This is a genomic window from Chitinophaga hostae (assembly GCF_018224885.1).
GTDB classification, from domain to species: domain Bacteria; phylum Bacteroidota; class Bacteroidia; order Chitinophagales; family Chitinophagaceae; genus Chitinophaga; species Chitinophaga hostae.
On the sequence record NZ_JAGTXB010000005.1, the window covers coordinates 1 to 57,671 of the forward strand.

The 57,671-nt window shown below is 45.8% G+C and carries 34 protein-coding genes (1 of these 34 running past the window's edge); 27 read left to right on the top strand and 7 right to left on the bottom strand.

What is annotated here, in order from left to right:
• Positions 1-89 precede the first annotated feature (89 nt).
• The gene (locus KE626_RS11900) at positions 90-536 is read right to left on the bottom strand and encodes an ester cyclase (RefSeq protein WP_211973128.1); all 447 of its coding nucleotides are present in this window, start codon (positions 534-536) and stop codon (positions 90-92) included.
• Between the two features lie 142 nt (positions 537-678).
• Between KE626_RS11900 and KE626_RS11905 the strand changes: the two genes are divergently transcribed.
• From KE626_RS11905 to KE626_RS11935, 7 genes are all read left to right on the top strand, one after another.
• Positions 679-1,503 (top strand): helix-turn-helix domain-containing protein, encoded by an 825-nt coding sequence (locus KE626_RS11905; protein WP_211973129.1) that lies wholly within the window; start codon positions 679-681, stop codon positions 1,501-1,503.
• Between the two features lie 60 nt (positions 1,504-1,563).
• Positions 1,564-3,015 carry a nitrilase-related carbon-nitrogen hydrolase gene (locus tag KE626_RS11910; RefSeq protein WP_211973130.1) on the top strand — a complete coding sequence of 484 codons (1,452 nt, stop codon included), beginning with the start codon at positions 1,564-1,566 and terminating at the stop codon, positions 3,013-3,015.
• A gap of 404 nt (positions 3,016-3,419) precedes the next feature.
• Complete coding sequence (locus tag KE626_RS11915) at positions 3,420-3,674, top strand: hypothetical protein (protein WP_211973490.1); 255 nt, start codon at positions 3,420-3,422, stop codon at positions 3,672-3,674.
• Positions 3,614-3,844, top strand: coding sequence for a helix-turn-helix domain-containing protein (locus KE626_RS35180; RefSeq protein ID WP_211973131.1), 231 nt, complete (start codon positions 3,614-3,616; stop codon positions 3,842-3,844). Before KE626_RS11915 ends, KE626_RS35180 begins: the two co-directional genes overlap by 61 nt.
• A 495-nt stretch (positions 3,845-4,339) precedes the next feature.
• Complete coding sequence (locus tag KE626_RS11925) at positions 4,340-5,140, top strand: alpha/beta hydrolase (protein ID WP_211973132.1); 801 nt, start codon at positions 4,340-4,342, stop codon at positions 5,138-5,140.
• A gap of 8 nt (positions 5,141-5,148) precedes the next feature.
• A complete protein-coding gene (locus tag KE626_RS11930) occupies positions 5,149-5,727 on the top strand; it encodes a hypothetical protein (protein ID WP_211973133.1) in 579 nt (192 codons plus the stop codon).
• A gap of 104 nt (positions 5,728-5,831) precedes the next feature.
• Positions 5,832-6,992, top strand: a complete 1,161-nt coding sequence (locus tag KE626_RS11935; protein WP_211973134.1) for a helix-turn-helix domain-containing protein — start codon at positions 5,832-5,834, stop codon at positions 6,990-6,992.
• Positions 6,993-7,010: 18 nt separating this feature from the next.
• On the opposite strand, the gene KE626_RS11940 is transcribed toward KE626_RS11935, so the two are convergent.
• Positions 7,011-7,934 carry a pentapeptide repeat-containing protein gene (locus KE626_RS11940; protein ID WP_211973135.1) on the bottom strand — a complete coding sequence of 308 codons (924 nt, stop codon included), beginning with the start codon at positions 7,932-7,934 and terminating at the stop codon, positions 7,011-7,013.
• A gap of 249 nt (positions 7,935-8,183) precedes the next feature.
• On the opposite strand from KE626_RS11940, the gene KE626_RS11945 reads away from it, so the two are divergent.
• The 5 genes from KE626_RS11945 (at position 8,184) to KE626_RS11965 (ending at position 14,990) form a co-directional block, all read left to right on the top strand.
• Positions 8,184-8,777 carry a Crp/Fnr family transcriptional regulator gene (locus KE626_RS11945; RefSeq protein WP_211973136.1) on the top strand — a complete coding sequence of 198 codons (594 nt, stop codon included), beginning with the start codon at positions 8,184-8,186 and terminating at the stop codon, positions 8,775-8,777.
• A gap of 72 nt (positions 8,778-8,849) precedes the next feature.
• The gene (locus KE626_RS11950; protein ID WP_211973137.1) at positions 8,850-9,596 is read left to right on the top strand and encodes a hypothetical protein; all 747 of its coding nucleotides are present in this window, start codon (positions 8,850-8,852) and stop codon (positions 9,594-9,596) included.
• 396 nt (positions 9,597-9,992) lie between these two features.
• A complete protein-coding gene (locus KE626_RS11955; RefSeq protein ID WP_211973138.1) occupies positions 9,993-12,179 on the top strand; it encodes an alpha-galactosidase in 2,187 nt (728 codons plus the stop codon).
• Positions 12,180-12,439: 260 nt separating this feature from the next.
• On the top strand, positions 12,440-13,564 hold the full coding sequence (locus KE626_RS11960; RefSeq protein WP_249207428.1) for a hypothetical protein: 1,125 nt from the start codon (positions 12,440-12,442) through the stop codon (positions 13,562-13,564).
• A 136-nt stretch (positions 13,565-13,700) separates the two neighbouring features.
• Entirely contained in the window at positions 13,701-14,990 is a 1,290-nt protein-coding gene (locus KE626_RS11965) for a GH36-type glycosyl hydrolase domain-containing protein (protein WP_211973139.1), read from the top strand.
• A 377-nt stretch (positions 14,991-15,367) separates the two neighbouring features.
• On the opposite strand, the gene KE626_RS11970 is transcribed toward KE626_RS11965, so the two are convergent.
• Both KE626_RS11970 and KE626_RS11975 read right to left on the bottom strand, forming a co-directional pair.
• Positions 15,368-17,215, bottom strand: a complete 1,848-nt coding sequence (locus KE626_RS11970) for a RagB/SusD family nutrient uptake outer membrane protein (RefSeq protein WP_211973140.1) — start codon at positions 17,213-17,215, stop codon at positions 15,368-15,370.
• Positions 17,216-17,224: 9 nt separating this feature from the next.
• Positions 17,225-20,350 carry a SusC/RagA family TonB-linked outer membrane protein gene (locus KE626_RS11975; protein ID WP_211973141.1) on the bottom strand — a complete coding sequence of 1,042 codons (3,126 nt, stop codon included), beginning with the start codon at positions 20,348-20,350 and terminating at the stop codon, positions 17,225-17,227.
• Between the two features lie 505 nt (positions 20,351-20,855).
• On the opposite strand from KE626_RS11975, the gene KE626_RS11980 reads away from it, so the two are divergent.
• Together KE626_RS11980 and KE626_RS11985 are read left to right on the top strand one after the other, a co-directional pair.
• Positions 20,856-24,437, top strand: coding sequence for a CRTAC1 family protein (locus KE626_RS11980; protein WP_211973142.1), 3,582 nt, complete (start codon positions 20,856-20,858; stop codon positions 24,435-24,437).
• A gap of 53 nt (positions 24,438-24,490) precedes the next feature.
• Positions 24,491-25,816: a vanadium-dependent haloperoxidase gene (locus KE626_RS11985; protein WP_249207429.1), complete on the top strand. Its 1,326-nt coding sequence runs from the start codon at positions 24,491-24,493 to the stop codon at positions 25,814-25,816.
• A gap of 104 nt (positions 25,817-25,920) precedes the next feature.
• Here KE626_RS11985 and KE626_RS11990 read toward each other — a convergent pair whose 3' ends face one another.
• The 3 genes from KE626_RS11990 to KE626_RS12000 form a co-directional block, all read right to left on the bottom strand.
• Entirely contained in the window at positions 25,921-27,387 is a 1,467-nt protein-coding gene (locus tag KE626_RS11990) for a hypothetical protein (RefSeq protein ID WP_211973143.1), read from the bottom strand.
• A 512-nt stretch (positions 27,388-27,899) separates the two neighbouring features.
• Positions 27,900-30,659 (bottom strand): GH92 family glycosyl hydrolase, encoded by a 2,760-nt coding sequence (locus KE626_RS11995; RefSeq protein WP_211973144.1) that lies wholly within the window; start codon positions 30,657-30,659, stop codon positions 27,900-27,902.
• A gap of 30 nt (positions 30,660-30,689) precedes the next feature.
• Complete coding sequence (locus KE626_RS12000; RefSeq protein ID WP_211973145.1) at positions 30,690-33,371, bottom strand: glycoside hydrolase family 38 N-terminal domain-containing protein; 2,682 nt, start codon at positions 33,369-33,371, stop codon at positions 30,690-30,692.
• Between the two features lie 320 nt (positions 33,372-33,691).
• Here KE626_RS12000 and KE626_RS12005 point away from each other — a divergent pair, with 320 nt between their 5' ends.
• The 13 genes from KE626_RS12005 to KE626_RS12065 all read left to right on the top strand — a co-directional run.
• A complete protein-coding gene (locus tag KE626_RS12005; protein WP_211973146.1) occupies positions 33,692-34,423 on the top strand; it encodes a GntR family transcriptional regulator in 732 nt (243 codons plus the stop codon).
• 555 nt (positions 34,424-34,978) lie between these two features.
• Positions 34,979-35,758 (top strand): GntR family transcriptional regulator, encoded by a 780-nt coding sequence (locus KE626_RS12010; RefSeq protein ID WP_211973147.1) that lies wholly within the window; start codon positions 34,979-34,981, stop codon positions 35,756-35,758.
• Positions 35,742-38,405, top strand: coding sequence for an ROK family protein (locus KE626_RS12015; RefSeq protein ID WP_211973148.1), 2,664 nt, complete (start codon positions 35,742-35,744; stop codon positions 38,403-38,405). Before KE626_RS12010 ends, KE626_RS12015 begins: the two co-directional genes overlap by 17 nt.
• Positions 38,406-38,449: 44 nt before the next feature.
• Positions 38,450-39,826, top strand: coding sequence for a sugar porter family MFS transporter (locus KE626_RS12020; RefSeq protein ID WP_211973149.1), 1,377 nt, complete (start codon positions 38,450-38,452; stop codon positions 39,824-39,826).
• Between the two features lie 732 nt (positions 39,827-40,558).
• Complete coding sequence (locus KE626_RS12025) at positions 40,559-43,687, top strand: SusC/RagA family TonB-linked outer membrane protein (protein WP_211973150.1); 3,129 nt, start codon at positions 40,559-40,561, stop codon at positions 43,685-43,687.
• A gap of 29 nt (positions 43,688-43,716) precedes the next feature.
• Complete coding sequence (locus KE626_RS12030) at positions 43,717-45,459, top strand: RagB/SusD family nutrient uptake outer membrane protein (protein WP_211973151.1); 1,743 nt, start codon at positions 43,717-43,719, stop codon at positions 45,457-45,459.
• Between the two features lie 1,072 nt (positions 45,460-46,531).
• The gene (locus KE626_RS12035) at positions 46,532-49,789 is read left to right on the top strand and encodes a SusC/RagA family TonB-linked outer membrane protein (RefSeq protein WP_211973152.1); all 3,258 of its coding nucleotides are present in this window, start codon (positions 46,532-46,534) and stop codon (positions 49,787-49,789) included.
• Positions 49,790-49,817: 28 nt separating this feature from the next.
• Entirely contained in the window at positions 49,818-51,275 is a 1,458-nt protein-coding gene (locus KE626_RS12040) for a SusD/RagB family nutrient-binding outer membrane lipoprotein (RefSeq protein ID WP_211973153.1), read from the top strand.
• A gap of 39 nt (positions 51,276-51,314) precedes the next feature.
• Positions 51,315-51,959, top strand: coding sequence for an immunoglobulin-like domain-containing protein (locus KE626_RS12045; RefSeq protein WP_211973154.1), 645 nt, complete (start codon positions 51,315-51,317; stop codon positions 51,957-51,959).
• Positions 51,960-52,113: 154 nt separating this feature from the next.
• The gene (locus KE626_RS12050) at positions 52,114-53,607 is read left to right on the top strand and encodes an FAD-binding oxidoreductase (RefSeq protein WP_211973155.1); all 1,494 of its coding nucleotides are present in this window, start codon (positions 52,114-52,116) and stop codon (positions 53,605-53,607) included.
• Between the two features lie 127 nt (positions 53,608-53,734).
• Positions 53,735-55,939 carry a hypothetical protein gene (locus KE626_RS12055; RefSeq protein WP_211973156.1) on the top strand — a complete coding sequence of 735 codons (2,205 nt, stop codon included), beginning with the start codon at positions 53,735-53,737 and terminating at the stop codon, positions 55,937-55,939.
• An 83-nt stretch (positions 55,940-56,022) separates the two neighbouring features.
• Positions 56,023-56,973, top strand: a complete 951-nt coding sequence (locus KE626_RS12060) for an aldo/keto reductase (RefSeq protein WP_211973157.1) — start codon at positions 56,023-56,025, stop codon at positions 56,971-56,973.
• An 11-nt stretch (positions 56,974-56,984) separates the two neighbouring features.
• A protein-coding gene (locus tag KE626_RS12065) for a mandelate racemase/muconate lactonizing enzyme family protein (protein ID WP_211973158.1) crosses the window boundary here: on the top strand, positions 56,985-57,671 show its 5' portion. The gene runs 486 nt beyond the window's last position; only the first 687 of its 1,173 coding nucleotides appear in the window; it begins with the start codon at positions 56,985-56,987; its stop codon lies off the right edge, out of view.

A 57,671-nucleotide genomic window follows, 5' to 3' on the forward strand; every position in this document is an offset into this window, starting at 1 on the left:
TTCCGAATCAAAGACTTTGATGCAGCCCTTGACTTTTTAAAAGACACGACATCCGTCGCAGATATACGAACGCAAAAACACCACCCCATTTAAGACTGCTCAATCTGTCCATGTTTGACAACGCCATCTGGCAATACTCCCAATTGCCCCATCATCTCAAACTGATCAAATAAAGGAAAATGTTTAACGACCTTTTCATCTTTAAAATAATCAATAGCAAATCCTTTCACTTTGAATGATTTTCCGCTATTGGGAATCCCTGGTAGATCACGGACCTGGGTGGCTTCCCACGTCATTAAAGAAATGACTTTATCATCTTCTGCTACTTGTTCAATAACAGTAATTTTATTTGGATGGAGTGCCTTTGCAAATTGCTGGTCCTGAATAGCATACTCTTCTTTGCCTAATTGTTGCCCACCGAAGAAATCCGCTTTAAAATCAGTATGCAGATACTTATCATAGTTGTCCTTCAATGCAGCGGTACCAAAGGCTTCATGCCATTCCTTTGATATCTGTTTTGCTTGTTCTTTGTTCATGATAATATGTTTAGATATTGTTTGAATGTTAATTTTAGATACTGCACCCCTGATCTGCGACGACAATTTTTATGCCATGCAAAGCCCTTATATTGGGATAGATTTCCGTTAGAGGCTGTTTTTTTGTTAACTTCATACTGATATGTTCCACTACCAGCAATATCATCCATCCGTTCCACTGGCAAACTTTATAGAATGCTATTGGGTATTACATGCCCCCGATCGGTTTATGGATGCCCCTGACCGCTTAATACCCGGTGGCCGTGTGGAACTGATCTTTAATTTTGGCGACCCGGTAGATTGGTTAATAACAGCTGATAACCCTCAGGGCACCCGTTTGAGCGGACCGGTGATTATGGGACAGCGTAACCAAATTTTTTATGTGAAAAGTACGGGTAAAACGAGGATGCTGGGCTTACGTTTTAAGCCCGGCGGTCTGGCGGCGTTTACTAAGGTGCCGATATCTGATTTATTGAATCTGCTGTTGCCGGCTGAACTTATTTTAGGAACGGCAGTAAAAAACTGGGAGATGCAGTTATCAGACTATACGGATGATGATAAGCGGATACAAGTACTGGATGATATATTGAAGAATGCATTAAAAAGTACACCGGCCGACCTGTTAGTGGTTAACCTAACTATTGATACCCTGCGTAACAACCAGGATGATCTGTCTATTGCCACTATCTGCCAGCAAACAGGTTGGTACTATAAAAAGCTGGAAAGAGTTTTTCTGAAAAATACCGGTTATACTCCTAAGTATTATCACAAAATAGTTCGTTTTAATAAGGCGGTCAGGTCTATGCGAACCAGCAATAACCTGACCGATGTCTGCTATGTATGCAATTACTTTGACCAGGCGCATTTTATCCGCGATTTCCGGTTGTTTACCGGTACCACCCCCAGCCAGTTTAAAAAAGAAGATAATAAAATAGCGGCTATCCTGATAAAACATCAACCTGTCTAAAATATACAATTCTGCTCCGGAAAAGCCTCATAGCTTTGATACTTATACTAAACTTATATCATGTCGGATTTAAAACCGGTCTCGAAAGCATTATTAGCCGGCGGAGCACTTTTTGCAGGTATTTGCTGGTATTTATCCTTTAGCTTATCAGCACATCTCTGGTGGCCATTATGGGTGGCGCCTATTCCCATAGTTTATTTTTCTTTGCGGCTTACTGGCAAATGGGCATTTTTATTAGCATTCGCCGGTTACTTAATTGGAAGACTTAGCTGGGTGCCTTATTTATTAAGCATTATGCCATTGCCGCTGGTGCTTTTGTTCACGCTGCTTTTGCCCCTGATCTTTGCGTTACAGGTGGCAGCGGCAAGAAAGCTGATGCTTACCTATTCCCATTGGTCTACCGTATTTGCATTCCCCGTTTTGGTTACTACGGTAGAGTATATCTGCTTCCTCACCACCAGGGATGGAACGGCAGGCAGTATTGCCTATACTCAATGCAACTTCTTACCGGTTGTGCAGGTCGCTTCGCTGACGGGCATACAGGGAATCACTTTTCTGGCCACTTTTATCCCGGCGGCTATAGCGCTCATCATCTACCGGTATCAGCAAAAACAACTCATCGGCACGCTTTGCTTTGTAACTATGGGCGTTTTTGTGGCTGCTATGGTTTGGGGTATTGTGCGTTTAAATCAAACCCCTCCTGCCGCTAAGTCATTACAAGTAGGGATGGCTACTATTGATGAGCGGGCTTATCATAAAGAATACCCAACGGGGGAGGACAAGGATTTGTACCTGGCAAACCTTTACCTGGCCCGGGTAGGGACGTTGGTAAAGCAAGGGGCGGAGGTAGTGGTGCTGCCTGAAAAAATGTTTACGGTAAGAGATAATCGCCGCCCGGGTTTCATTCAGCAGTTAAAAGATACTGCAATGGCGCATCAGGTAAGCATCGTTGCATGCGTGTCGCAGCAGAAAGGAGACTATTACGAAAACAGGGCCTGGGTGATCGGGAAGGAGGGAACGCTCCTGGCGGATTACCAGAAAGTATATTTGTTTGAAGGAGAAGTGCTCGATAGCGTGAAGCCAGGAAAGGAACCAGGTTTATTCCTTTGGAAGGGGGCTCCGCAAGGTGTGGCCATTTGTAAGGACATGGATTTTCAGCAATACATCCGCAGGTATGGCAGGGCAGCATGTAATGTTTTATTTGTGCCGGCCTGGGATTTTGAGCAGGATGGTTGGATGCATAGCCGGATGGCGATCATGAGAAGCGTGGAAGGCGGTTTTGGAATAGTAAGAAATGCCAGGCAGGGCAGACTGACCATCAACGATTATTGCGGCCGGGTTTTGTATGAGGCTAATGGCGATAATGGTGCGCCAGTGATGTTAACAGGCAGCATTGACATACAGCATCATTCTACACTTTATAACCAGTGGGGCGATTGGTTTAGTATCTTAAACGCGTTGGCATCGCTGGCGTGCCTGGTACTTTTAGTAATAGCCAGGTTGGTAAAATAGTGACCTGTAGCAAGTGTTGCTTCGTTGACCACTAAAAATAAAGTCATCCCCAGCCAGTTATGCTGAAGCTAAAATAACATCAGTAATTATTAGAATAATAAGCTAATGTTGTTTGTAGATTTGGCGTCCTGTATAGAAGAACGATGAAAACAACAGGTCGCTGACTGTCATAAAGAAAGGAGCGATCAATTACCAACACGATAAGTAAGCCGGCGGCCAGTAGAAGATTGACTATAGTTTTAGATCCCCGTTTTGTCTGTAAATAAACCCTCCCTTGATGGAGCTTATTCAAACCACGTACTCCGGAAATGAGCTGGAATTGATCAGTGAACTGGTAAACGGGAGTAAACGCGCTTTCGGGGAGTTCTTTTTTGCCCATAAGGACAGGGTTTACGCAATTGCGTTTGCCTTGGCAATATCATCCGGTAGAAAATGAACCAAGAACGCCGATGGCTTATGTGAGACACTTCTTCCCCGATTTTATGGGAAATGAATTGCTGGAGAAACCGGAAGCGAAGAAATTGAAAGAGCTATTCCACAATGCCGCCCGAGGCATCCTGTTTTCAAATGAAACAATATACAGGTTGCTTCGCTCTCTGTGGCTGCTTTTTGCCGGTTCTTCAAAAGTAAAACTAACAGAACATTTAGCCAGTTTGTGAAGGACGTTAGAATTTCGCACGCAGCTAAATTGTTACTTGCAGGTACTCATAATGTATCAGAAGCATGTTACAACAGTGGCTATAATAATCTTTCAAACTTTAATAAACATTTCAAGGAAATAAAAGGTTTTCCTCCAAGTATTTTCTTAAAACGAAGTTTGGATTGTTGATAGTAATAGAAAATTGTTGAGACAATGGCTCCTTTTAAACCGCCATATCGCGTTTTCTTGTTAAGTCCATAATGCCCTTTTATTAAATGCAGGCACTTGGTAATATGAGGAGTAGGTTCCTGCTTTAGGAATTTCTAAACTTAATCCTATATTTGCCCATCCAGGTGTTACTATGGAATAAAAATAATGGTTCAATATTTTCGAGGATATTTTTTGGGAAAGGCTGACAGCATATGCAAAGGTGCGACCACATAGTTTTTTATTTTGAAATTAAATATAAGCCAGGCGGCGCTGAAATTCTTTCATTTTCCTATTCCCGCTCCCATCCCATACCGCCATTCTGCCATATCCTAACACGGCCCACACGCGGAAACGCTTTACCCTACAGGTGTCACCTTATCTGGTGAACCGTTTGGTCGGGACATCTTCAATAGTTTTGCCCCCATGAAATGGCCGTGCCTTCGGCCGCATCTTTTATCTTAAAATCGCGAACAGATGAAATTGTGTAGTACCTGGTACCTGGCAGGATGCCTGGGCCTAACCCTGTTTTTTTCGGCTTGTAAGAAGGAAACCATTGAGAAAAGCCGCCTAAGGGAATTTAACCTCACCTCCACAGTCAACGGGGGCAATTACGACATTAAAGTGGCCCTGCCTGAGAATTATGCCGCTTCCGGGGAGTATCACACCCTCTATGTATTGGATGCGAAGCTGGATTTTGACCTGGTGGCATTGGAGTGTGAAAGGCAGGCCCGTGACCGTCATCGGGAAGGTGTTTTGGTGGTGGGCATTGGCTGGGGGCACGACCGTTTGGACGATTATACCCCAACTCCCAGTAAGATCGGCAGCGGTGGTGCTGATAAGTTTATCCGGTTTATTGAAACAGAACTGATTCCCCGGATAGAATCTGAGTTCCATGCTGTTCCAGCAAGGGCAGCCAGGGGGATATTAGGACATTCGGCAGGAGGGTTGTTTGTTGGACACAGCTTCACTAATCACAACGGGGTATTTGCCAGCTACTTGTGCCTGAGTCCTTCGTTTTGGTACGACGATGCCATTGTGCTCCGGAATGAAAAGGTTAACCGCGAGCAAAACAGGACAGGGAGAGGGAACTTTTTCCTGGGACTTGGTGAGATGGAAGAAAAGATGCGCCCGCCATTTGTGGGTTTTCGCAGCGCCCTCCAAACTTACTATCCCAATTATGCCGTCCAGGATTACATAACACCCGGGAAAGGCCACCTCGATTCCAAAGAGACAAACATAAAAAGGGCGGTCACTTTTTTCTTTGACAACATTTAAAACGGCTTATGAGAAACAGATTTTTTATTTACCTGATATTATTGACGGGGAGTGTATATGGTCAAAACCAACCTACCTCATCGCCATTATCCCGTTTTACGATAAAACCTGCCATTGGTGTATTGCCATGGAGCCTTCCGGTAAAAGGCCTTGCCTCGGTGTTAGTGGAATATCCGCTGAAAGGACATTGGGTAGCAGGCGCCCATACGATGTTGGCCAGTGCGATAGCCAGGAACACTTATAACATTGAAACGAATTATAGCCTGCAGCTGTCCCAGAAATTCGGGATAGGATATACGATGGCGGGGCCGCGAAAATTCATCCGGCTTACTTTGATGGCCATGGGGGGCGTGCGGCGCACAGCGTTCAAAGAAACGCTGGATTACCCGGGGCTGGAAAAGATCACCACCAAATCCAGCACCCTTTTGCCGGATGTAGGATTGTTGGTGGATTGGTCACTCGGAAGAAAACGGCATACTTTCAATGCGAGGGTGTACCTGCCTTTCTATCCCTTTGAAGGCTACCCTATCAGCACTTTCCAGAATATCAGTATAGAAATGGGTATGGGAATAAAGTTGAAACGCTGAAAGAGGCAGCCCTGATCCGCAGTTAGTATCGTAAATACCATCGTAAACAGGTTAAACTCCTTATATTTGGTATTTATTACATTATACTAACAAACAATATGTTATTGGATTGGCGTGTCGTATATATGGGGGGTGTTTTTATCTCGCTATTCCTGTTTGTAATGCTGATCAGCAAGCGGCAAAAAAGTACGGCAGATAAGATCCTGAGCACCTGGCTCTTCTTTGCTGTGATTCACCAGGCACTGATTGGCTGGTATGCATCCAATAAAATGAGCGATATGCCGGCGTTGATCGGATGGGAGCTGCCGTTCCCGTTCCTGCACGGTCCATTCCTGTATCTGTATATTTTGTTTCTCACCGGTCAGCAGCGTCAGGGATGGCGTAGTATACTTCACTTTGTCCCGGCGGTGCTGGTCGCTATCATATTGGCGCCTGTGCTCGGATCTATGTCTGTTCCCGAAAAGTTAGGGGCTATCGCACCTGTCCGGTTCGAGGCACTATTCCAATGGATGGTCAGAGGGATTATTGTTTCAGGGGTGGTATATGTGGTATTGTCCCTTGTCCTGCTCCGCAGACACAAACAAAATGTTGCTGTCCAGTTTTCCAATACCGACAAGATCACGCTTAACTGGTTGCGTTACCTCATCGGTGGAATGGGGGTTATCTGGGTAGTGGTCATATTTTTCGAATCAGCGCAATCGTTGTATGTAGTCGTAGCGCTATTTATTTTTTTTATTGGTTACTTTGGCATCCGGCAAGTAGGCATCTTCTCCAATCCGCCTCCGGCCCACGAAGTATATCTTCCCGCCGTTGTGCAGGCGCCGGAAGCCGAAGTAGTGGCAGATGTTGCTGACGTTGCCGATAAAAAAGTGAAGTACGAAAAAACCGGGCTTACTGAGGCGGAAGCTTCCAGGATTCACACAGCACTTACAACACTTATGCGAACACAGGAGTGTTATAAAGATTCGGAGTTAACCCTGGGCGATCTTGCCAAAACATTGGAGATACACCCGGCCATCCTCTCCCAGGTTATCAATTCAAAAGAAGAGAAAAGCTTTTATGATTACATCAATACCCTGCGGGTGGAAGCATTTAAACAGCTGCTATTGAAACCGGACAGTCAACAATATACCCTGCTGTCGCTGGCATTTGAATGTGGGTTCAATTCCAAAACAAGCTTTAACCGCAACTTTAAAAAGATCACGCAGCTGTCTCCCAGCAGCTATGTTAAAGAGATGAATATTAGTGTACAGACAGGGGAGTAGCTAATGAATTATTGGACATTATATAACTGTAACCTTCGACAGATCAATCACACGTAAGCCTTTGAGTGCGGCATAAGTAAGCTTGTCCATCGTTGCGCCATCAAAACAGATGGTTTGCATAGCGAGATGCGCTTTATTTGTCAGCGAAAACGGCACGGTGAATGACACATTCCTGAGTGTGGCTCCTCTAAACGATACGTTTTTCATGGTGCACTTGTTGAACCTGACACCGGTGAAGGTCTGCCCATCAAAGCTGATGGCCTGCAGATCACAATGATTGAAATCAACACCGTTGAAAATACAGTTTTCAAAGATGGCTTTTTGAAGGTCGGCCTTGCTCAGATTAACATCGGTCAGGGTTGCATCTGTGAACCTGGCGCCTTGTCCCGACATATTCAGGGAAGTGCGTACCAGGATGGATTTGTGGAAGCTCGCATCGTTAAGGTTAGTGATGGAGAAGATACAGTCAGTCAGATTGGCGCCGTCAAAATTGGCTTCCCGCGCATCCAGCGTTTCAAATGAACTGCCGGTTAGGTCGGCGCCGGCAAAGTTAGCTCCCCGCAAAGCGCTCACCTTGAATTTTCCTTTGTGTAAAATAACGCCGGCGAAGTCACTCTTTTGCAGATCGATCGCATTAAGGTTTATCGGTACCTGCCGCTCCGACGAACGCGAAAAATTGCCGGTCTCCTTTATTGGTTGCTGAACCGGGGATTCAACAGGCTCATTGGCTGCAATGGATTCGCTTTCTGAAAAATAGTTCAGGTCAACACCCAGCATCTCCCCAAGCCGGCTAAAAGTAGTAATGTCTGGCATTGATTCTCCCCGTTCCCATTTTCCAACTGCCTGGGGGCTGATAAATAGTTGCTGAGCAAGCCGCGCCTGAGACATACCCTTTGCCTTTCTTGCCTGGGCAATTTTGCCGCCGATTATCTTAGTATCCATACACTATATCTTTTTCGATACTGCGAAGATAGGCTACCTCACCCCTGGAATCAACAAAAAAGTAGAACGGGTTAGTTGTAATAACGCTACTTGTGCTTGCTGTTAACAACCGGCAGTTGTATTTCGTGGAATTATTTCGCGGTTTGTGGGTGTTCCTTTTTAGCATAAAGCTGATTCTTCCGTTCCTGCTCTAAATTTACTACCTTTTACAGGCTATGTGCATCGCGCCTTTGGGATAAAAAATAAACAATGAATAAAGAAAATTTAATTCAGTTTGTACAACAGGTATTGCCCATGAGCCGGCCAAAAGCTGAACAGCTGGCAGCGAAGTTTATGCCGATGAAAATCGAAAGAAACGGGTATGTGCTGAAGGAGGGAAAAGTATGCCATGAATCTCACTTTATTGAGAGCGGCATTGTCAGATCCTATACTTATGATGTTGAAGGGAATGAGGTGACGACTGCATTTTATGCGAAAAATACTTTTGCAACGGACTTACTATCATTCTTTAAAAGAAGCCCGGCAAGAGAATATATCCAGGCCATCACCGATTGTGAAACCTGGTATATAAGTTACGACGATATGCAGGCCAGTTTCCACACGATCCCCGAGTTTCGTGAATTCGGACGACTGAACATCGTAAATCAATATAGTATCCTAAAAGAAAGGATGCTATCGATGTTACAGGAAACAGCGGAACAGCGGTATAGTCACCTGATCAATTCAAGTCCGGAGATTTTCCAGGACGTACCGTTAAAATATATTGCCACCTACCTGGGTATTACCGATACCTCGTTAAGCAGGATAAGAAAGGAGTTTGCAAAGAAAAATGCCGGTGGCTGATTTCTTGCCATTTACTAAGTGCCGGCTGGGATATTTGATTTTCCTTTGTCTTGTTACTAAATAACAAATCAAATGGAAAATCATGTATCGGCCATGCCGCTTTGGGCCATCGTAATATTTATTGCCGGGTTTCTCTACTCAATAGCTTTCCTCACCAAACCAATAAAACGGGCAGCGCTCAATGCAGGTATGACGCTGCAGAAAGCAAGGAATATCCAGATCGGGGTATTTGTCTTTTATGTTGCCTATCTCACCTATGTTTCAGTGTTCGCTTTAAAAGGAGTGTTTGATGTAGACGCAGTACCACCTAAAGTATTTGTGTGGGCAGCGTTACCGTTAATGGTCATCCTGTTTGGCTTTATCGGAAACACCCGGTTATTTAAAACATTACTTCAGTCAATTACCTTGGAATCGTTGATTGCAGTGCATGTATTCCGGGTGCTGGGCATGTTTTTTCTCCTGCTTTATGGCTATCACCTGTTGCCGGATAAATTTGCTTTTTCGGCCGACCTGGGAGACCTGATTACTGCAGTGCTGGCATTACCGGTGGCAAGGATGGCTTCGAAAAGAAAGCCGGGCTGGAAAGCTGCGGTCTATGCCTGGAACATTTTCGGTATACTGGATATCGTTAACCTCCTTACAATTGCCGTTATTATCGGTGCAAACGGCAATCTCCGCGAAATGGCCGTGTTCCCGTTTGTTTGGTTCCCGGCTTTCGCACCAGCTACGATTTTATTTCTGCACACCGTGGTTTTTAGAAAATTGCACCTGTTGAAAACGGCGGAAGACCCGATAAAATATTCCTACGTGAATGGGTGAAAAATTATTCCGGCATCATTTGAAAAAGTGCCCCGCAGATAGACATCCTCAGGGGTGCTCAGTGAACTATTATCACATTTTTCGGCACAATAATAAATTTCGCATGACTTAATGTTTTGACCCGCGCATAACAAATATAGTCTGCTGAAAATGTTGACAGGGGGTGGAAATGTTTATTTTTTGTTGCAGTCTGATCAAAGCGTGGTGGAAATAGCGGGTGCAGCCGCGGGTTCACCATCAACTAATAAATATTTTCTCCCCGGATATGTTATATCTATATGAAAACCAAGTAGCTGTGGTTTCATAACATTGGATAGTCTACCATCCCGGTAGTATAACTGCTATAGCAAGCTTCTATTTATTACTTTTGCCGGCGAAGTTTACTTTATTATCGCTATGAAAAAACATATATGGAGCTTACTGGCATTGCTATTCATATGTCAGCTGGTAAATGCGCAGGAGCAGATCCTTATTTCAACCAAGAACCTGGCGCTCTCACTGGAGAAGGATGCCGATAGTAACCTGGTGGTGGCCTACTTCGGTAAAAAATTAGATAACCCGGAGGAGTATACGAAGATCAGGCCGCTCGATAAATTCAAACCGGGTAATGACGACCTGTATAACAGGCGGGAGGCCTACGCTACCGCAGGGTCAGTGAATCTGCTGGAGCCTGCCCTCGCAGTAACACAGGGTAACGGCGATAAATCACTCGTGCTGCATTACGTATCTAATAAAGTGAGCAGGATAGATGCCGGTCAAACGCTAACGGAAATACTCCTGGAAGATAAACAGTATAATCTGCAGGTAAAGCTCTTTTATCATGCCTACGAAGCCAACGATGTAATAGAACAATGGACAGAGATCTCCCATCATCAGAAAAAGCCGGTGGTACTCAATAAATTTGCGTCTGCCAGTCTTACGTTAGGAGGAAGACAGTTCTACCTGAAAAATCATTACAGCGGCTGGGGTAGGGAAATGTATCCGGAAGAACAGGAACTGCTTCACGGTATCAGAACCATAGATTCGAAACTGGGCACCCGTAACAACCTGCTTCATTCATCTTCCTTCATGGTAAGTGTCGATAACAAAGCCACCGAAGACGAAGGGATGGTATTGGCCGGGTCGCTGGAATGGAATGGTAATTTCCGGCTCGATTTTGAAACCTTTGATGAATATTATCTTCGCATCACGGCGGGTATTAATAACTACGCCTCCGCCTATACGCTGCAGCCAGGCGAGGTATTTACAACCCCCAGGTTGGTATACACCCTGTCTGCAGCAGGTAAGGGATTGGCCAGCCGCAACATGCAGCGCTGGGCGAGAGATTATCGTTTACGCAACGGCAATGGTGAACGCCTCACGCTCCTCAACAACTGGGAAACTACCTATTTTGATTTCGATGAGCAGAAATTATCCGGGCTGCTGGACGATACCAAAAAGCTGGGCGTTGATGTATTTCTGTTGGATGATGGCTGGTTTGGAAATAAATATCCCCGCAATGGAGCTACTTCAGGGCTGGGCGACTGGCAGGCCAACCGGGCAAAACTCAGGAATGGTATCTCAGCGCTGGGTAAAGAGGCCACAGATAAAGGCGTGCAACTCGGACTCTGGATTGAACCGGAAATGGTGAATCCCAAAAGTGAATTATATGAGCAGCATCCCGACTGGGTATTAAGAGAGCCGGGAAGAAAGGAATACTATATGCGCAATCAGCTGGTGCTCGATCTTTGTAATCCGGCTGTGCAGGAATTTGTTTATAATACAGTGGAGCACCTGTTCAAAGAAGTACCTCAACTGGCTTTTATTAAGTGGGACTGTAATTCACTTATCTATAATGCCTTCTCTCCATACCTGAAAAATCAGCAGGATCACTTTTACATTAACTACGTACGGGGGCTGAACAGTGTGCTGGAAAGACTCAGGAAGCTTCATCCCGATGTACCGATGATGCTTTGCGCGGGCGGCGGCTCCAGGGTTGACTACAAATCGCTGCAATATTTTACGGAATTCTGGCCAAGTGATAACACCAATGCATTCGACAGGATCTTTATTCAATGGGAGTATTCCTACTATTTCCCTTCATTGGCGGTAGATAACCATGTAACAGAAATGGGAACGCAGCCCATCAAATTCAGAACGGATGTAGCCATGATGGGTAAACTGGGCTTTGATCTGAAGGTACATGAGCTAACGCCCAATGATCTTGCTTTCTGCCAGCAAGCTGTGAAATTTTACAGTACTATTAAACACCTGGTATGGCATGGCGATCAATACCGGCTGCAGGACCCGTATAATCATAAGGTGGCTTCCATTGCTTACGTAAAACCAGATAAACAGGAAGCAGTGATATTTAACTATTATGTAGCTACGAAATTTACAACAACTATCAATCTGCCGATAAAAATGAAAGGACTTGATCCCGATAAACAATACAGGATCGAAGAGATGAATCTTTACCCGGGAACTAAATCGCCGGTAAACAGCATGCAAACCTATTCGGGCGATTTCCTGATGACAGTGGGCTTTAATCCTGAGGCGAGTGCAAAGCGCACCAGTGTTATCCTTAAAGTGACTGCCATCTGATAGCGGCGATGACAACTATTTGAAAGTATCCGGCGAAACAGCCGGATACTTTTTGTTTATAACCCTTATTCCCCTATTTCCCCTTCGTTTCTATCCTAAAAAATACTATGTTCAAATGTATGAACATATTGATAAATGAATTAACTTACCTGGTAATTTGAGTACTGTTATGAAAGAAGCCGGGCTTTTCTTATTGACCGGTTATGTCCCTGATATATCAACCAATAGCAAACATCAAAAATTATTAAAGCAAACACGTTATGCTGAAATTTACTTCTCTGAACTTAAAACAGCAGTGCTTACGAACAGCTTTGCTGGGTACCGCCTTGTTTTTATGGCAACAATCAGTAAAGGCCCAGGGCTGTGTAGCCATCCGCAGCACAGGCACGGTGTGCATGAAGCCACAGGCTGAAATGGAAAAAGGATGGCAGATGAATATGTCATACCGGTATTTCAGATCCTTTCGCCATTTTGTAGGAACGGAAGAACAAAAAGAGCGGTTGGAAAAGCATACGGAAGTCATCAACTGGCAGCATACGCTGGATTTGTCGCTGGTGCGTACGCTGAACAACCGCTGGTCGCTGGCGGTTAATGTGCCTGTGCTGGCCAACACCAGGTCATCATTATATGAGCATGGCGGTAACAACAGTAAAAGCCCTGATGCACGCCAGAAAACACATTCATTTGGTATCGGCGACATTCGTTTTGCAGTGTACCGCTGGTTACTGAATCCGGCCAGGTCAACGAAAGGAAATATACAGGCCGGGCTGGGACTTAAACTGCCCACAGGCGATTACCGGTTCCAGGATTATTTTGTAAAAAATGACAGTACAAAGATCCTTGGCCCCGTGGATCAGTCCATACAACTGGGAGACGGAGGTACAGGGTTTACCACAGAGTTGAATGGATATTATAATTTTTCCAAACGGTTTAGCGTATACGGAAGCTTTTATTACCTGTTTAATCCAAGGGAACAAAATGGTGTGTCTACCGCCAGAGGCGGCACAGTATCGGCCAGCGCCATACAATACGGCACAGCGGTAATGAGCGTACCTGATCAGTACATGGTGCGTTTGGGAGCTAATTATTCAATGGAACACCTTACTGTGTCGGCGGGCCTCCGCAGGGAATGTGTTCCTGCAAAAGATCTCATAGGCGGCAGCAGCGGTTTTCGCCGGCCGGGATATGTTGTTTCTGTGGAACCAGGCCTGAGTTACAGGTTTGAGCACCTGGCCCTTTTTGCAACAGTGCCGGTGGCGTTAAAACGTGACCGCACACAGAGCTATGCCGATAAACTGCAAACACAGGCCACAGGGGTATACAGACAAGGAGATGCTGCTTTTGCCGACTATTCCGTCAACATAGGTATGTCGTTCCATTTCTGATAAATGCGGTCTAAAAAGTTATATTGTCAAAGGAAAAATTTGGTATCACCGGGAAAAATAGTATGTTTATACATATGAACATATTTCCCGGCAGCGATTTTATAGCTGCCGGGGATTAAAAATCAATTGATACAGGATGAAAATGAGATCTTCATTGGTATGTGGCCTGGTACTTTTTGCTTCCGCAGGAACAGCCCAGGTGAAACACGCAACGGACTACGCGTCTGCAGAGAAAAAAGCAAAGGAATATTTTCCTTTCGTGGAAGAAAAAGCGCTGGAAGTGATGAAGGCGGGATTCAACGCGGGAGATGGGTATCGCGAAGTTTGGATCAGGGATTACAACACCTTTATTGAACTGGCCGCCCGGGTAAATAAGCCCGAAGTGTTGAAAGAAAATCTCCTGGTATTTTTCCGGATGCAGGGCGATGATGGAAATATTATTGACGGATTTACACCGGCTGAAAAAATTGCCAAAGGAGAAACAGATTTTAGCTACTCAAAGCTGGAGCCGCGTTATGCCGGTCATAAAAACACCGTGGAAACAGACCAGGAAACTTCACTGGTACAAGCTGTTTATAAATACATCCAGCTAACCGGCGACAAGACTATTTTACAGGAGAAGATCGGGGATAAGTCCGTAGCAGAACGACTGGAATACTCCATGGATTTTCTCATGAAAAATAAATTCAACAGCCGGTATGGGCTCATTACCGGGGCTACCACGGCCGACTGGGGAGATGTGCAACCCGAACATGGATGGGGAGTAGACCTGGATGAAAACACACATCCTGCTATTGATATTTACGACAATGCCATGTTCATTGTAGCCATGAATAACATGATGGAGATGCTGCCTGCTACCCGTCAGAAATGGACCGGTATAAAAAGCAAAGTTGCTGCAAACTGCAGAAAATATCTGTGGGATAAAACCAAACAGAAATTCATTCCGCACATCTATCTGAAAGGTTCGCCTTTCCCTGCCGGTTTTAAAGAGAACGACATTTATTATTTCGGCGGTACCACAGTGGCTATTGAAGCTGGTTTGCTAAGCAAACAGGAAGTGAAACTTTCCCTGGATGAAATGGTGAGAAGGGTGAAACAGGCCGGTGCGCCTTCCATCGGGCTAACGCTGTATCCGCCCTATCCGGATGGCTATTTTGCCAATAAGATCATGAACCCGGTGTATAGTTATCAGAATGGTGGCGACTGGACCTGGTTTGGCGGCAGAATGATTCAGCAGCTGATCAAATACGGATACGTGAAAGAAGCGTACGAACAAATACTGCCCATGGTAAAACGGGTGAAAGATAACAATGGCTTTTATGAATGGTATTCTGTTGATAACAAACCAAGAGGATCCGGCACATTCAGAGGAGAAGCAGGTGTATTGTACACCGCCATCACGATGTTTGAGCATTTAAAGTAGTAAGTAACTGTCTATCACCAGGAGCTGACCAGGAGTCTTTTCAGGCTTTGGGTCAGCTTTTTTTATGCTAACTACCTTCCTTCCGGAAATCCCGGTTGCCTGCCCACCTGCTTTCATATTCTCCGGAGGAATTATCATTGGGAAAAGACACCTGGAAATTGGCAATGAAATAAGGAGAAATGAGATTAAACCAGGACAATTAACTGAGTCGACTGATAAACAGGTTGACATGGTGAAAACCTGTCAGCTGAAATATGGCAACTAAATGAGGCCCTTTTTTTTGCAGTGACAGGAGGATTCACCACAAAAAAGAGGGCCGGCCTTTTTGGCCAGCCCTGGTATAAGGAAGATTGGAATGAATAATGTTTTCCGGGTGATCACTCAAATCCGGGATTCTGTTTTATAGCATCATGACTCTTCTTTATTTCTTCCCTTGGAATAGGCAACAGGTAATAGTAATCGCCTTTCCATGGTTTTCTTACTTCCGCTGCTTCAATTACGCCGTAGGCATACGACAGCTTGCCTAACAAATCACTTGGCTGAGTGCCGGTCCAATCCATTTTCACGCTGGTTAACCCGCGGATAGGAATATCAATATTTCCGGGAGCTGCTTTCCAGCGCATCAGGTCAAAAAAGCGGTGATCTTCCAGGTGTAATTCAATAGCCCGTTCGTTGCGGTATTCTTTTACGAGCGCAGCGCCTGTACTGGTAATATCCGGCATGTTAACAGAAGGTCTTTTCCTTACTTTGTTGATATAATCCCTTGCTACCGCCTCGTTTCCAAGCGCCATCTGAATTTCTGCATAGTTGAGATAAAACTCTGCTAACCGCAGGAAAACAATGGCCTGGGTATAATCGTAGTCAAAGCTTGCGCGGGGACCAGTGAAATCACAGAGCCTTCTGAAGGTATAACCTGTTTGCACTCTCCAGTGGAAAGGGGTTAAACCCTTTACCCAATAGGTTTTGGAGTCGCGGCCAAAGTCATACAGGTTTTGTCCGTTTTTAGGATCTACTTTATGCGGGTTGGTATAAGGCGCCGCGTTGTCCGGATTAGGATTGGCATCTTCCCAGTATTCATAAGTTCTTAATGTACTCTTTGCGCCATCATTGATGGTAAAAGGGCCAGCGCCCGGATAAATAATATCGCTGTAGTACCTTGGATCCCTGTTTTTATTGGGTTGCTGCGGATCGTATCCGGAGGCCGGGTTCACGGTTACGCCATCAGGTAAATAAGGATATTGCCCGTTTGTCATCTGGAACATATTCACAAATGTTTGCGTAGGCATAATGCGCTGACGGGCATCAAATCCGCTGGGCCAGTAGTCGTAGTTAAAACCCCAGTCTGGTACCCTGGTGCCGGGTGTAAAAGATTTGCCCAGGATAATTTCATCCATTTTCAGCGGCCTGGTAAACAGGTCATCATGCGTAGGATGCAGGGTGAAACTTAAATCGAGAACCGCCTTGGTAGCAGCTTCGGCAGCCTGCCATTTGGTTTTGTCGTTAGATGGATTATTGAGCGGACTGGCCATATACAAGAGCACTCTTGCTTTCAAAGCCATGGCGGCAGCTTTGGTGATTTTTCCGCCGGCAGGGGCTACATCCTTTAACAGGGTGATGGCCTGCTCACATTCATCCAGGATAAATTTTGCGCACTCGTCGTAGGTATTCCTGGGCACATCAAAATTAGCATCATCCAGTTTGTAACTTTTAGTGACGATGGGTACGCCGCCAAATGTTTTTGTAAGCTCAAAGTACATCCATGCACGTAAGAAATGCATTTCCCCTTTCATCGGGTCCAGTTTTGCTGCATCAATGGAAGAAGCACTTGTTTTCTCAAAGAATACATTTGCTTTCCTGATGTATCCGTATTCTTCATTCCAGATGCCGGTCAGATCTGTGATGTTATCGGGAGAAATAGTTCCTTCGATATACTGGCGGATACCAGCCGCCTTGTCATGCGTTTCAGGCTGGGAAACGGCAACATCCGTTAATGTTTCAAATCCGCCGGTGCCGGGGTACCAGATGGGTTTCATGCCATTGTATACGCCATATACATAGTTCTGGAGAAAAGTGGCATCAGAAAAAACCGCATCATCGGTGAGTTTGTCCAAAGGCTTTTTATCCAGCAGATCCCTGTTGCACGAAATAGTATTTGCTGCTACGCCGGCAAGCAGAAAGATAGAAATTTTCGCAGCCTGTTTATGTAATAATTTCAACGATTTCATAATTGATTTTTAGAAAGTAAGATTAGCTCCGAAACTTAATGTCCGCATGTTTGGATAACCGCCGCCATTACTCAATACAAATTCAGGATCACCTGCTCCGTATTTCTTCAGGTTGTTGAAAAGCATGAATATGTTTTCGCCGGATACATATACCCGTAGACCCGCTATTTTAGCTTTTGACAACAGGTTTTTAGGAAGATTATATCCCAGTTCGGCAGATTTTAAGCGTGCCCAGGTAGCTTTGTGATAATAAAAATCGGCATCTTCCGCTGCTACGCCGGTCGGGGCAATCATAGGCAACACTGCATTGGTATTTTTTAAGGAATAGGAATTCAGCGCCACATACTCGAGCCCATTTCCTCCTGCGCCGGAATTGAAGCCGGTGCTTAATTTCCATTTGGCGCCTGTTTGTCCCTGTAATAACACTGTCAGGTCAAAGTTGCCATAGTCGAATCCGATGGTCAAACCAAACTGTGTTTTTGGGAAAGCAGTAACATCATACCTGTACTTATCGTTCACATCAATTTTGCCATCATTATTCAGATCGGCAAATATCAGCCCACCGGTACGTGCGCCGGCATAGCTGGGATATTTACTGATATCGCTTTCTGCCCTGTAAATACCGATCGCCTTGTACACCAATATAGCACCCAACGGGTTGCCTTCCAGTTTCTGATAAGGTTGCGCCTGTGGTGTTTCGTCAAAAAAGATGATCTTATTTTTGCTGTAGGAAATATTACCATTCACCCTGAAACCCAGCCGGCCAAAGTTTTGACGGTAGCCTGCCTGAATATCAAATCCTTTACTATTCATTTTACCGATGTTTTCATCGGGCAGCGACAAACCGGTATATCCGGGAATAGAGGCCTGTCTTTTACCAAGAATATGGGATGTTTCTGTGTTATAAACATCGAATTCGAATGTTAACCGGTTATTCAGGAAACCTGTTTCCAAACCAAGATCTGATGTCTCACTCACTTCCCAGGTAATATTTGGGTTAGGCGTCCGGGTAGGGGATATGCCCTGTACATCTGATCCGTTCACTACCCAACCTGGTGCATAGCCATAGGCGCCCATGTATTGGAAAGGATCTACGCGGTCGTTACCCAGCTGGCCCCAGGAGGCTCTTATTTTCAGGTTGCTGAATATGTTTTTAGGTATAAAGGACTCCTGGCTGAGTACCCATCCGGCAGAGGCCTGCGGGAAGAAACCAAACCTTCTTTCTTTCGGAAAAATCGTAGAACCGTCATACCGTGCACTGAATCCAAGCATGTATTTGCCTTTGTATTCATAGTTTACGCGGCCAAAATAATTCCGGCGTGCCGATTCGGTAGCGCCACCGTCGTTGTTCCAGTTCTGACGGTCGGTACTTCCTGCGGAGATCTGGTCGATCAGCGGGGATGCGTAACCAAGACGACTGGTCCAGAAGAAGTTGTCTTTGTACGCCATTTGCTCATAGGCAACGAAGGCATTTATTTTATGGTCGTTGATGATGGTGCTATAGGAGAGCTTTATATTCCCGGTAACGGACTGGCTTTGTCTGAAATCTTCTCTGAGCCCGATATCTTCCACGGACCTGGATGGTTTCTTTACTATTTCGCCCGGATTGGTACCTCTTTCATAGTAGAACCAGGTGTAGTTAAAAGTTTTATCATAGTTCAGTGTTTTAACAACAGAAGCAAAACCATCTAATGCCAGGCCTTTCAGAAACGGCATGTTGTATTTGAACCGGATGGTCCCGTTGGTCACGTCTGACTGGTACTTCCGGTATCCCGGGCTAAGCAGCCTTGCCGCAGGGTTTAACTGCGACCAGCCTTCACCGGGATAGCGATAGTCGCCTCCGATATAGGCTTCCTGTAAGGGGCTGGTATTGGCGAAATAGGCTATTTCTCCTGAACCTCCCTGTGGGGTCTGGGTATTTTTTTGCCGGTAGGCAAGATCTAATCCTACTTCAAGATCGTCTGTTACCGAAACATCCACATTACTTCTTACGTTATACTGTCTCAGTTTTGTTTTGTCGTCACCCCGCAGAATGCCGCCCTGTCCGGCTGTTCCGGCCGACAGGAAATATTTCACCCGGTCTGTTCCGCCTCTCATAGTCAGCGACTGTCTTGATTGTTTTGCCGGCGGCGCTACCAACGCTTTGTACCAGTCTTCCGGCCTTCTTGTTCCATTTTTAAAGGCATTAATGGTTTCGTCCGGGAAATCAGGAGGCGTGCCTTCCAGCGCTCTTCTGTCGTTGAGTACATTCATGTATTCAAAAACGTCGGCCGATTTTACCCTCATTGTGGGCGACTGATAAGAATGGGTGGTGGAAAAATCGAAAGTGGGCTTACCGCTTTTACCGCGTTTGGTGGTAACAAGTATAACACCACCTGCCGACTGTGCCCCGTAAACCGCGGCAGAAGCGTCTTTCAGCACGGATATAGATTCAATGTCGTTAGGGTCCAGGCGGTTTAATCCATCCGGATCGGCGTTGGCCACACCATCAATTACGATCAATGCAGAACTGTTGCGATAAGTTTTGGGCCCTCGTACCAGTATTTCCGCATCATCAAAACCAGGAGCAGCGCTCCGCTGGTTAATGAATACCCCGGCCAGTTTGCCCGACAGGGAGTTAGACATGGAAACCGCGGTAGACTTCTTAATATCTGCACCCGATACCTGTACCACCGCATTGGTCAGCTCTTTCTTTTTCTGTGTGCCGTATCCTACCACTACCACGTCGTTAAGATTTTTTGATAACAGCTCCAGTTTCACATCAATAGCAGACAATGCGCCGGTTTTCATTTCCTTGGCCAGGTAGCCGATGGCATAAAATACAATGATACTGTTGGCGTCTTTTACCTTCAACGTATACCTGCCATCTTTATCAGATGTAGCAACATTGCTGGTTCCTTTTTCAGACACGCTGACACCTGCCAGCGGTTCTCCTTTTTCTCCCGTTATCTGCCCTTTGATAACCCGCTCAGTGATGCCAATGGCCTTTCTTCTGACAGGCGTATCCGGCACCATACCGGGAGGGGAATGTTTGTCGTTCGCCCATACGGGTGTACACAAAAAACTTTGCAGCGTAATCCAGCAAAGGGTGTATTTGGCTTTATACCAAACACGTGGTAGTAGTGTCAATTTCATAACCGTGGTTTAATTTTTTTTTCATTATCGCCCCGTTTCCACGGAGTATAGATTTTGGTGACTTCTTATATCTGGTGTTGTAGGTAATTGCTTCAGTTCACTTTTTTCTACAGGTTGGATTTTCAAATATGGATGACCTGGCAAGCCTCTTTTTTATTCCGTATTTTTATCTACATTTGTATAGATGTCTGTATGTACGTATGTATATACATACTAAAAGTAGTAAAAAAATAATTACCACCAACTTTTTTTTAAGAAAGTAAACGCCGCTGGAATTTTGTTCAGGAAAACAGTGGATAATATATAGACAACCGAAATCAGGTGTTTCTTCCCTCACAGGAGAAACAGATAAACAGACAGGACTACAGGCGAAAGGATTTCACGTGACCCATATGCTCTCAGCAACGCCGGATAGTTTTTATCACCGGCGAAGCCCGGGATGCGAAAGAGGAACATCGTGAAAGCAATAGCCCATCCTTATTTAATATTCATAAACGATTCATGTATGCCATCACGCCGGTTCATCAGCGTTTTATTGCTTGGTTGGTTAATGGGAGTATCCTGCAACCAAAAGCATCCGCTATTTCATGCCGTATCTTCACAATATTCCGGGATCACCTTCAACAATAAAATAGTGGAAAGCGATTCACTCAATCCGATTGATGTAACCAACATCTATAACGGGGGCGGCGTAGGAGTAGGGGATTTCAACAACGACGGCTTGCAGGACCTCTATTTCACCGGCAATATGGTAGCCTGTAAATTGTACCTGAACAAAGGGGGCCTGCGGTTTAATGACATTACCGCGGCAGCCGGCGTAAGCGGAAACAACAAATGGTGCAGGGGCGTAGCGGTAGTAGATATCAATAACGACGGATGGATGGATATGTATGTATGCGCCTCCATGGATAAAGATCCGCAAAAAAGAAAGAACCTGCTGTATATCAACCAGGGACTGAATAAAAACGGCATCCCGGTGTTTAAAGAGGAAGCCGCCGCCTATGGACTGGATGACAGCACCCATTCCACCATGGCCACCTTTTTCGACTATGACAACGATGGCGACCTGGATGTTTATATTGTAGTCAATGAAATTCTGCCCGGCGTTAATCCTTCTGTTTTTAAACCTAAAATCACCGACGGCACCTTCCCGAGCACCGGCCGCCTTTATCGCAATGACATGGACAGCAGCTTGCGCCATCCTGTATTTACGGACGTAACAAAACAAGCCGGCGTTACGATTGAAGGATATGGACATGGTGCTACCATTGCAGATATTAATAAAGACGGCTGGAAAGACATTTTTGTCACCAACGATTTTATAGCCAACGACCTGTTATATATCAATAACCACGATGGTACCTTTACAGACAAGGCTGCCGCCTATTTCAAACATACCTCCGCCAACGGAATGGGACAGGATGTGATAGATATCAACAACGACGGGTTGTCGGATATTGTTGAACTGGACATGAACCCGGAAGATAATTACCGCAAGAAGATGATGCTGGGCGCAAACAGCTATCAGACATTTCAGTTGAACGACTTTTTTAAATACCAATATCAGTATGTCAGGAATTCCATCCAGGTAAATGAAGGTCCGCGGATCAATGCGAACGACTCTATCGGTGATCCGGTGTTTAGCGAAACCGGTTACTTCTCCGGCGTAGCAGAAACAGACTGGAGCTGGTGCCCGCTGGTGGCCGACTTCGACAACGACGGATGGCGTGACCTGGTGGTGACCAATGGCTTCCCCAAAGATGTAACAGACCGCGATTTTATCGCTTACCGCCAGGAAGCGGCGCCTGTTACCCCGCAATCCAATACCCTTGCGCAAATCCCGGAAGTGAAACTGCATAAGTATGCGTTTCATAATAATGGTAATGGCAGGTTTACGGATGTATCGGCCAACTGGGGCTTAAACAAAACCGCATTTTCGAATGGCGCCGTGTATGCCGATCTCGACAACGACGGGGACCTGGACATGGTGATCAATAACATAAACGACGAAGCCGCCGTTTATGAAAACACCATGATGGATGCAAAATCCCCAAACAAACATTATTTATCTGTACAACTCAGCGGCGACAAGCAGAATATAAACGGCCTGGGCGCATGGATAGGATTGTATTACGGAAACCAGCAACAGGCGTATGAGCAAACTCCCTACCGTGGCTACTTATCGAGTATCCAGTTAAACCCGCATTTCGGACTTGGAGATATTGCAACCATTGATTCACTGGTAGTGAAATGGCCGGATGGAAGTAAACAGGTAGTCACGAATGTAAAGTCTAATCAGACCATAAAAATTAATAAAGCAGATGCCCGCAGTCATTACGACTGGCTGGCACCTGCACTGGCGCAAAATAATCTCTTCAGAGAAATAACGGATTCGCTGGGCATTAGCTATAAACACTCCCAAACAGACTATATTGATTTTAACATTCAGAAACTACTGCCGCATAAGTTGTCGGAATACGGGCCTTCGCTGGCAGCGGGAGATCTGAACGGCGATGGGCTGGATGATATTATTATTGGTGGAAACTCCTACCTGGGCGCTACGGCCTTATTCCAGCAGCCCAATGGTTTATTCAAACAAAAATCGCTTGTGCAGCCGGTGGAAGGCATGAACACAGATTTCCAGGACATGGGTATTACCTTGTTTGATGCGGATGGAGATGGCGACCTGGATCTTTATATAGCGCATGGAGGTTATGAAAGTAAGTCAAATTCAACCGCCTACCAGGACCAGTTTTTTGTAAATGATGGCAAAGGCGACTTCAAGAAAGATTCGCTGGCCCTGCCTCAGAATTACGCCAGTAAATCCTGTGTGCGTGCAATAGACTACGACAAAGACGGTGACCTCGATCTGTTTGTGGCCGGCAGGGTAGACCCCTGGCATTATCCCAGCCCCGTATCGGGATATATTTACCGCAACGACTCAAAGAACGGACAGATTAAATTCACCGATGTTACCGGCGAGGTAGCCGGCGGATTAAAGGATATAGGCCTGGTATGTGACGCGCTTATTACTGATTTCGACAACGATGGATGGCCCGACCTGGTGCTGGCCGGAGAATGGATGCCGCTTACTTTCTTAAAAAATGAAAAGGGACATTTTAAAAGTGTAACGGAAAAAACAGGCATATCTGACCAGGTAGGTTGGTGGAATAGTTTAGCGGCAGGCGATTTTGACAATGATGGAGACATTGATTTTATAGCAGGAAACCTGGGCCATAATTCATTTTTCAAGGCATCGCAACAATACCCTGCCGGTATTTATGCAAAAGATTTCGACAACAACGGCAGTTACGATGCCATTCCTGCCATATGTTTGCCGGTAAGCCAGCAGGATACCAGCCGGAAAGAATTTCCCGTTCCCGGCCGTGATGACATGATAAAACAAATTATCGGGATGCGTTCAAAATTCCAGAACTATAAATCGTATGCCGCGGCTGCCATGGATCAGCTGTTCACGCCGGAACAACTGAAAGGTGCCCTGACGTTACACGCCAATAATTTCAACTCCTCTTTTTGCAGGAATGATGGCAATGGAAAATTCACGTTGATACCTTTGCCGCTGAAAGCCCAGCTATCGGCCCTGAATGGAATGGTGACAGATGACTTTGACGGAGATGGTAATCTTGATGTGGTTATCAATACCAACGACTATGGCACAGATGTATCTGTAGGCCGCTATGATGCCCTGAATGGGTTGATGTTGAAGGGCGACGGCAAAGGGAATTTTATCCCGCAATCCATTCTGCAAAGTGGTATTTTTATTCCTGGCAACGGAAAGGCCCTGGTGAAGCTGCGGAGTAAGAACGATCGTTACCTGTTGGCCGCAGGACAAAACCGCGGTCCTTTAAAGATATTCGCCCTGAAGAAAGATGGCAGGCATATTCCCCTGCAGCCGGGCGACATCCGGGCGGATATTGTATTCAAAGATGGCAGAAAGCAAAAACAGGAATGCTATGATGGTGTGTCCTTCCTTTCCCGGTCGGCCAGGTTCCTGCGTGTTGGCAATAATGTGGCATCGGTAGTAATTGCAGATAGCAACGGAAAAACCAGGAAACTCTCTTTCTGATGGACAAAGAAAAAATTCCCGTAGCAGTTTCCATCTCACTAAAATAAAAAAGGATGAAAGGAAAACTTATGAAGTGTTGTATGCTCGCCGGTGGTATCATTTTTTTTATTGCCTGCAGCACCAAGAAAACAATCAGTAACGTACCTGATGCAGAAATATTACATCAAAACCAGGACCTCCTCACAGAGGTAATAATTTATGATGTATTTACACCGCCGGTGGCCGCGAGGCTTTATGTATATACCTCGTTGGCCTCCTATGAGGCTGTTCGGTTCAGTGATCCGGGCGCACCCTCCATTGCTGCGAAGTTGCGCGGCTTTGCAAAAATGCCTGAGCCGGAACAAGGGAAAGCCTACGACTATACCCTGGCGGCATCCCAGGCTTTTTTTACAGTAACCCGCAACATCAAAGTTTTTTCGGTAGACTCACTGAAGAAACATGAAAATGCGGTATACCGCATGTTCAGCGATAAGCTGGACAAAGCTACCTACGATCGCTCCATTGCATTTGGCGATACCATTGCCAAAGTAATACTGGCAAGAGCCAAGAATGACGGCTATCTTATATCAAGGGGGAAACCTAAATACCTCGGTAGTAAAGAACCCGGAAAGTGGCGGCCTACACCGCCGGATTATCTGGACGGGGTAGAGTGGTGCTGGAATACCATGAAAACATTGGTACTGGATTCTGCTGCGCAGTTTATGCCGCCAAGGCCGCCACAGTTCAGCCTGGATACGAACAGCTTTTTTTATAAGAATGCCAACGAGGTTTATACCATCCATAAAAATTTAACAAAGGAACAGGAAACCATTGCCCGGTATTGGGATGATAATCCTTTTGTTATTGAACATTCCGGTCACCTGATGTTCGGCACCAAGAAGATAACGCCGGGTGGGCATTGGATGGGCATAGCAGCAATTGCCGCCCGGCAAACAAAGGCCAACCCGGTACAGGTGGCAAAAGGATATGTGATGACCGCCATCGCACTGTACGACGGATTTATAGCCTGTTGGGATGAAAAATACAGGAGCAGTGTGGTGCGCCCGGTAACCTATATCGATGAGCACATTGATAATAACTTTGTGCCCTTTTTACAAACGCCGCCTTTCCCCGAGTATACCAGCGGGCATAGCGTGATCACAGCATCGGCGGCTACCGTACTGGAATATATTTACGGCCACAACTTCGCATTCCAGGATACCAGTGATCTCCGGTATATCGGTATGCAGCGGCATTTTAATTCATTTGGCGCCGCCGCCGCGGAAGCTTCTATCAGCCGTGTATACGGCGGAATTCATTATCGTACGGGTGTTGAAGCGGGAGCCGCACAGGGTAAGAAGGTAGGAGAATTGATCATCGAAAAAATATTGAAACAGTAACGGGATCGGAAGAACGGACGATCGCAAAAAAGAGGGCACCTCAAAAGTAATATTGAGGCGCCCTCTTCCTTTTCAGGCAAAATCGGAAAGTACTACCTGCGCCATCACTTTTTCTGATCCGCATTATTACGCGCCTCAATCGCACTAAATGCATTTACATACCTGCTTAACTTATCTGTAGTTCCGCTGCCGTCCGGCACCTTCACCGGCTTCTGTATCGTATCCAGTAAAAAAGAAAAATCGGTTCCCAATAGCCGCTGCGCGGTTCCATGACAGCCCTGGCAGCCGGTGACAGTGAGCAGTCGATGGTTATATAAAGTATTTACCCCATTATCATGGGGATGATGGAGACCACTACCCTTAAAAAGACCCAGTGTACTATCGGATTCAATCACATAGTTGGCCAGAAATCTGCTGATCTCTGCGGTATCCCTTTCCGGATTCGCCTGCACTCCCACCAACTGGTAATATTGCAGTGGATTGTAGCCGTTTTTTCTGCGCAAAATTTCCGACACATACCTGGATGATGCCTGTGCAACAGCCGGAATCGGATTTTTCAGGCGCGGATAATTTGTACGGGAGCTGCCTGGTATTTCATTTCCGGTTACGGGATCACGTTCTACGTAAGTCATATTGCTTTTTTGCACATCCACATGTTCAAATGTGGCAAAAATAAAAGCGGGGTAATTTTTTGTTTTATGAATAATGTGCATCCCGATCAGCGCATATACTTTGTTGGTAAAATAGGTAACCCCGCCTTTTTTCACGTATACGATCACTGCGCGGGTAAGATACCTTCTTGTTTTCACCACCTCCTGGGTTTCCTGTTCGGTTAATTCCCGCCAGGCTGTTTTCACCTCTATCGCACCTGTTACTTCCTGACCGCTGCTATCGATATTTCCTCCGCAGGGCAAACAAATGATACCTTTCTGTGTAATATTACAAGGGCCTCCTGCTTTATAATAATTATCGGGATTACTGATCAGCTTACTGGTAGCAGTGGAAGCCGCCAGTAGGCTGTCTTTGGTATTGAAATGATCATAGATGTACTGGTATTCTTCCTTGTTCACTTTCGCCTGATAAAGTACCCGTAGTGTTTTATTGTGTGCAAATACATCACAGGAACCAATTTCGTTATTTTCATCCAGGTTGTTAAAGAGCTTGAAAGAGTCGGTCTTTAACAGGTTGGGAATGGGAACATCGCCAATACTGTAGTGAGGGGGATCATCAAAGTGCTGCATCTTATCATCATATGGTCTCAACTCTGTCCGGTGGGCATATGTTTCCCAAACGGTAAGACCGGGCTGCTGCTGATCATATGACCAACTCAGATTCGGATAGTCACGTTTGCCATTTAACCGGTAAGACGACTGCCAGTTCAGCGCCAGGAATTCATTCCACGCAAAGGCGGCCAGTTGTTCGGGAGTAGCATTGCTATCCAGATCTTTGGGGGCAAACGGACTGAATGTGATGTTAAATGGCGGATCTTGCGTAACAGGGGAATTTTTCCAACGGATAAAAATAATTGTTCCCGCTATTAGCATAATGATGACTAAGGATAGTTTTTTCATAAGAAGTAAGATTATTAAGTGGGTGTTATAATGAGGAAGCTACATGGTTATATGAGGATGTATCAATTATTAAGTATAATTATTCCTTTGTACTAACCAATCCATGGTTGTACTTAAAGCAATTTTCATAAACGTTTATCTCCCGCTTATCAGCAATAAGGGGGGAGAAACACAGCCACCACTAATAATACCTGGTATTAAAAAGATAATGCATGAAGTAAGGATTATTTGAGGGTTTTGGATAGTTCTCACAGTACGTAATACTAAAACTCTTCCTATCTGGCGTCTTTGCCGGGTTATGTTGATCTTTTGTTTATACAGCGGGTGTTTTCAAAATGCCATAACTAAACTATTGAAACTTCTTCAAAGTGAGAAAATTTTTTTTCTATGTATATAAAGGGAGTATTAAATGAATATCAGAAGAAGAGGGTGTCTCAGTTATGTTTGAGACACCCTCTTCTTGCGTTTTAGGGGAGGGTTATAAAATTCGTGTGCAGTTGTAGGTATGAATATTATTTAGTGCCCCACGTGAAGTTAGGTTTGGCGCCCAGCCATAATTCCAGTATGCCTCCTTGGCTGAAGTCGGCATGTGAAAAAGAAAACTGTTGATGATCGCTGCCATTCAGCGTGGCTTTTTGTATGTAACAATTTTCCCTGGAATTATTGTGTGTTTTAATCACGAATGTTTTTCCGGGGTAATAGTTGTTGTTGAGCTTGATGGTTACCTCATCAAATACCGGACTGGTAATATCATACACCGGGTCAATGCTACAGGTGCCATTCAGGCTGAACAAACCGATGGAGGTCAAAGCGCTTACACCTCCCATCTGGCCCTGATCTTCATCATGTCCGCCGTAACCTTTATCCGGTGTAACGGCGCCGTATGCCTGCTCGTTTACTCTCCGTACCCAATATTGGGTTAGATCCGGGCGCCCGGCATAGTTAAATACATGGGCATTCGAACAACCTGGCTGATTAGCATAGCTAACATACCCCGATCCATAACCAAAAACAAAATCCTGGTCCTTTGCCTGTTCAAAAGCGAAATTCAGTTTTTTGCAGAGCGTATCGTTACCGCCCATCATCTGAGCCAGCTGGCCAATGCCGTGAGAAACCGACCAGGTAGCCTGCCAGGCATTGGCCTCCACCCAACCATTTCCATCCAGCGGATTTCTATGCAACCAGGTGCCCGATCCGGTTTTAGGGAATATCAGTTTTTGATCCTGGTCAAAAAGTTTGGTCCAGCCTTGTGAGCGTTTGCTGAAATAATTGAAGTCATTCTTCTGGCCCAGTTTTTTTGCCATCTGCGCCAGCGCCCAGTCCTGGAAAGTAATTTCCAGCGTGATGCCCGCGTTGGATGGATAATAACCGTTTTTGATATAGTATTCCATTTCTTTCTTTCCACCCATCATCCCGCCAGGAGCATGATTTTGTTTCATGGCATTGTAAGCTTTCCATACATCGGTTTTTTTGAGTATGCCTTTCTCAAAGGCGCAGGTGATCAGGTTGGTGGCCGGACAACCCGTCATGATATACGTATATCCGCCGGCGTTAGGCCCCCTGGGGAGTAACCCGCCGTTGTCGGCATATTGAACAAGACAGGCCGCAAAGTCGTCGAGTACTTCCGGCCAGGCCAAGCCCCACAGTATATTTAAATTCCATTGGGTGAGCCAGAAAGCATCGGAGTTGTACATGTGAAATTTTACTTTACCATCTTTATCTTTCGGTAGGGTGCGGATTTTGAATTTTGTATTGATGGTGAAGTTACCACGTCTTTCTCCTTCCGTGTTGTCGGGATAGTCGCCTGATACATCATCCAGCTTATGCCGTCCCAATAACACATGCCAGAGATCTGTATAGAATTTTACCCGTTGGTTATTGCTGCCTCCTTTTACGGTAATACGGCCCATCATCTCATTCCATTCTTTTTGCGACGCTTCCCGGAGCTGATCAAAATTCCAGTGTTTACATTCCGATTCCAGGTTACGCCTGGCGTTGTCAACACTGGTATAGGACACCGCTACTTTCAGCTGAACAGTTTCTCCTGCTTTTACATGATATTGTGCAGCTACGCCGGTGGTAGCCGCGTCGTAGTAGCTCATGCTGCCGCCGTTTTTAGCTTTTTTATCAGGACTGCCGGCAACTGTTTTAACATTGGTCAGCTCCTGGTGCCCATCCCATCCATTCAGCGTTTCGAATGGTTTTTCAAAATCGATCGCAAAATAGATCCTGACATTTTCCGGGCCACCCCATAATCTGCCGGTGGTGTTAACGCTGCCTTCAATGCGGGTGTTGCTTACCTTTTCCACGCGTGCATCCGTCATCGTAACGGAAGAAACATAACCGCCAAGATTGACCAGGATATTGGATAGCGCATCTTCTGTGTAAGTAAAGCGATAGAAGCTGACCCTGTCGCCGGCAGTTTGTTCCACCCATAGTTTGTAATCGTCGAGGTAAAGCCGTTGATAGCCGGGTTGTACAATTTCACCATCATGCGAAAATGTTGATTTCCATCCCTGCTCTCCTTTATTGGGAGCAATAGCGCCGGTGGTAGGCATCAGTGTAATACCGGACAGCATCCAGCAATGTACCTGCGGAAATCCCAGCACTTCGGTGGAGTTATAGTTGTACCCGCCACCGTATTGATTTTTGTTACGGGTAAGCGGAGCTGCGCTAATCATACCAAATGGCTGGCTGCCGGTGACAAAGAAAAAGTTGCGGCCCCGGGCCGTTTCTATATAAGGGTCTGCAATAGCAACAGGGTCGGTCACCTGGGAAATAGCCGGAAATACTTCTACTTCCGATAAACCAATATGAGGGCCGTCGCCGTCGGTTGTTTCGAAACGTACCCAGCTAACGGTTTGATCTGGAAAGGAAATTACTTTAGGCGCTCCGCCGTTTGGTATTTCAAAAACAGGTATCCGGGTACCATTGCTGAAGATGAGCATGCCCCCTGCATTATGCGCAGCTTTTGTAACCCGGTCATAAAGAACAATTTTGTTGATGGTTTGTGGCTTTTCCCAGTCCAGCTGTATCCAGGGATAGTCAATTTGTCCCCAGAAGGTAACGCTGCTTTTGGATACCCATTCTCCTATACCATCTGTTCTGATGATTCCATCCACCACATTCCCTGCCCTGCACGTTTCATTCAGCGCTGATGAAGCCGTGACGGTAGCTTTACCAGCTATACTGCCTGGTCCGGCGAACAGGGCGTTGCTGTAAAATATTATCGGTAAAAAGATACTGATTGCCAGTAATGGTGCACTACGCATATTATACAGTTTTGTCAAAGTGTGATCTTATTAATCCTGGTAAACAAGTTGAAAAGATGCCGGTGAATATTTGCCCAGTTGAAAGTCAAATGATCCGTTTTTTACAGCAATGGCCGCCCCGGTTTTATTCCCGCGCAAATCAATTGGCACCACTGATTTGATCTTTTTCTGATCGTTGAATGTCACTTTACGGATGCCGGAAATACCGGCCTGTTCCCATAATCGTAAAATGGTGCCGTTGCCGTCAGGATTTTCTCCGAATGCAGTAATTAGCACGCCGGTTCCGGAAACAGCAACGCCGCTTTGCCTGGCCGGTAATTTTCCGGCTGCGCCTTCTGCGGTACCGGTTAATAATGGCAGGCGGGTTTCCCATGAATGTTGTACGAGGTTGGCTACTGTTGACGTGCCTTTGTCAACCGGCCAGATGCGAACGCTTTCACTCCAGGAGCCGTCCTGCCACAGGCGGAAATTTGTGTTCCACATGTTGTTATAAAGATTGACAAATACGGCAGGCGTTGTAGGAACGTAATCCATATCCCATTTCCATAAGCCGGGTTCACCGGGGCTGATCAGCGGCGCATCGGCAGATGCCAGTGCCATCCCGGATTTGTCGGGCTGTGTAATCGCTACACCGGAATTAACGGCCATCAGGTACCTGTTGCAACCCGGTATAATATCTGTTGCGGGATTGATGGCGCCTCCCGGGCGGCCAATGGTAAAGGTGGGTTGCTGTACGTTGAACGGAAAGCAGAGCCATCCTCCTTCAGGTTGTTTATCCGGTGTTTTACCGGTAACGGTCCACGCTACATCTACATAAGCGGCATTTCGTGGGAACGTAAACGTTAGGGTATAATTCTCCGCATGGCCGGCTGTTTCCACAGCTGTCAGCGTAACAATATCTGAAACGTTGGTGCGTGCCACATCGATTTTCCAGGCGTTAGGTGTAAATGCCAGGTAGGGCGCTTTCTCCGCATCCAGCATCCCGGGTTTGCCAAGATCGTTTAATCCCCAGCCATCTTTTATGCGGCTGTAGGCATTGAACCATTTGTCGACTTCCTGTGTGCTGAAACGTTCGTGTAAAAACTGGCCCATTACATAGGCAGAGGATTTGTCTACCAGTTGGCGGCCGGTTGATTTCTCCACCAGTGATGAAATGCCGCCTTTGGTCAGGTCGAAAGTTACGTCGAAATAAGGCGTGCTGAATGATGGTTGTTCACTGTGGGTAATGTTTTGCTCCTTCAGTTCCTCTACGGAATACGAAACATAGCCGGATGCGGGAATATCCTGTATGTAGTAGTAATTGTTCTTCTTCCAGGGATCCTCAATCATACCGGATCTTTTCCATGGGAGGGGATTGTATACCAGCACGCGTTTACCTTTTTTATTGATGGAGGCGGCGAGCAGATCCAGGCGTTGAGGTAGTTCTTTGCTTACAATATCGTTGGTATTACGGATATACTGACGTTTTTCATCGTAGGAATGAAGCCATTTTCTTTTGCTGCCGGTGGAGGTGTGGTGTGCGTCGCTGTTTTTCAGGTTAGCATAATTCCCGTTTTCGGGAATGGGTTCCGCGGCGGCTTCCTGCATCCATTTCTTCCAGTCGTCGCCATAGCTGTAACGGGGGCCGTATTCGGCGTTCATGCCCCAGGTATGTTCACCATAGAGGAGACTTTGTTCATAAGCTTTGGCCAGTTTCTCCGCAACAGATGCGGTGGGTATTCCCCAGCCATTCAGCTGGGTGTTCAGGGCATCGAGCGCTGATTCGAGGGGGCGAACGTTCCTGGCTGTTTTAGTTTCCTCCGGATTGGATTGTAAGCCATGGATCCAGGTATCAGGACAATCGCCTTTTACGGTGGGCAAATCCGGATGTTCGGCAAGCACCGCTTTGGTGAATTCGTCCAGCGTACCGAAATGTATTTTAACACCAGGCATCTCTTTCGCTGCGAAGGCCAGGAGTTTATCAATTTCCTGTGAAGAAGGAGGACCATGGTTATCGCCTGTCATTTGCATGGCCAGGTAATTTTTGCATGGCCAGTTTTCCGTAGGCCTGATATCAGAACCATAGAGTGGGGTGTAATTGCATAATATTTTTGAACCGTCCGGTCCTTCCCACCAGAAAAGCTCCGGGAACCGCGGATATTGACTGGCAGGGTTACAGCCCAGCTGCAGGAATTTTATGCCTGCATGATGTAATAAGGTAGGCATTACCCAGGAGTGGCTGGGAACATCGGTCATCTTTGCGCTGATGGTCATCGGAAGTCCGTATTTGCGGGTAATAGCCGAGGTGTAACCGAGGCCCCGGACCAGGTCTTCGTAATCCAGGGATTCTGTATGCGTGGTGAAGGGGAGTCCGTGTACCACCAGTGCGCCCGTTTTTATGGCCTTTTCAATTCTTACCCTTCGTTCCGGCGTTTGTTGAGGCCCCAGTATCTGTGCCTGCAGCGGCCAGCCGGAAACAGTCCAGGCAAAGCGTTTTTCGGGCGGGAGGGTAGCGCTTTTTTCAATAACGGCTAATGCGTTGTCCATCATTTCTTCCCGGTACCGTTTGAATACGTTTTCCGGCAAGTCGGTAAAACCCAGATCAAAGTGCGTTTTAAAAACGACCCATATATCTGTGACTTTGGGGTTGATCCGTGTTTTTTTCTGCTGTTGGGCGATGGCTGTTGATACCGACATCGTCAGCAGCAGCAATAAGATTTTTGTGCTTTTCACCATAGTAATTTTAATTGCCGATGATATATTTAGTTATGTTGAGATGGATATTGATCAATTGTTACCTGCTGTCCTTTGCCTTCCTGATGCATCAGGTTGCATCTTCTTCCCTGTGCCGGTCATAACGTGTTTATTGGTTGTTCGCCGTTTAATAGGGCTTTACATCATTTCATGTTCACCACGGAGCTAAACCGTGTCATTCTTCAAATGTATATACATATATACATAATGTCAACATTTTTCTGAATTTTTTTGGATGAGTGGTTTACTTTCTCAGCAAAATGGCTCAAAAAGGGTAATATTGTGACTTATACACTTATATGACTTTTAGAATTGACCACAAGAGCCCTATTCCCCTGCATATACAAACAGAGGAACTGCTCAGGAAGATCATCAAGCAGCAGCAGTATCAGAACGGCAAGCATTTGCCCAATGAAGTTGAACTTGCTCAAACGCTTAATATCTCCAGGGGAACATTAAGACAGGCGGTTAATAAGCTGGTATATGAAGGTCTCCTTGTCAGAAAGAAGGGGGTAGGTACCAAGGTGAATAACATGGTAAGCTCGCGGGCATTGAACTGGCTGAGCTTTTCGCAGGAAATGACCATGAGGGGCATACCCATCAAGAACTTTGAGCTGAACCTGAGCTGGGTAAAACCGGAAGAAAGCGTCGCCAATTTTTTTGAGCTGCAGGGAAACAGGAAGGTCTTAAAGTTAGAGCGCCTGAGAGGCCGTCCGGAAGGGCCGTTTGTTTACTTCGTATCTTATTTTCACCCGAGGATAGGGCTTACAGGAGAAGAGGACTTTAGAAGGCCCCTGTATGAGATCCTGGAAAAGGATTACCTGGTGGTGGCCAATCTCTCTAAAGAAGAAATCAGTGCAAGAGCGGCCGACAAATTTTTAGCCGGCAAATTACATCTTGAACTAGGAGGGCCCATCCTGTTCAGAAAAAGGTTTGTTTTTGACCAGGCCGAGCGCCCTATTGAATACAACCTGGGCTACTACCGAGCCGATAGCTTTATCTACACTATTGAAAGCAGGAGAGAGCAATAGCGGTTCGCTGTTATGCCTGGGGGAATTTACGCTGCGTACCTGGTAACCCGGTGTAGCTATGCCGGGGTTTTTGTCTTGAGCAGGATTAAACTGATATTGATGATTTTAGGATTTTCTTTTCATGTTATATGCCCCGGGGCTTTAGCTATGCTTAGGGGTTGCTGTTATAGCGCCATAACGATACCTAAGCGGATTATCAGTACCCATACTGTTATATAGCTTTGCCAGGCGTCATGGTCATACTTAACGGTTCATCTCTACCCACTGTAATATAGCTTTGCTACGCGCCATAGCCATACCTAAACGGGTTATCTGCGCCTATACCGTTATATACCTTTACCACCCACCATAGCCGTACTTCACAGTTTATCACCCTCCTAATTGTTACACGGCGCTGCCGGGTTACCTGTGCCTTTTATTTTTACACCACCCCGGGGCAACTCCTTCCTACCACCATCTTTTTTTTCATAACAGGAAACAGCGAATCGTAACAAGAAACAGCTTTTTCGTAGAAATTATTTTGGAAATTATTAATTTAGCAATATGTTTGTACATATGAACATATTCCCATTGCTGGATCACCACAGCAAAGTTCCGCTTTACATACAGGCGGAGCAGCTCATCAGAAAACTGATACGGGAAAACCAGTTAAAGGAAGGGGAACTATTCCCGGCAGAAACAGATCTTGCCAAACGATGGGGAATATCACGCAACACCCTGCGACAGGCAATGAGCAGTTTAGTGGAAGAAGGCTTACTGATACAAAAGAGGAAAAGCGGCACCATCGTTGGAGACGGAGATATAGCAACGAAAGGAAAAATTACAACGGACCTCAACAGGTGGTTCAGTTTTACGCATGAAATGGAAGATAAAAGTTGTCCGTTCAGGGACCTTCTAAATACCGTCAGTGTGATTAAATGTTACAAAGAAATAGCAGACAGGTTTCAGATTGAACCCGAAACCAGGGTGGTTTGCCTGGAAAGGGTACGCAGTACCACCAGCAGCCCGATGGTATATTTTAAATCGTTCTTTCATCCTCATATCGGGCTTACGGGAGCAGAAAACTATCACCAGCTGCCACTCTATGAAATGCTCGACCGGGAATTTGGTGTTGTACCCATGTATTCGCAGGAAGAAATTGGGATGGTAAACGCGGCAACAGAAATTTCAAAGCGGCTGAAAGTTAAAACCGGCACGCCGGTGCTGGAACGCAAACGTTTGGTACTGGATAAAGAAAGGCAACCTTTGGAATTTAATGTCTGTTATTACAGGAGTGATTGGTTTAACTATTGTATAGAACTAAAACGTTCAGAAACAAATGAGAACCGGAAATAGAAAAATAGGAATGGATGTAGGAGGCAGTCATATATCGGCTGCCGTTATCGGGCATACCGGCGAAGACCCTGTCCGGAAAATCAGGACAGTGCTGGACTCCCATGACAGCGCCAACAATATCGTAACAGCTATCAGCAATTGTATTAAAGAACTCAGCACGGGGGAAGATGAAGTGGAGGCCGTGGGCATCGCTTTTCCAGGGCCGTTCGATTATGAAAAAGGTATCTGTGCGGTGGTTAACGTAGGAGGGAAGTTTGAAAAAACATTCGGACTGCATATGGAGCAGGCAATAAAGGACCGTACCGGTTTGTATAATACCCGCTTCAAATTTTCTAATGATGCCCATTGTTTTGCTGCGGGCGCATATGATCTGCACAGGCTAACCAGCAAACGGACTGTTTTTATTACACTGGGTACCGGCTTTGGCTCTGCCTTCATGAAGGAGGGGGTATTGCTGGAAACACATGCTGATATCCCGGCTTCCGGCGCATTTTACGACCAGGATTGTTGCGACGCCAAAGCGGATGATTATTTTTCCACCCGCTGGCTGTTAAATACCTATACACAAATCAGTGGCGTCACTATTGCTTCCGTAAAGGAAATAGCAGAGAGCGGCACAGATAGCGCCTATGCCGTAATGCGCCAGTATGGCGAAAATATGGGACGCTTCCTGCTGCCCTGGCTGCAGAAATTTCAATGCGATGAGCTGGTGATAGGCGGAAATATTACCAAAGCCTTTTCCCTGTTTGGTCCTTCGCTAAAAGAAGCCATCGGGCACCTGGCAGATAAAATAAATATTGTACTGTGCGACGACACAGAGAACTGCATTATTACCGGCGCAGCGATTATCGCCGGCAACGATAAACATTCAAACAGCAATAAGATAATGAGAAAAACTTCACAGGAACTGTTACCCTTAACTGCATCTGCAAAAGATACAGGCGTTTATAATATCTATCCTTCCTTTCCTTCCGGTGAAAAAGTATATCAGGGATTTGATACACTGGCAGCAGAGATACGCAATGAAAAAATAGTCATCATTGATGGTTATGGCGGTGTATTGTGGGAGCAATTCAGGGAACAGCTGGCGACAGCCCTGCAAGTGGAAAACAAAAAAATATGCTGGTATGATATCAACACCTGCCTGAAGCCGGTAGCGGAAATCGAGGCCATGATCGCCGGCAGTTTGAATGGCGATGACCCGGTGTTTGGAAAAAGATATACCGGTGACCTGCTTGATTTTTTTGACGAAAAGAAACTGACACTCATCGCCCCCGACCCGGCCACGGACATCTCCATCGTGTACGGAACAGGAGCTGCGCTTGCCGGAATAAAAGGTAAACTGCTGTACGCCGACGTGCCCAAAAATGAAATCCAGTACCGCATGCGGGCAGACAGCATCACTAATCTCGGCGCCAACGAAACAGCGGAAAACACGCAGATGTATAAACGTTTTTACTTTGTTGACTGGCCGGTATTGAGCAAACATAAAGCAAAACTTCTTCCTCATATCGATTACATCATTGATGAACAGCGCATCAATGCCATTACCTGGATGAAAGGCGATGTATTCAGAAGCACCCTGGGCCAGATGCTGGAACAGCCTTTCCGGGCAAGGCCCTGGTTTGAAGCCGGCGTATGGGGCGGCGACTGGATGAAGCAACATATTCCTCAACTGAACCAGTCTGAAGTGAATTATGCATGGTCTTTCGAGCTGATCACACCTGAAAACGGAATCGTATTAGAAGGCGGAAATAATTTACTGGAAGTGTCTTTTGACTACCTGTTGTACGCAGATAATAAGAAGTTGTTGGGCAAGGCAGCTGAAAGATTCGGAACAGAATTTCCTATCCGTTTTGATTTCCTCGATACCTTCGATGGCGGCAATCTCTCTATCCAGTGTCATCCCAGACCGGCCTACGCCAAAGAACATTTTGGAGAAAACTTTACACAGGACGAAACCTATTATATCCTCGATTGTGACGAGGATGCTACGGTTTACCTCGGCTTCCAGGATCAGATAGATCCTGAAGCATTTAAAACCGCATTACTGGAGGCGCAGGAGAGCGGCGTTGAAATGGAGGTGGAAAAGTATGTGCAGAAGTTCCAGGCGCATAAACATGATTTGTTCCTTATCCCCAATGGCACTATACATGCCTCCGGGAAAAACAACATGGTACTGGAGATCAGCAGTACCCCGTATATTTTTACGTTCAAAAAATACGACTGGCAGCGTCCGGGACTGAATGGACAACCCCGCCCCATTAATATTGAACATGCCATGAACAACCTTTACTTCGACAGGAAAGGTGACTATGTAGCTGATAAATTAATATCTCACCCGGTAGTGGAAGAAGAATGGGATGGTGGCCGTAAAATAAAGCTGCCTACACACGAAGAGCATTTTTACTGTGTTTACCGGTACGAATTTAGCGGCAGCATCAGTATTCCAACCAATAACCAATGCCATGTGTGTATGCTGGTGGAAGGAGAAAAGATAGCTGTTAGCAGTGATGGCCATGCATCTGCTTTTCACTATGCAGAAACATTTGTGGTGCCGGCTGCTGCAGGGAGTTATCAGATCACCAACAAAGGCAATGGGAAAGCATTTGTAGTGGTGGCGCATGTGAAAGATGACCATTGCTGAAAACAGGAGTAAAAAAATAAATCATCATCCGACAACCAAAATTTATGACAGAGGCAAAAACTAGCCGGTTTATTGTATTCATTACGCTCATCGCAGCGTTGGGAGGTTTTCTTTTTGGCTTTGATATGGCCGTGGTGAGTGGTATTATAGAGCCGGTCAAGTTACAGTATGGGCTATCTTCTTCGCAGGAAGGCCTGTTTGTTTCCTGTGCTTTGTTGGGTTGTATTGCCGGGGTGGCCTTTTCCGGTTATCTCAGTGATAAAATAGGCCGGAAAAAAGTATTGTTTATCGCCGCCTTTCTTTTTTTGATCAGCGCGGTGGGATTTGCCTTTTCAAAAGACTACACCATATTAATTTCCTTCCGTATCATGGCAGGGATGGCAGTAGGGGTGGCCTCCAATGTGTCGCCATTGTATATTTCAGAAATTGCCCCGGGGCACAAGCGTGGGGCATTGGTCACCTTTTATCAGCTTGCCATCACCGTTGGGGTATTATGCGCTTATCTGAGTAATCTTTTCTTACAAAGAAATGCGGCCGCTGCTACAGGCAGCGGCGATGGCTTGCTGCATTGGCTGTTTATAGAGAATGTATGGCGGGGTATGTTCCTGGTGGCGGTGATACCCGCAACAGCATTTGCATTGTTACTGCTGATTGTTCCTGAAAGTCCCCGTTGGCTGGTACAGTATGGCAGAACCAGCGAGGCATTGGCGGTGCTGATAAAAACATCCGGCGAACAAGAGGGGGTGGCTGAACTGAAAGCTATCCAGGAGGCGGCTTCACAGCAAAAAGGAGGTTTCTCCGAATTGCTGCGTTTACCGCTGAGCAAGTTACTGGCACTGGCAATGATTCTCACAGCCCTTTCGCAACTCAGCGGTATTAACGGCATTATCTTTTACGGCCCTACTATTATGAAGTCGGCCGGCATTGTTACCAGCGACGCCTTGTTTTACCAGGTAATACTCGGATTGGCCAATACTGTTTTTACCGTTATTGCCATCATGAAAGTAGATAGCTGGGGCCGCCGGCCGTTATACCTGTATGGCTCTATATTTTCCGCACTGGCATTACTACTGACCGGCTTTTGCTTTTTAACCGGCATTACAGGGTGGCTGATGTTGGGCGCCATTATTCTTTTCCTGTTGTTTTTTGCGCTTTCGCTGGGGCCATTGAAATTTGTTATTTCTACAGAAATATTCCCGACCCATGTACGGGGAACGGCGGTATCTGTTTGCATTATGACCATGTGGGTATCTGACTGGTTTGTAAACCTCCTGTTTCCTGTGATGAGGGATGGTTTAGGCATAGCGGTTACCTTTTTTATCTTTTCCTTTTTCTGCCTGGTTTCCTTTTTCTATGCTAAAAGCAAACTAATGGAAACGAAAGGAAAAAGCCTGGAAGAGATCGAGAAAATGCTGACCTGAGGCTGGTCTTTCTATGGGATATTGACCAATACCGATGTTTATTTTGCCCTGGCCTGATGGCGTTTATTTTTTTTATAAATTAGTTGTCGGTCATTGGATAACCAGATGGTTTTATGATCAACTTATAACGGATAATGATCCAGCTCCGGCAGTCTTGCCGAGGTTTTATTTTCCAGCTATAGGGTTTTGACAGAACGGCATGGAGCCACCATTTTAATGCAGCCAATTTTGAACGAGAGTGAACAAATATATTTAAAGCACGCTAAAGGAAGTATGATGTAGTAATAGGAACAGTGAACAATGACTGGTAACAGATCAATACTCATCGAAGATTATTATGCTGTTGCAGTATAATAATATAAGGACCAAAACTTACAGATACAGATAAGCACTTACAAGGAGGGCGAGGGTTTTCGCCAGCTGAAATATTTATCCTCAGTGAATTCACAGTGCTTGATTTATACGATGGGTCGTGGTCGACGCTGATGAATTCACGTGGAATTTATGATAGATTTCGCCGTTCCCGGCGAAATATTTTAAACCTGTTATATCCATAACAGTAAGGCGTTTCGTGTGATGCTGCGAAAAATTACCACTGCAAAAATAGCATTTATATTAGTCAAGTTAGACGTTGTACACCGCACCAGATAGTTAGACCTTTAGGATGATTAGAGCTTTTATCAACCGAACAATGATTTGATTCCACAATTTGCCACCTGTACAATTTTTTTTATGAACCAAGCTAAATCGTTACTATGGGCGATCGCGTTGTTGTGCATTATGCTGCAATCCACGCGGATCTATTCCCAAAACAGAATTAACGTCAAAGGCGTTATCACCGATTCTACCGGTGCTCCATTACCTGGCGCAACAATAAGCCAGGAAGGGAATTTGAAAAACGGAACCATTTCGGCTCCGGATGGCCACTTCGAGTTAAATGCACCTCCGGGCAGTCGTTTGAAAATTACAATGACCGGTTTTAATACAGCCTTTGCTGTTTCCGGTAACGCAGAACTGAAGATTAAACTGCACGCATCCACTACAGATCTTACAGATGTGATAGTAGTGGGGTATGGCACACAGAAGCGGACTAAGATGACGTCTGCGGTTTCTTCCATGAATGCAAAGGATATACAGCTGATCCCGGCTACCAATCTATCTAATGTATTGGCAGGACGTTTATCCGGAACCTTTATCAGTTCACCAACCGGTACGCCTGGTATCGGCTCTAACGTAAAAGTGCGGTCACGCTCTTCCTTCAGTAACAGCGCCGTAGAACCGCTGTATGTAATTGATGGAGTAGTGCGTGATAAGGTTAGCTTCGATGCACTGGATCCCAATGAAGTAGCGGATATTACTATTTTGAAAGATGCTTCTTCAGCGGCTATTTATGGTTCCCGTTCTTCTAACGGAGCTATCCTGGTAACTACAAAAACCGGCAGAAGCGGCGCCGCGGTGATCAATTTTAACACCACCTATAACACCATGCGTACAGGTAAACTGCCTGAATACATGCCCGTTAAAGATGGCTTGAATTTGAGTAAAGCAGTGAACGGCGGTTTAAGTGATGAAGAAATTGACTGGGTGCTTAAAAACAATCCTAATGGCGATAACTACTACAAAGCCGCTTATCACAACCCTTCCAGCCAACGCTATGCATTAAGCGTTTCCGGGGGCAGTGAAAAAATAACCGGTTATATAGGAGGTTCTTATGTGAAGGAAGACGGATTCCTGCCGCAGGTATCTTACAAAAAGTATAACCTCCGTGGAAATGTGCAGGCCAACCTGGTAAAGAACCTGACACTGGGTTTAAACATGGGAACAAGCTATGGCACGCGCAGCCGTTTCAACTTTACCTATGATTACGGTTCCGATGACCTGAATAACCTTTGGGGTAAACTGTTGTACTGGGATGTATTTGCCACTCCGTATATCAATGGCAAACCCAATAACCCTGGCTGGTTAGGGAACCCAATAGAGATGATGAAAAACGGCGGCTACTGGCGTAATAATAACCAGCAGATAGACGCCCTGGTAACAGCAGAATACAAAATACCTGCTGTAGAAGGACTAAGCATAAAAGGTACTTATAGTAAGAACTTTGACAATAGCTACATCAAAACCTTCGCAAAAAAACAAACGCTGTATAACTTTAAGAAATCAGGTCCCAATGGCTTAATCTATACTGATGAAATGACCGGTACTACCATGAGCGGGGATCCCGGTTCTGAGTATTTAGGGAATGAGTACAATAAATCCAACACTTACCAGTTAAACGCACAGATTAACTACGATCGCACATTTGGAAAACATACCATCGGCGCACTGGCTGTTTATGAGCAATATGAAGGATTTGGTAACAATTTCAGGTTGTACCGCTATAATTTCCCGCTCGTTGCCACAGATCAGTTTTTGTATACCAGTGGAAACAATGCTGACTGGTCTACCGGCGGTGGCGAATCACAGATTGGAAGGATGTCATACATCGGAAGATTTAATTATGACTATGATGCGAAGTACCTGTTTAGCGCATCTGTGCGCAGAGACGGTTCTACCAACTTCGCGCCGAATAAGCGCTGGGGCTGGTTCCCATCTGTGTCTGCCGGTTGGGTAGTTTCTAAGGAAGGATTTTTCCAATCCTCAGGACTGGGCCATGCGGTTGATTTCCTGAAGCTGAGAGGATCTTATGCTACCACTGGTAACGACATCCTGGATAAAGATGATCCTAACAGCAGGTGGAGATGGATGGAGCAGTACATCATCCAGGGAGGCACTTATTTTATGGGGGCTTCCGGCGTTACCGCGCCACGTCTCGCATATGGCGGTTTGCCTAACAGCAACCTGACCTGGGAAAAATCAAACACGGCTGGTTTTGGTATCGATGCAACGGTGTATAAAAATATACGCTTCACCTTCGATTACTGGAAACGTAAGTCGTACGATATATTAGGCACCCGTATCCTGGCTATCCCGAGTGAGTTCGGAGCATCTTTACCTCCGGAAAACTATGGAAAGGTGGATTCCAAAGGTATTGAAATAGAACTGGGCTATAGTAACAGCATTGGCAGAAATTTCAGTTACAATGTAAAAGGCGTATTCACCTATGCTACCAATAAGGCCATTAAGAGAGATGTGGCCGCAAATACACAGGACTATGCCAACCCAATTGGCAAAACATTGGCCTATGGATATGGTTATAAGGCGCTCGGCGTAATAAAAACACAGGATGAGTTGAATAAACTGCCGGCTGGTTATACTATTAATGGGGTTGCTCCTGCTTTAGGTGATATGCTGCTGGCTGATCTGAGCGGCCCTGATGGAAAACCGGATAATAAAGTGGATAGCTACGACCAAATGGTATTGGGCAACTACTTCGGCGCAGACAATGCACCTATGGCTTACGGACTGAATATTTCCCTGACTTATAAAGGATTTTCAGTAGAAGCGTTATTCTCCGGTCTCACAGGATACAAAATAGGTTACAGCGATCCATGGGGCAGAAATTTTGGCGGCGGCGGAAAAGTGCCTGCATTCCATGCTGATTCCTGGAGCACCGACAATCCGGATGGCTCTTCACCCAAAATGTACCCATGGGGAGATCCGCATTCAGCGGGTTATACCTGGAGCTCTAACTACACCACTTTTAACGGAGGGTTTTTACGGATGAAATACCTGAACCTGGCTTACAGGCTGCCTGATATTATCCTGAACAGACTTGCACTTAAAGATACCAGGATTTTCCTGTCAGGATCAAACCTGTTCAATATCTCCAAATTTAAGTTGTATGATCCTGAAGTGGCCGGGTTCATGAGCTACCCAACAATGAAAACATTCACAGCAGGAATTGACATAAGACTGTAGAAAGCGTGTTTAAATTAAAAACAAAGAAAATGAAGACTAAGTTAAATATAGCAGCACTCATCTTTTTCGTTCCCTTCCTGTTGATGAGTTGCAGTAAAGTACTGGATAAAACAAACCTGTCGGCAGTTGGCCCTGACCAGGTATGGTCGGATGTAAATATAGCGACGGCCTACTTAAACCAGATCTACTCAGGTCTGATGCCGGGTAATACTTCAGGGGGAGGGAATGGCACAGATGAAGGAGTAGCTTATCAGAAGCAAACCAACGACTGGTTCAGAGGCACGGCTACTTTCGATTCAAGAAATAGTTTTGGCACGTATAACAACATCCGCACCATTAATATTTTGCTGGCGAATATCGACAAAGCAGCTTTCGGCCAGGCAGATAAGGACAAAATTAAAGGGCAGGCATTATTCTGGAGAGCCTGGGCTTATCATAACCTGGTAAGTGATTATGGCGGCGTACCGCTAATATTGGAAGCGCAGGCTCCTACTACAGATTTAACGTCGTTGCAAAAGCCCCGTAACAAAACATCGGAATGCGTAACGCAGATTTTAAAAGACCTGGATGCTGCTATTGCTTTATTACCCGATGCCTTTACAGACAATGATATGGGAAGGATAGATAAAGGAGTGGCCATGGCCTTTAAAGGAAGGGTATTGTTATTTTATGCCAGCCCGTTGTTTAATGGTTTGGGGGGTATTGCTACCTGGCAGAAGGCGTTTGATGCCACTAAAGCGGCAAAAGAATTCCTCGATGCACGTGGTAAAGGATTATATGCACCTTACAACAAGATCTGGGATGATGAGTTAAACAAAGAAGTAGTAATGGTTCGCCGGTTTAACTATCCGCAGGCTACATATTTCCAGGGAGGTTTAATTCCTTTGGATTGGTCTAAAGATGATGTAGGTTATGACCGCCCTTCCCTGGAACTGGTAAATTCCTTCCCGATGAAGGATGGCTCCAGCTGGGAATCACAGACAAGAAGCTATGATACCCTGTTCTTCAGCAGAGACGACCGCTTTTATGCGAATATCTACTATAACGGAGCGCCGAACCAATATCTGAAAGGGATGCGTGACAGCAAAAGTTACCTGTGGACTTACTTCACCAGCATCACCAACTATAATGGTAATACCGGCCTGGAGGGCGTGCATAATCCTGTTACCCTGGATCCGCTGTGGTCTAACTCCAGCTTTTACCGCATAAAAGCAATCGATAAAACAATTGATAAGGGTACTGTTTATAATGCAGGTGTTGACTGGGTTGAAATCCGCTATGCGGAAGTGTTGATGAACTATGGAGAAGCTGCTAATGAAACAGGTAACAGTGCAGCTGCGCTTGATGTATTAAAACAAATCCGGGCGCGCGCTGGCGTGCAGCCAGGTATTGCCGGTAACTACGGTATTACCGCGGTGTTGCAATCAGACATACGCAAGGCATACCAGAAAGAGCGTTTTGTTGAGTTTTGTTTCGAAGGTAAACGTATGCTTGACCTGCGCCGCTGGAAAATGTTTGGTTACCTGAGAGGTCTTCCCCAGCGCCATGGAATAGCTGTATTGTTGAAAGCCGGTCAGTCGAATGTTAGTCCGATGTCGGATATAAATACAGACTGGAACAAATTTACTTCTACCGTTATCCCAACAGATGCAGTGGATATAGCGATTAAAGATCAGTATTATATCTATGGTATTCCTAAATCCATCCTGGACAGGAACCCATTGTTAAAACAAAACAATAACTGGGGCGGTGAGTTTGATCCGCTTCAATAGAGCTTAAAGCCGAAAGCAAAAAGCAAAAAGCTATTTTCCCGAATGATCAAAGCGCATATCATAACCGCTTTGATCATTCGGGAAAATAGCTTTTTGCTTTTTGCTTTCGGCTTTTCGCTTCCGATTTAATCAGTTAACTATAAGATTTATCTATAACTATGAATCAGGATAAGTTATCTAATATTTTATATTGATATTCAATGTTTTATTATTTTTTTACAAGACAATTCTATAGATAAAGTACTCATGTTATTATTTTTCCCCAATAAAGACTTAATTTAGTGGTTATAAAATGCACCTCACCTGAATCACTATTTGGAATAAAGTATAGAGAATAACAAAATCTGGATCGGGATATCGAGTATTAAAATAGATCGGGCGTCGTTTATCAGCAGAAAAATAATAAAGCTTATGAACTTCTTACCAGGAAAACAAAATCTAAACGCTTACAAGAGATTTCATTGGGTGAACATTTACTGCACCTACCATCTGCCATAAGTTTCAAAAAAAGTATAGTATAGCTTTGTGTCTGGCCATCAACGACTGGCGGTAAATGCCAGGTACATGGCGCTATAGAAAGTTCAACAATCAGGCGGATAACATAAGCACGACATAGAGGAGTATACAGCCGCCGTATTGTTCAGTATGGCAATTTTTAACGCAACAAGCAATTTGCGGTGGTGAATAACCACCCGGTTTACTGTTCCCTGAAACAGCTTTTTAAAGCGTAGGTGATGAATAAAAAAGTTGTTGCAATACAGGAGAAGGTTTAAACCATCGTGATTTCAGGCTGTCATATTTAATGAGCGATACCATAGTATCAGCGCGATGCCGTACAATTTTTCAACCAAAGGCGTATAACCAAAATCAACGACCAGTCTTATGATGTATAGGATCAACAGTCGAAACCACTCAAATAACTGATTAATATATAACCGGTCTCACAACAAAATGGTAAATCAATGATGCCGTATTATGATGCGCTTTCATGCGCCAATGGCCCTCCGCTTAGGGGCTGTATTTATTAAACCAAAGTAGAAAAATTAAACAAACAACAACCAAAATCTTGTTTATGAGAAAAAAAACAACCCATCTTATTCCTTTCATTCCGGGTATAAACACGGCCACCAAAGAAGCTTTTCGTAAAGCTTTCCTGGCAATGCTCGTGTTTATTTTGCCGCTGTTTGCTTTTGCGCAACAGCAGGTAACCGGTAAAGTGACTGCGCAGGAAGATGGCTCTGCCTTACCAGGTGTAAGTGTAAGAATTAAGAACACAAATACCGGTACTGCTACTGATGCAAAAGGTAACTATACCATTACAGCATCCCAGGGAAGTATACTGGTGTTCTCTTTTATAGGTTACAATGAACAGGAAATACCTGTAACATCCGGCCTCAGATACAATGTGTCTTTACAATCTGTCCGTACTTCCTTAACGGAAATAATTGTAACAGGACAGGGTGTAAAAAGAGAAAAAAGGAGTCTCGGTTATGCCGTGGCTACTATCAACAAGGAAGACCTGGGTGATAATACCAGCCCGATAAATGCGCTGACAGGTAAAGTAGCGGGTTTGAATATTACCTCCGGGTATGCGCCGGGCGCCTCTTCCAGGATTACTTTGCGCGGACCTACTTCTTTCAGTGGCAACAACCAACCGGTGTTTGTTATTGATGGTATACCCGTGAGCAATGATAATATCAGGAATACGGACTTCCTCAACGACCAGGTGGACTATGGTAACAGGGGAAATGACCTTAACCCGAACGATATTGAAAGTATCACCGTGTTGAAAGGCCCGGCTGCTGCCGCGCTGTATGGAAGCATTGCTTCAAATGGCGCCATCCTGATCACCACAAAAAAAGGGAAGAAGAACTCACCCGCACAAATCAATTTCAGCACCAGTTACCAGCTCTCAAAGATCCTGAAATTCCCTACTTTCCAGAATGAATTCGGAGAAGGTAACCTTGACGGTATTCCCGATGACAGAAGAGAGAATTTCAGCTGGGGTGAAAAATTTGACGGCAAAGAAAGGCCGTTCGGACAAATTATTGATGGTAAACAACAGTTAAAGAAATATGAAGCTATTCCGAACAATGTAAAAGATTTTTTTGACCCGGGACAAACCTTCAATAATAACCTGACTGTTTCCGGCGGTAATGAAAAATCAACTTATTTCTTATCAGTGGGTGCATTAAATAATAAAGGAATTATTCCCACCACTAATTACAACAAGTATAGTGTGAGAGTAAGCGGATCCTCTGAATTTTCTGATAAGTTCTCCAGCCAGGCATCTGTGGGATATACCAATATCTCCAGCCAGCTGCCTTTGGGAGGTCAGACCAACTCTGTGTATGCCTCCATATTCCAGCAGCCAAGGGATGCTCCGATCGTTGATTTCAAAGATCTCAGCAACCACTATAACGGCACTTTCACCGGCCCCGATGGTACCAACTACTATGGATACTATGGCGCCTATACGAAAAACCCGTATTTCCTGCTGCAGAATTATAAGAATAATAACTCGGTAGAACGTGTCAACGGAACATTTTCGCTTTCGTATAAACCCATCAATGGCCTCGATATCACCGAGCGTATTGGTGCGGATATATACAGCGACCGCAGGTATGAAAAGGCTGCCAAGTATTCCTTTGTACCGGTTGATCCTTTTTATGAAGGCAACAACTGGGTGGATAATGGTAAGTACTCACAGGACATTACCAACTATACACAGTTTAACCATGACCTGATCATCACTTACACAACTGCACTGACCAGGGATCTGAATATGAAGTTGTTGGCGGGTAATAACTTCAGGATGACTACCAGCAATAACCTGTTTTCTGCCACCAACACCACCGGTGGTTTGATTGTACCAGGCTTCTATAACCTCGACAATTCCAACGGACCTGTGAATTCTACCAACACCCTTTCACAAAGGAGACTGTATGGTTTTTACGGGGAAGCTGACTTTGATTACAAAAATATGCTGTTCCTGGGTGGAACCATACGTAACGACGTTTCTTCCACGCTCCCTACCAATAATAATTCTTATGTGTACCCAAGCGTGAACGCCGCTTTTGTATTCTCTGAGTTATATAAGGATAAAGCTTTCAGCGACATCCTGAGTTTCGGAAAGGTGAGGGTCAGCTATGCTAAAGTAGGTGCGGATGCTCCTGCTTACCGGTTGCAGACTACCTACACTAAAACAGACGTGAATGGCGACTTCGGGGAGATTTTATTCCCGATTACCAGCAACAACGCTACCATACCTGGTTTTGCCCGCAATAACCGCATCGGTAATCCGAATCTGAAACCGGAGTTCACCTCTTCTTTTGAAGTGGGAACAGAGTTGTCTTTACTTAAAAATAAAATCAACCTGGACGTAACTTACTACAGTACCAAATCCACCAACCAGATTGTGGATGTGCCTATCCCTAACAGTTCCGGATTTAATAACATCACCCTGAACGTGGGAGAAATGACCAACAAAGGGCTGGAAATAGGCGTAAGAGCTACACCGGTTAACACCGCCTATGGCTTGCGCGTGGAACTCTATGGTACTTACAGTAAGCTCGACAATAAAGTAGTAGATATCAACGATAAACTGGACCAGGTGGCCATCAGTGCCGGCATCAGCGGTACCACCGCGATGGCACAGGTAGCCGCTAAAGGCAGGAAGTATGGAACCTTCTATGGTACCGGTCTGGCAGTTGACCCGACAAGTGGTAAGGTTATCATTGATCAGGCAACAGGTTTGCCACTCAACAACGCCACTAACTACTATGGCAGCTACCTGCCCGACTATATGGCTTCATTCGGCGCTAATATCAGTTACAAAGGCTTTATGCTGAAATTCCTGTTTGATACCAAACAGGGTGGCGTGTTCTACTCAAACACCAAGAGCCTGATTGACTTTGGCGGCTATGCGCTGGAAACAGCGACCAACGGCCGTCAGGATTATGTATTCCCTAACTCCGTGTACCAGGATGCTAACGGAAAATATGTGGATAATACCTCTATTAAATTCCATCCGTACGACTACTGGACTAATGTGGTACCGGCCGGAGAACATATTATCGACGCCAGCTACATCAAGCTGCGTGAGGCTTCTTTTGGTTATTCCTTTAGCCAGTCGATGTTAAGACATACCCCATTTTCAAAACTAACGGTATTGTTGTATGGCAATAACCTGTTTTTATGGGTGCCCAGCTCCAATAAGTTTGCTGATCCGGAAATCAATGCGCAGGGAGCCAGCAACGTGCAGGGATATGAATTCTTATCCAATCCTTCACTCCGGAACATGGGTATTAAAGTGGATGTGTCATTCTAATTTCAATTGGGCTTAAAAAATAAACTTGATGAAAACGAATATAAAATCACTGATTTTGCTGTCGACCTTCCTGTTTTCATCCGCGGGTTGCAAAAAACTCCTGGATGTAAATACGGATCCCAACAATGCGTTGGATGTGCCGGTAGAAGTATTGCTACCTTCGGCAGAAACGGGACTTACATTTGCGGTGGGAAATACCCTTACCATCGATGGCGGTATCTGGAGTCAATACTGGACACAGAATCCTACCTCGTCACAATATAAAACCCTGGACCAGTACGCTCCTGCACAGGGCGACTTCGGTAACGTATGGCTTAATATTGAAGTAGACGCGCTCGAAAACTTCCAGAAGGTCATCGATAAAGGAAACGCTACCAATAAAAAGCAGTACGTGGCGATCGCCATGCTGCTTAAAGCATACGCTTTCCAGCTCAGCACCGACCTCTGGGGAGATGTACCTTTTTCGGAAGCGTTACAGGGAGATGCGACCACCCAGATACTGAATCCGAAATATGATTCACAAAGCGACATTTACAACGGACTGGTGAAACTGGTGGATGATGCCATCAAACTCATTAATCCGGACGAACCGGCTCCCGGTAATGATGACCTGATTTACCAGGGAGATATGGAAAAATGGTTGCGCTTCGCCAATACCCTGAAGTTAAGAATAGGATTACGCCTGGCGAAGAAAGATGCCGCCAGGGCTGCCACCATCGTTAAGTCGCTGGCGGGCGCGGATTTTATTCAACCCGGTGAACCGGCACTTCAAAACTTTAATTCTACCGGCGGTCAGCAAAATCCGCTGTATGGCGCTATTGCAGGTACGGTGCTCAATACAACACAGAACCTTGTAGCCAGTTCCACTGCAGTCGACTTCTTTAATGTCAATAACGACCCGAGGCTGTTTGCTTTCTACGATCCAATCAATACGGGTAACGTAGTCGGCATTCCGCAAGGAAGTTTCAATGCGCCGCCTACTACAACTGTTTCACCCCCATCAGCTGCTACCAGCGGTAATGCAAAAGATGCCAACTCCGCGCTGGCGCCCGTAAAACTGATGACGGATTATGAGGCCAGCTTCCTCCAGGCAGAAGCCGTGGTAAGAGGCTGGCTCAGCGGTGATGCGGAAGAGTTGTATAACGCGGGTATTACCAACAGCTTTGATGCCTATCACGTAGATGGAGCCAGTGATTACATGACGCAGCCGTCTGTGGCATTCCCGGCCGGTGGATCTTCCGAAGAAAAGATAAAGGCCATTATCACACAAAAATGGGCAGCCATGTGCGGCAACCAGACTATTGAAGCCTGGTCAGAATGGAGAAGAACCGGGTATCCCTCCTTCTTTGTTATTTCAAAAGGATCTATTATCGGGGCAGGCAGATGGCCTGGTATATTCCTGTATCCTTCTTCGGAACTGACCAGGAATCCAAACGCGCCCAAAGCCAATCATTTTGTATACGATAAAGTGTGGTGGGCGAACTAACAGGCATATCGATATTCTTTTAACTATTAATTGTACTTCATGAAAGTAATATATATGTTCCTGGCAGGTTGTATGCTGCTCGCAGCCTGCACAAAGGACTCGGAAAACAAGTATACCCAAATGGTGACTCCCAGGTACCCCGTTATCACGCTGAAAGGAGCGCCGGCGGTTACATTGGCTGTTGGCAGCGGCGCCTATACGGATGCAGGAGCTACTTCGTTTGACAGCATCAACAACAGCACGACTACGCTCCAGCCGTTAAACAACGACGTGGACCCGGCTACTGCAGGTTTTTATATCGTGAATTTTCTCGCAAAAAATGTGTACGGTTACAGAACCTCCGCCAGCAGGCTGGTACTTGTTACCACCATTCCCGCGAGCGATGATATCAGCGGTACCTACAAACGTACCAATGGCGTAATTGTGCACGTAGTAAAAGCCGGTCAGGGATTATATACCGTTGATAACGTTGGTGGCGTTGCCAATGCGCCGGCCTTCGTTTTTCCATTCTACATCGGCTTTACAGACCTTAACACCTTTGAGGGGCCTACCCAGATCACACCGCTTGGTAAGTTATCCATTACCAGTCCAACCATCATACGTTCAGGCGGTAAAATAACCTTGAAGTGGATAGTTATTAATCCAAACTTTGGAGGCGCGGTACGTACCTTCGAAAGACAATAATTGCTGTGTAAGCGGAAAGCCAAAAGCAAAAAGCTATTGTAACGAATCATTAATACGGAATACCATCCGGGTAATTTATTCGTTACAATAGCTTTTTGCTTTTGGCTTTCTGCTTTCCGCTTACTAAATTTAGCTATCCTAACTGCTAAGCAATATGACCACTATCAAATTGAAAATCGTTAAACCCGATCAGCCCGATTACAACACCTGGAACAACCGTGGCGTTAACCTCAGGTTTGAAGGGCATCCCGCAGAAATTATTCCTGTTAACACGATCGACGCCCTCGCGGCGGCGTTGCAACATGCTGTTGACGAAGGGTTGCGCCCGGCCGTGCGCGGCGGTGGTCACTGCCTCGAGAATTTTGTCAGTAACCCGGGTGTAGAGGTAGTTATTGATATTTCCGCGATGAAAGGCGTGCGGTATGATGAAGAACGTAATGCAATAGAAGTAACTGCTGGTACCACATTGGGTGAGATGCAGGAAGCGCTATATCACAACTGGGGAACAGTACTGCCTACGGGACAACATCCGGCAGTGGGAGTAGGCGGACATATACCGGGCGGGGCTTTCGGCTTTATGCACCGGCTGCATGGATTAGGTGTCGACTATCTTTATGCCGTGGAAGTATTGTGCGTGAATAAAGAACGGCAGGTAGAAAAGATTATTGCTACCAGTGATCCATCTGATGAGCACCGTGAACTCTGGTGGGCGCATACCGGCGGTGGCGCCGGTAATTTCGGAGTAGCCACCCGCTACTGGTTTCGCAAACCCGGCAACAGCAAGGATCCTGCGGAACTGTTGCCCAAAGCGCCGGCTGTTGTGGAAACCATCGAACTCGAATGGCCATGGAGCGATATGGATGAAAATGCTTTCCGGCAGCTGGTCAACAATTTTGGCCACTGGAGCTATGCGCATGGCCGTCCGGATAGTGATGCGCTGAACGTATTTGCAACGATGCATCTCTGGAACAAGGTGCTTGGAAAAATACAGCTGAAGGGATTGGTGTTTGATCCGTCTGCAAATGCAGCCGATGATTTTATACAAGCCATCAACGGTAAAGCAGGCATACCTTGTACCGTGAAAAAAGAACAAATGAGCTGGCTCGATTTTGCCCTTAACCCGTTCCCGGATATATTTTCAGGCGGTAAGGCAGCGTTCAAGGTAAAAGATGCCTTCCTTTGCAAACCTTATACAGCGGAGCAGCTGGGTACCATCTATCACTATTTAGCTGAACGGAATGATATACCTGGCGGAAATGTTGGTTTGGCCACCTACGGTGGACAGGTAAACAGTGTTGCCGCTGATGCTACCAGCTCAGCCCAGCGCGGGGCAATCATGGCTACCGCCTGCGTGGTTGGGTGGATGGATCCGGAAGCTGCCGCCGGCAGTATGGATTGGGTACGCAATTGTTACAGCGATTTGTTTAAAGCGACCGGTGGCGCCCCGGTACCCGGTGATCAAACCGGGGGAAGCGTTATTGCCCATCCCGACAATGACCTGGCCGATCCCACCTGGAACCGTTCAGGCGTACCCTGGCATACCTTCTACTACCAGGATAATTATCCACGCCTTCAGCAGGTAAAAGCAAAATGGGATCCGCTGAATATTTTCAGACACCGGTTGTCGGTACAAGCGGCCGGCCTATAGAGCAAAAAAGCATCGACGACGGCAAAATTAGCAGATGTTTATGTGCCCACGCCTGTATTAACTTTGTTCGCGAAACATACCAACGCATTTGTTTCCGCAGAGGGTATAGGTAATCAACAGCAGCACAATGAAAAACAGCAACGGTCGTCGCCGGTGTATAACCGCCGGTATTATTATCTCTTCACTATTGGCTTTCAGTAAACCGGCGGATGCGCAGCAAATTGCGCTCTCCACCAGGTACTCCTCTGTAGCTATCAATAAAAGTGGATTTATAACCAGTATCCGGAATAAACAAACCAACACGGAGTATCATCCGAAAGGCCTAAGCTCACCATTGCTGGCGCTGGAAAAGGGCGGAAAAAATATTTTCCCGACAGGCGCCGGCTGGAAGGGCAACCAGCTGAAATTATCGTATCCCAATGGTACAGTGGCTACCTTAAAAGTGGATCAGAAAAATGACTACCTCCGCTTCGAACTGTTGTCGCTGATACCGCGCAATGGTATTGATAACGTGGTATGGGGTCCCTATAAAACCAATATTTCCAAAACTATCGGCGAAATATTGTCGGTGGTAAGAGACAATCATTTTGCCGTTGGCATACTGGCGCTGAATGATAACACGACCAGCGGTCCGCCCTGCAACGGCGATATGTACCAGGGATGTTACATCATACACTCGCCTGATCCGGTGAAATACCCGCTGCCGGCTGATCTTAAGGAAGGCCAACGGTTTCGTATCGGTGGAGATGGCATAAATGACGTTGCTTTTTATTCGCATCCGGAAGAATACTACCGGTATATGAATGGCAATGGCGCCAGCCTGGAGCCGGACTATGGTTCTTCCATCGTATTGCATTCGCGCGACCGGAAAAAACCTTACACTATTTTTTATCCGCATTTTAATGATTTCCCGGGTATTAAATCGCCCCGCCATATGGAGCTTACACCCGTGGATGCAGATTATATCGGTTCTTCCATCGCTTTTTATGCCTGCCCCGATTCACTGGGACTCCGCACCATTGAACAGATTGTAAAAAATGAGGGCTTGCCTTACATTACAAGGAATGGGAAATGGATAAAAGATCCGTCCAATTATCAAACAGATATAGCCTGGTCGGGACCGCACGACAGCCTGGTGTCCTATGCCGGACAATTGGGCCTGAAAGCAGTTCAGGACGAAGGTTTAGGAGAATATTATACAAACCCCAAAGATCGCTGGGGCGACAAGAAAGTGACGCTACATCACCAAAAGCGCCCAATCAGCGATTTAACTGCATTAACCAATAAAGAGGGTATTGCTTATGGCTTACATACCCTGACAGAATTTGTACAGTCGTTTTCCAGCGATGTGCAGCCGGTGCCCAACGACGGACTGTGTACGGTATTGAAAACCCGTATCTCAAAGGAAATAGGCGCAACTGATACCCTGATACAGGTAGCGGATACCAGCTATTTGAATGAGTTTGGCTGCTGGGACGACAACAAACTGAATGTGCTGAAAATAGGGAAGGAGCTGATCAGGTATAAGGGCGTTACCACCACAAAACCATATACGCTTACCGGTGTGGAACGCGGCGCCCTCAAAACCAATGCTGCAGCCCATCGTGCAGGGGAGCAACTGGCAAAACTCCAGGCCAACTGTTACGGAGGATTCATCCCGGACATCACGCTGCAGGATGACTATGCCGCTTACTATGCCAACCTGTTGCATGACGGCGGGATGAACTTTATCGATTTTGATGGCTTCGAAAGCTTCACCTACCAGGGGCATGGGCAATACTCGTTTAAACGCTTTTTAAGGGGCATGTTTGACCGCCTTCAAAAGCTGGGGGTACCCTACCTGAGGGTGATGGGTTCCTGCGTTTTTGAAGGCAACTGGCATTATATGAGCGTATGTAATGTTGGCGGTGGAAACAATATGTTTGATCCGGTGAATAATAAATGGGGCATTGAGGGAAAAGATATCCGCTATTCTTTCAACGGAAGTTATTTCCCCTGCACTTTTGGGATACAAAACCTGCAGCACGACTGGAACGTCCAGGTGATAGAGAATCTGCAGAGCAAGGCTATTGCCTGGGACGCTACTTATATGCTGGGCCTGAGCCAGGGTGCGGTAGAAAAACGGACCGACAAACAGGCGATATTCAAAGCTTTCCGGACCTGGGAGGATGCCAAAAATGCCGGTGCATTCGGAGATGCCCTGAAAAAGGAGATGCAGGAAGAAAAGAACCGGTATCACCTGGAGCAACTGGATAGTAATACCTGGAAGCTCTATGTGGTGGCATCTGACGGCGGGCTGACCAATCCAAGAACATTAAAGCAAAGCAAATAAGTTGACTACATTTTAAAATTCCACATAAGGCCGGGCTATTCTTAGCGCCGGCATTTTTTTTCCTGCCGGTAAATATAACATCGATGCTGATCAAAATTGATGTTTTGTACTTTCGGGAGGTTGTTTATTTTTGTTCGGTAGCACTACACATTATGGTCAACGAGCGATTGGTACTTGGTACTGCGGGATTAGGCGGTGTTTGGGGAAAGGTTGATCCGCATCAATCTGTATTGACAATTTTATCCGGATTGGAATCAGGGATAGCTGCCATCGATACGGCGCCTGCCTATGGTGATGCAGAAAGCTACCTGGGACAGGCGTTACAACAATGGCGGGGAAAAATGCCCGTTATCAGTTCCAAAGTAGGACGGCTGAAATCGTATGCTGCCGACGAGGCTTTGTATGATTATACAGACGAAGCCATGGCAGAGAGCCTGGAAAATAGTCTCCGTACCATTGGTATTTCTTCCCTTGATATCCTGTTTCTGCATGACCCGCAGGCTATCCCGGAATCAGCGACGGAGCGGATCATTACCACCATCACCAGGTTTAAAGAACAGGGCCTGGCAAAACGTATAGGCGTGGGCGGTAACTGGCCCGGTTGGATGAAACACTTTTTGGACAATGGCGTATTTGATGTAGTGATGGAATTTAATCGTCTTAATGCATCCAATATAACGGCATTGAAGGATTCGTTGCCATATTGCTTGTTACACAACATACAGTATTACGCCGCAAGTCCATTAAACATGGGGTTGCTGGGAAAAAGTATAGCATCGTTCAAACAGCAGCAGCCCGACTGGTTGCCTATAGAAGCCCTGGAAATGGCGGTATGCCTGGAAAAGATAGCAGCAAGGCATCAGCTCAGCTTACCGGCTATGGCGCACAGGTTCCTGCTGTCGTTGCCCTACGAGTTTAACATTGTATTAGGGGCGTCTGATCAGGCGGAACTGAGCACCAGTATCCAACATTTTAATCAAGGTAAACTACCGGAAAATATCCTCGCAGAAATATTGAAATGCAGTAACGGGTAAAAGCAACTAAGATGCGCAATATCGACAACGAAATCTTTAATATCCAGAGCATACAGATCAGGGAACTGGCGCCGGTGAAAGTGGTCACTCCCTTCCAGGACGCCACTATGGGACCGTTTCCGGCTTATGGCATGTCTATGATCACCATTGAGGATGAAAACGGCCATATTGGAGAGGCGCCCGTATACAGTAGTTATACCAATATCCTGGAAGCCTGCCTGGTGCCTCACTTGCTGTACTCGCATGATATTTCCTATAGTGAGCTGTATGCAAAAATGTATTGGTCTATCCGCAACGAAGGCTTCAGAGGCCCGGCCTCGGCGCTGTTAGGGCAGGTGGATATGGCTTTGCACGATCTGGCTGCACGCCGGCTGGGCGTTCCGCTGCATAAGTATATGGGCGCTGCCCGGAACGATGTAAGGATGTATGGGAGCGGAGGCGGCACCAATTATAGCTATGAAGAACTGGAAAAAGAGGTCGCTTTTTTTGTGGCAGCAGGAGTAGGTTGTTACAAGATGAAGGTGGGGAAAGATTTTGGGACGAATATGGCCGAAGATGTAAAGCGTGTAAAATTTGTGCGCAGCCTGCTGGGGAAAAATATCAGGCTGGCGGCAGATGCCAACCAGATATGGAGTTGTGAGCAGGCCCTCCGGTTTATTGATCAAACCGCCGGAGAAAACCTGGCCTGGTTTGAAGAA

Bases quoted from the DNA above. Each gene is read 5' to 3' on its own strand.
- KE626_RS11900 (WP_211973128.1), bottom strand. From the start codon at position 536: ATGAACAAAGAACAAGCAAAACAGATATCAAAGGAATGGCATGAAGCC.
- KE626_RS11905 (WP_211973129.1), top strand. From the start codon at position 679: ATGTTCCACTACCAGCAATATCATCCATCCGTTCCACTGGCAAACTTT.
- KE626_RS11910 (WP_211973130.1), top strand. From the start codon at position 1,564: ATGTCGGATTTAAAACCGGTCTCGAAAGCATTATTAGCCGGCGGAGCA.
- KE626_RS11925 (WP_211973132.1), top strand. From the start codon at position 4,340: ATGAAATTGTGTAGTACCTGGTACCTGGCAGGATGCCTGGGCCTAACC.
- KE626_RS11930 (WP_211973133.1), top strand. From the start codon at position 5,149: ATGAGAAACAGATTTTTTATTTACCTGATATTATTGACGGGGAGTGTA.
- KE626_RS11940 (WP_211973135.1), bottom strand. From the start codon at position 7,934: ATGGATACTAAGATAATCGGCGGCAAAATTGCCCAGGCAAGAAAGGCA.
- KE626_RS11945 (WP_211973136.1), top strand. From the start codon at position 8,184: ATGAATAAAGAAAATTTAATTCAGTTTGTACAACAGGTATTGCCCATG.
- KE626_RS11950 (WP_211973137.1), top strand. From the start codon at position 8,850: ATGGAAAATCATGTATCGGCCATGCCGCTTTGGGCCATCGTAATATTT.
- KE626_RS11955 (WP_211973138.1), top strand. From the start codon at position 9,993: ATGAAAAAACATATATGGAGCTTACTGGCATTGCTATTCATATGTCAG.
- KE626_RS11960 (WP_249207428.1), top strand. From the start codon at position 12,440: ATGCTGAAATTTACTTCTCTGAACTTAAAACAGCAGTGCTTACGAACA.
- KE626_RS11965 (WP_211973139.1), top strand. From the start codon at position 13,701: ATGAAAATGAGATCTTCATTGGTATGTGGCCTGGTACTTTTTGCTTCC.
- KE626_RS11970 (WP_211973140.1), bottom strand. From the start codon at position 17,215: ATGAAATCGTTGAAATTATTACATAAACAGGCTGCGAAAATTTCTATC.
- KE626_RS11975 (WP_211973141.1), bottom strand. From the start codon at position 20,350: ATGAAATTGACACTACTACCACGTGTTTGGTATAAAGCCAAATACACC.
- KE626_RS11980 (WP_211973142.1), top strand. From the start codon at position 20,856: ATGCCATCACGCCGGTTCATCAGCGTTTTATTGCTTGGTTGGTTAATG.
- KE626_RS11985 (WP_249207429.1), top strand. From the start codon at position 24,491: ATGAAAGGAAAACTTATGAAGTGTTGTATGCTCGCCGGTGGTATCATT.
- KE626_RS11990 (WP_211973143.1), bottom strand. From the start codon at position 27,387: ATGAAAAAACTATCCTTAGTCATCATTATGCTAATAGCGGGAACAATT.
- KE626_RS11995 (WP_211973144.1), bottom strand. From the start codon at position 30,659: ATGCGTAGTGCACCATTACTGGCAATCAGTATCTTTTTACCGATAATA.
- KE626_RS12005 (WP_211973146.1), top strand. From the start codon at position 33,692: ATGACTTTTAGAATTGACCACAAGAGCCCTATTCCCCTGCATATACAA.
- KE626_RS12010 (WP_211973147.1), top strand. From the start codon at position 34,979: ATGAACATATTCCCATTGCTGGATCACCACAGCAAAGTTCCGCTTTAC.
- KE626_RS12015 (WP_211973148.1), top strand. From the start codon at position 35,742: ATGAGAACCGGAAATAGAAAAATAGGAATGGATGTAGGAGGCAGTCAT.
- KE626_RS12020 (WP_211973149.1), top strand. From the start codon at position 38,450: ATGACAGAGGCAAAAACTAGCCGGTTTATTGTATTCATTACGCTCATC.
- KE626_RS12025 (WP_211973150.1), top strand. From the start codon at position 40,559: ATGAACCAAGCTAAATCGTTACTATGGGCGATCGCGTTGTTGTGCATT.
- KE626_RS12030 (WP_211973151.1), top strand. From the start codon at position 43,717: ATGAAGACTAAGTTAAATATAGCAGCACTCATCTTTTTCGTTCCCTTC.
- KE626_RS12035 (WP_211973152.1), top strand. From the start codon at position 46,532: ATGAGAAAAAAAACAACCCATCTTATTCCTTTCATTCCGGGTATAAAC.
- KE626_RS12040 (WP_211973153.1), top strand. From the start codon at position 49,818: ATGAAAACGAATATAAAATCACTGATTTTGCTGTCGACCTTCCTGTTT.
- KE626_RS12045 (WP_211973154.1), top strand. From the start codon at position 51,315: ATGAAAGTAATATATATGTTCCTGGCAGGTTGTATGCTGCTCGCAGCC.
- KE626_RS12050 (WP_211973155.1), top strand. From the start codon at position 52,114: ATGACCACTATCAAATTGAAAATCGTTAAACCCGATCAGCCCGATTAC.
- KE626_RS12055 (WP_211973156.1), top strand. From the start codon at position 53,735: ATGAAAAACAGCAACGGTCGTCGCCGGTGTATAACCGCCGGTATTATT.
- KE626_RS12060 (WP_211973157.1), top strand. From the start codon at position 56,023: ATGCTGATCAAAATTGATGTTTTGTACTTTCGGGAGGTTGTTTATTTT.